Annotated in this window: 43 protein-coding genes (1 of these 43 only partly in view); 22 read left to right on the forward strand and 21 right to left on the reverse strand. The window is 72.0% G+C overall.

What is annotated here, in order from left to right; genetic code table 11:
• Both ABIC61_RS09300 and ABIC61_RS09305 read left to right on the forward strand, forming a co-directional pair.
• Positions 1-140, forward strand: partial view of an inorganic phosphate transporter gene (locus ABIC61_RS09300; protein ID WP_354029677.1) — the end only. It extends 1,003 nt beyond the left edge of the window; the window shows 140 of its 1,143 coding nt (coding positions 1,004-1,143); the start codon falls outside the window, past its left edge; its stop codon occupies positions 138-140.
• A gap of 11 nt (positions 141-151) precedes the next feature.
• Positions 152-421, forward strand: coding sequence for a hypothetical protein (locus tag ABIC61_RS09305; RefSeq protein ID WP_144756031.1), 270 nt, complete (start codon positions 152-154; stop codon positions 419-421).
• A gap of 167 nt (positions 422-588) precedes the next feature.
• Here ABIC61_RS09305 and ABIC61_RS09310 read toward each other — a convergent pair whose 3' ends face one another.
• A complete protein-coding gene (locus tag ABIC61_RS09310; protein WP_144756033.1) occupies positions 589-1,341 on the reverse strand; it encodes an SDR family NAD(P)-dependent oxidoreductase in 753 nt (250 codons plus the stop codon).
• A gap of 93 nt (positions 1,342-1,434) precedes the next feature.
• Here ABIC61_RS09310 and ABIC61_RS09315 point away from each other — a divergent pair, with 93 nt between their 5' ends.
• Positions 1,435-1,845 (forward strand): MarR family winged helix-turn-helix transcriptional regulator, encoded by a 411-nt coding sequence (locus ABIC61_RS09315; protein ID WP_186322060.1) that lies wholly within the window; start codon positions 1,435-1,437, stop codon positions 1,843-1,845.
• Positions 1,842-3,188 (forward strand): MFS transporter, encoded by a 1,347-nt coding sequence (locus ABIC61_RS09320; RefSeq protein WP_144756037.1) that lies wholly within the window; start codon positions 1,842-1,844, stop codon positions 3,186-3,188. Before ABIC61_RS09315 ends, ABIC61_RS09320 begins: the two co-directional genes overlap by 4 nt.
• Positions 3,189-3,295: 107 nt before the next feature.
• Here the strand turns inward: ABIC61_RS09320 and ABIC61_RS09325 are convergent, their stop codons facing one another.
• Positions 3,296-4,192 carry an alpha-E domain-containing protein gene (locus ABIC61_RS09325; RefSeq protein ID WP_354029678.1) on the reverse strand — a complete coding sequence of 299 codons (897 nt, stop codon included), beginning with the start codon at positions 4,190-4,192 and terminating at the stop codon, positions 3,296-3,298.
• A gap of 153 nt (positions 4,193-4,345) precedes the next feature.
• On the opposite strand from ABIC61_RS09325, the gene ABIC61_RS09330 reads away from it, so the two are divergent.
• Positions 4,346-4,861 carry a MarR family winged helix-turn-helix transcriptional regulator gene (locus tag ABIC61_RS09330; RefSeq protein ID WP_354029679.1) on the forward strand — a complete coding sequence of 172 codons (516 nt, stop codon included), beginning with the start codon at positions 4,346-4,348 and terminating at the stop codon, positions 4,859-4,861.
• Between the two features lie 33 nt (positions 4,862-4,894).
• Entirely contained in the window at positions 4,895-5,116 is a 222-nt protein-coding gene (locus ABIC61_RS09335) for a hypothetical protein (protein WP_354029680.1), read from the forward strand.
• Positions 5,117-5,123: 7 nt separating this feature from the next.
• Here ABIC61_RS09335 and ABIC61_RS09340 read toward each other — a convergent pair whose 3' ends face one another.
• The 7 genes from ABIC61_RS09340 to ABIC61_RS09370 all read right to left on the reverse strand — a co-directional run bounded on the left by ABIC61_RS09340 (position 5,124) and on the right by ABIC61_RS09370 (position 12,066).
• Complete coding sequence (locus ABIC61_RS09340) at positions 5,124-5,972, reverse strand: NAD(P)-dependent oxidoreductase (protein WP_354029681.1); 849 nt, start codon at positions 5,970-5,972, stop codon at positions 5,124-5,126.
• Between the two features lie 61 nt (positions 5,973-6,033).
• Entirely contained in the window at positions 6,034-7,107 is a 1,074-nt protein-coding gene (locus ABIC61_RS09345) for a M23 family metallopeptidase (RefSeq protein WP_354029682.1), read from the reverse strand.
• A gap of 18 nt (positions 7,108-7,125) precedes the next feature.
• Entirely contained in the window at positions 7,126-7,503 is a 378-nt protein-coding gene (locus tag ABIC61_RS09350; RefSeq protein ID WP_354029683.1) for a hypothetical protein, read from the reverse strand.
• Positions 7,504-7,645: 142 nt separating this feature from the next.
• Positions 7,646-8,389: a lysophospholipid acyltransferase family protein gene (locus ABIC61_RS09355; RefSeq protein WP_144756050.1), complete on the reverse strand. Its 744-nt coding sequence runs from the start codon at positions 8,387-8,389 to the stop codon at positions 7,646-7,648.
• 77 nt (positions 8,390-8,466) lie between these two features.
• A complete protein-coding gene (gene recQ, locus ABIC61_RS09360) occupies positions 8,467-10,314 on the reverse strand; it encodes a DNA helicase RecQ (protein ID WP_354029684.1) in 1,848 nt (615 codons plus the stop codon).
• Between the two features lie 9 nt (positions 10,315-10,323).
• Positions 10,324-11,448 (reverse strand): CPBP family intramembrane glutamic endopeptidase, encoded by a 1,125-nt coding sequence (locus ABIC61_RS09365; protein WP_354029685.1) that lies wholly within the window; start codon positions 11,446-11,448, stop codon positions 10,324-10,326.
• Positions 11,449-11,628: 180 nt separating this feature from the next.
• Positions 11,629-12,066, reverse strand: a complete 438-nt coding sequence (locus ABIC61_RS09370) for a GNAT family acetyltransferase (protein WP_144756057.1) — start codon at positions 12,064-12,066, stop codon at positions 11,629-11,631.
• Between the two features lie 96 nt (positions 12,067-12,162).
• On the opposite strand from ABIC61_RS09370, the gene ABIC61_RS09375 reads away from it, so the two are divergent.
• On the forward strand, positions 12,163-12,966 hold the full coding sequence (locus tag ABIC61_RS09375; RefSeq protein ID WP_354029686.1) for a class E sortase: 804 nt from the start codon (positions 12,163-12,165) through the stop codon (positions 12,964-12,966).
• A complete protein-coding gene (locus ABIC61_RS09380) occupies positions 12,963-13,139 on the forward strand; it encodes a hypothetical protein (RefSeq protein WP_186322092.1) in 177 nt (58 codons plus the stop codon). Before ABIC61_RS09375 ends, ABIC61_RS09380 begins: the two co-directional genes overlap by 4 nt.
• 157 nt (positions 13,140-13,296) lie before the next feature.
• Here the strand turns inward: ABIC61_RS09380 and ABIC61_RS09385 are convergent, their stop codons facing one another.
• The 4 genes from ABIC61_RS09385 to ABIC61_RS09400 all read right to left on the reverse strand — a co-directional run bounded on the left by ABIC61_RS09385 (position 13,297) and on the right by ABIC61_RS09400 (position 19,352).
• Positions 13,297-16,272 carry an AAA family ATPase gene (locus ABIC61_RS09385; protein WP_354029687.1) on the reverse strand — a complete coding sequence of 992 codons (2,976 nt, stop codon included), beginning with the start codon at positions 16,270-16,272 and terminating at the stop codon, positions 13,297-13,299.
• Positions 16,272-17,435 (reverse strand): metallophosphoesterase family protein, encoded by a 1,164-nt coding sequence (locus ABIC61_RS09390; RefSeq protein WP_354029688.1) that lies wholly within the window; start codon positions 17,433-17,435, stop codon positions 16,272-16,274. The genes ABIC61_RS09385 and ABIC61_RS09390 overlap by 1 nt, the downstream gene beginning before the upstream one ends.
• A gap of 70 nt (positions 17,436-17,505) precedes the next feature.
• Complete coding sequence (locus ABIC61_RS09395; protein ID WP_354029689.1) at positions 17,506-18,654, reverse strand: S24/S26 family peptidase; 1,149 nt, start codon at positions 18,652-18,654, stop codon at positions 17,506-17,508.
• Positions 18,655-18,752: 98 nt separating this feature from the next.
• A complete protein-coding gene (locus tag ABIC61_RS09400; RefSeq protein ID WP_144756069.1) occupies positions 18,753-19,352 on the reverse strand; it encodes a hypothetical protein in 600 nt (199 codons plus the stop codon).
• Between the two features lie 267 nt (positions 19,353-19,619).
• On the opposite strand from ABIC61_RS09400, the gene ABIC61_RS09405 reads away from it, so the two are divergent.
• The 3 genes from ABIC61_RS09405 to ABIC61_RS09415 are packed head-to-tail and all read left to right on the forward strand — an operon-like array spanning position 19,620 to position 21,248.
• Positions 19,620-20,198 (forward strand): MarR family winged helix-turn-helix transcriptional regulator, encoded by a 579-nt coding sequence (locus tag ABIC61_RS09405; RefSeq protein WP_354029690.1) that lies wholly within the window; start codon positions 19,620-19,622, stop codon positions 20,196-20,198.
• On the forward strand, positions 20,195-20,728 hold the full coding sequence (locus ABIC61_RS09410) for a MarR family winged helix-turn-helix transcriptional regulator (RefSeq protein ID WP_354029691.1): 534 nt from the start codon (positions 20,195-20,197) through the stop codon (positions 20,726-20,728). The genes ABIC61_RS09405 and ABIC61_RS09410 overlap by 4 nt, the downstream gene beginning before the upstream one ends.
• A 10-nt stretch (positions 20,729-20,738) precedes the next feature.
• Positions 20,739-21,248, forward strand: coding sequence for a mycothiol transferase (locus tag ABIC61_RS09415; protein WP_354029692.1), 510 nt, complete (start codon positions 20,739-20,741; stop codon positions 21,246-21,248).
• 77 nt (positions 21,249-21,325) lie between these two features.
• Here ABIC61_RS09415 and ABIC61_RS09420 read toward each other — a convergent pair whose 3' ends face one another.
• A complete protein-coding gene (locus tag ABIC61_RS09420; RefSeq protein WP_354029693.1) occupies positions 21,326-23,341 on the reverse strand; it encodes a DEAD/DEAH box helicase in 2,016 nt (671 codons plus the stop codon).
• Positions 23,342-23,610: 269 nt separating this feature from the next.
• Entirely contained in the window at positions 23,611-24,465 is an 855-nt protein-coding gene (locus ABIC61_RS09425; RefSeq protein ID WP_354029694.1) for a PPK2 family polyphosphate kinase, read from the reverse strand.
• 163 nt (positions 24,466-24,628) lie between these two features.
• Here ABIC61_RS09425 and ABIC61_RS09430 point away from each other — a divergent pair, with 163 nt between their 5' ends.
• Positions 24,629-25,669, forward strand: coding sequence for an alpha/beta hydrolase (locus tag ABIC61_RS09430; protein WP_354029695.1), 1,041 nt, complete (start codon positions 24,629-24,631; stop codon positions 25,667-25,669).
• Positions 25,670-25,936: 267 nt separating this feature from the next.
• Positions 25,937-26,233, forward strand: coding sequence for a hypothetical protein (locus tag ABIC61_RS09435; RefSeq protein ID WP_354029696.1), 297 nt, complete (start codon positions 25,937-25,939; stop codon positions 26,231-26,233).
• On the opposite strand, the gene ABIC61_RS09440 is transcribed toward ABIC61_RS09435, so the two are convergent.
• From ABIC61_RS09440 to yczR, 3 genes are all read right to left on the reverse strand, one after another.
• A complete protein-coding gene (locus tag ABIC61_RS09440) occupies positions 26,230-29,406 on the reverse strand; it encodes an efflux RND transporter permease subunit (RefSeq protein ID WP_354029697.1) in 3,177 nt (1,058 codons plus the stop codon). The two genes, ABIC61_RS09435 and ABIC61_RS09440, sit on opposite strands and share 4 nt — an antisense overlap.
• A gap of 93 nt (positions 29,407-29,499) precedes the next feature.
• Positions 29,500-30,162, reverse strand: a complete 663-nt coding sequence (locus ABIC61_RS09445; protein WP_354029698.1) for a DUF6518 family protein — start codon at positions 30,160-30,162, stop codon at positions 29,500-29,502.
• A gap of 158 nt (positions 30,163-30,320) precedes the next feature.
• A complete protein-coding gene (gene yczR / locus ABIC61_RS09450; RefSeq protein WP_354029699.1) occupies positions 30,321-31,787 on the reverse strand; it encodes a MocR-like transcription factor YczR in 1,467 nt (488 codons plus the stop codon).
• 60 nt (positions 31,788-31,847) lie between these two features.
• On the opposite strand from yczR, the gene yczE reads away from it, so the two are divergent.
• The 3 genes from yczE to ABIC61_RS09465 all read left to right on the forward strand — a co-directional run bounded on the left by yczE (position 31,848) and on the right by ABIC61_RS09465 (position 34,031).
• Positions 31,848-32,516 (forward strand): membrane protein YczE, encoded by a 669-nt coding sequence (gene yczE, locus ABIC61_RS09455; protein ID WP_354029700.1) that lies wholly within the window; start codon positions 31,848-31,850, stop codon positions 32,514-32,516.
• A gap of 103 nt (positions 32,517-32,619) precedes the next feature.
• Positions 32,620-33,453: a DUF4097 family beta strand repeat-containing protein gene (locus ABIC61_RS09460; RefSeq protein WP_144756161.1), complete on the forward strand. Its 834-nt coding sequence runs from the start codon at positions 32,620-32,622 to the stop codon at positions 33,451-33,453.
• Positions 33,450-34,031, forward strand: a complete 582-nt coding sequence (locus tag ABIC61_RS09465; protein WP_144756166.1) for a PadR family transcriptional regulator — start codon at positions 33,450-33,452, stop codon at positions 34,029-34,031. The genes ABIC61_RS09460 and ABIC61_RS09465 overlap by 4 nt, the downstream gene beginning before the upstream one ends.
• A gap of 172 nt (positions 34,032-34,203) precedes the next feature.
• On the opposite strand, the gene ABIC61_RS09470 is transcribed toward ABIC61_RS09465, so the two are convergent.
• A complete protein-coding gene (locus ABIC61_RS09470; RefSeq protein ID WP_354029701.1) occupies positions 34,204-34,992 on the reverse strand; it encodes a MerR family transcriptional regulator in 789 nt (262 codons plus the stop codon).
• 130 nt (positions 34,993-35,122) lie between these two features.
• Between ABIC61_RS09470 and ABIC61_RS09475 the strand changes: the two genes are divergently transcribed.
• The 4 genes from ABIC61_RS09475 (at position 35,123) to ABIC61_RS09490 (ending at position 39,001) form a co-directional block, all read left to right on the forward strand.
• Entirely contained in the window at positions 35,123-37,360 is a 2,238-nt protein-coding gene (locus ABIC61_RS09475) for an APC family permease (RefSeq protein WP_354029702.1), read from the forward strand.
• Positions 37,361-37,364: 4 nt separating this feature from the next.
• Entirely contained in the window at positions 37,365-38,102 is a 738-nt protein-coding gene (locus tag ABIC61_RS09480) for a hypothetical protein (RefSeq protein WP_354029703.1), read from the forward strand.
• A gap of 82 nt (positions 38,103-38,184) precedes the next feature.
• Positions 38,185-38,451, forward strand: a complete 267-nt coding sequence (locus ABIC61_RS09485; RefSeq protein WP_354029704.1) for a DUF3072 domain-containing protein — start codon at positions 38,185-38,187, stop codon at positions 38,449-38,451.
• Between the two features lie 109 nt (positions 38,452-38,560).
• Complete coding sequence (locus ABIC61_RS09490; protein WP_354029705.1) at positions 38,561-39,001, forward strand: DoxX family protein; 441 nt, start codon at positions 38,561-38,563, stop codon at positions 38,999-39,001.
• 197 nt (positions 39,002-39,198) lie between these two features.
• Here ABIC61_RS09490 and ABIC61_RS09495 read toward each other — a convergent pair whose 3' ends face one another.
• Complete coding sequence (locus ABIC61_RS09495; protein ID WP_354029706.1) at positions 39,199-40,317, reverse strand: NAD(P)-binding domain-containing protein; 1,119 nt, start codon at positions 40,315-40,317, stop codon at positions 39,199-39,201.
• Between the two features lie 157 nt (positions 40,318-40,474).
• Here ABIC61_RS09495 and ABIC61_RS09500 point away from each other — a divergent pair, with 157 nt between their 5' ends.
• The gene (locus ABIC61_RS09500) at positions 40,475-40,696 is read left to right on the forward strand and encodes a DUF3073 domain-containing protein (protein WP_354029707.1); all 222 of its coding nucleotides are present in this window, start codon (positions 40,475-40,477) and stop codon (positions 40,694-40,696) included.
• Between the two features lie 273 nt (positions 40,697-40,969).
• Here the strand turns inward: ABIC61_RS09500 and purM are convergent, their stop codons facing one another.
• On the reverse strand, positions 40,970-42,064 hold the full coding sequence (purM, locus tag ABIC61_RS09505; protein WP_354029708.1) for a phosphoribosylformylglycinamidine cyclo-ligase: 1,095 nt from the start codon (positions 42,062-42,064) through the stop codon (positions 40,970-40,972).
• 72 nt (positions 42,065-42,136) lie between these two features.
• On the opposite strand from purM, the gene purF reads away from it, so the two are divergent.
• On the forward strand, positions 42,137-43,594 hold the full coding sequence (gene purF, locus ABIC61_RS09510) for an amidophosphoribosyltransferase (RefSeq protein WP_144756192.1): 1,458 nt from the start codon (positions 42,137-42,139) through the stop codon (positions 43,592-43,594).
• Positions 43,595-43,763: the final 169 nt, after the last annotated feature.

A 43,763-nucleotide genomic window follows, 5' to 3' on the forward strand; every position in this document is an offset into this window, starting at 1 on the left:
CGGTCGGGCTCGTCCTGGTGGCCGTGTTCGCGTTGGCCGCCGGACTCACCTTCTACGGGCTCGCCAAGCGCAAGCCGATCTCCCACGACGACGTCACCGCCGACACCGCCGAGCGCGAGCCGGCCACCACCGGGAACTGAGGGGAACGCACATGGACATCGACTTCGGTGCGATCGGCACGGTCGCGGGCGTCGGCTTCGTGGCCGCCGTCGGCGTGGTGCTCGTCTACACGCTCGGATTGCGGCTGCTCGGGACCGGGCAGCCCGTCGACGCCGGTGGGGAGCGCACGCAGTACTCCGAGGAGACGCCGCGCTCCGGGCACACGCCGCCGCTCGCCCTCGCGGGGGCCGGGTTGTGCTTCGCGGTCTGCATCGCGGCGGTCCTCACGGGCATCTGGCTGACGATCCCCCAGTTCCACTGACGCGCACTGGAGGCGCGCCCGACGCGAGCAGACCCGCTCACGCACCCCGCGCCTCCAGTCCGCATTCCCGCGTCCAGTGAGCAGAAGACGTCGAGTCCGCACCTCGGACCCGACGTCTTCTGCTCACTCGATGCGCCGCGCGCCCCGCGCCGCGCCCGCACCCGCGCTCAGTGCGCGCTGTAGCCGCCGTCGACCAGGTGGTAGCTGCCCGTGATGAACGAGGCCTTGTCGCTCAGCAGGAACAGCACGAGCGCCGCGACCTCCTTGTCGGTGCCGAGGCGCTTGGTGGCGTGCTCGTCCTCCAGGGCGGTGATCGCCTCCGGGGTCATCGAGTTGCGGAGCAGCGGGGTGTCGATGAAGCCCGGGCCGACCGCGTTCGTGCGGACGCCCTGCGCCGAGTACTCGAGCGCCGCGACCTTGGTCAGGCCGGCGAGCGCGTGCTTCGACGCGACGTAGGCGGCGTTCTGCGCGATGCCGACCGTGCCGAGCACCGATGCCATGTTCACGATCGAGCCTCCGCCAGCGGCCACCATCGCGGGGATCTCGTAGCGGAGTCCGTAGAACACGCCGTCCAGGTCCACCGCACGCACGCGGTCCCAGGCGGCGATGTCGTACTCGCCGATGGGCTGCGGTGCGGCGCCGATGCCGGCGTTGTTCACGGCGAGGTGGAGCGCGCCGTAGGTGTCCACGGCGAACTGGACCATGCGCTCGTTGTCGGCGGCGACCGCGGAGTTCGCCTCGAATGCGCTGGCGGTGCCGCCGGCCTCCACGATCGAGGTCGCGACGCGCTGGGCGGCGTCGAGTTTGATGTCGGTGACGACGACCGTCGCGCCCGCGGCGGCGAGCTCCTTCGCGACGGACTCGCCGATGCCGCTGCCGCCACCGGTGACGATGGCGACCTTGCCCTCGAACTCGGACATGATTCCTTCTCTCTAGGCAACACCTGTTGCCCAAAAACACGATACACCCGAAAACCAGTTCGTTCGCTGAACTAATTTGCTAGGCTAACGATCGTGACCGACGCCACCGACCTCCGCATCGCGGTGAACCGCCTCTCGCGCACCCTCCGCGCGCAGAAGGCGGACTCCACCGTCAGCGATGCCCAGTTCTCCGCACTCGCCCGGTTGCACCGCGACGGCCCGATGACACTCGCCGAGCTCAGCCGCCAGGACGGCGTGACGCCCCCGTCGATGACGAAGACCGTCGCCGTGCTCATCGAGCGCGGACTGGTGTCGAAGGGCGGCCACGGGGACGACCGCCGCAAGGTGCTGCTCTGCGCGACCGACGCCGGAGCCGACTTCGTGCAGGAGACCCGTCGCCGTCGGGACGGCTGGCTCACCCCGCGCCTCGCCGACCTCACCGAGGCCGAGCGGCAGACCCTGGCCGACGCCACCGAGATCATGAGGAGGCTGGCCCAGCAGTGACCGCCATGTTCCGCTCCCTGTCCGGCCGCAACTACCGCATCTGGTTCGCGGGCGCCCTGGTGTCCAACGTCGGCACCTGGATGCAACGAACCGCCCAGGACTGGCTCGTCCTGACGAAGCTCTCCGACAACGACGCCATCGCGGTCGGCATCACCATGGCGCTGCAGTTCGGCCCGCAGCTCCTCCTCCTGCCCCTCACCGGGCTCGCGGCCGACCGGTTCGACCGGCGCAAGATGCTCATGCTCACGCAGGGCCTGATGGGTGCGTTGGGGCTCGGCCTCGGGATCATGGTGCTCACCGACACCGCGACGATCTGGTCGCTGTACGGCTTCGCCCTGGCACTCGGCATCGTCGCCGCGTTCGACACCCCGATCCGCCAGACCTTCGTGTCCGACGTCGTGCAGGGCGAGAACGTCGCCAACGCGGTTGCCCTCAACTCGGCGTCGTTCAACGCCGCACGACTGATCGGACCCGCGGTCGCCGGTGTCCTCATCGCGGCGATCGGCTCGGGCTGGGTCTTCGTCATCAACGCCGCCTCGTTCCTGGCCGTCCTCGTCGCGCTGCGCTTCGTGGACCCCGCACAGCTCGCCGACCGCGTCCGGGCCAAGCGCGGCAAGGGCCAGATCATGGCGGGCATCCACTACGTGCGGACGAGGCCGGACATCATCGTCGTCCTCTGCATGATCTTCGTCGTCGGCACCTTCGGCGTGAACTTCCCGATCTTCACCTCCACGATGGCCCGGGTCGAGTTCCACAAGGGCGCGGGCGAGTTCGGCCTGCTGAACTCCGTGATGGCGATCGGCTCGGTCGCCGGTGCACTCCTGTCCGCCCGTCGCGACCGCCCGCGGATGCGCACGCTCGTGATCGCCTCCGCCGGGTTCGGCCTGGCGTGCACGGCCGCCGCGTTCGCCCCCACCTACTGGACCTTCGCGATCGTCCTGGTCTTCGTAGGACTCGCGTCGCTGACCTTCATGACGACGGCGAACGCCCTGGTGCAGACCACCACGGCGCAGGCGATGCGCGGGCGCGTGATGGCGCTCTACATGGCGATCTTCGCGGGAGGCACCCCCATCGGCGCCCCGATCGTCGGCGCCGTCGCGGACGCCTGGGGCCCCCGCTGGGCCATCGGCGTCGGCGCGGTCTCCGGCTTCGTCGCCCTCGCGATCGCGCTCTTCTGGCTCCTCCGGTACGAGCGGTTCCGAGTGCGGTACGACGCGGACACCCGGCTGCACCTGGCGATCACGCACGCGGTGCCGGTGGTCGGGACGCGCGCGTCCCGCGCCGCCCTCCGGCAGGACCTGGAACGCGACGAGGCGGTCGCCGACCGGTCCAGCGCGGTCTGACGCGACCATCGACCGGACGGGAGGCACGGGTCGGCGCCGCACCGCGCCTCCCGTCCGCCTCCTGGTCACCACCACCGCGACGCAACCGTTCCGGACGACGGCGCGCGTCAGTGCGTGGGAGCCGCTTCGGCGAACACGCGCTCGTCGAGCGCTGCGACCACGCGGTCGGCCGCGGCCGCGAGCCGCTCCCCCGCGACACGTGCCGCGAGGAGTGCCGTGTCCGCCGACACCGCCTCGAGGTCCGCCCGGGTCTCGGCGAAGGCCCGGGCCTCGTCCGCGACGCAGGACGGCGCCACGTCGGCCAGGCACTCGTCCGCCCGCCGCGCGAGGAACCGCAGCGACCGCGGACTGTGCTCGTCGAGGAGCAGGAACGCCGCGGCGTCCTCGGGGGTCGGCGTGTGGTGGTCACGGCCCCGCTGGAACGCCTCACCGGCGCCGCACGCCCGGAGCGCGGTCGACCAGGACGGCCCCGACCCGGGGTCGAGCAGGCCGGACGCGAGCAACCGGGCGGAGGTCGCACAGCGCTGCAGCGAGCGGCCGAGGGTGAAGAACTCCCAGACCTCGTCGCGGCTGGCATCCGCCTCGACGACCCCGATCGCCAGGGCGCTCCGCTCGCGCACCCAGCCGAGGAACTCGTGGGCCCGGTCCGGCGCGACCTTCCGCGGCATCCGGGAGCGCGTGACGTTGAGGCAGTCCCAGAGCTCGGTGGAGACGACCTCGCGGGCGCGGCGGGCATGGTCCCGTGCGACCGCGACGGCGGAGGCGATCGAGGCCGCTTCGTGCCGGTCCAGTGCCAGGGAGTCGATCGTCGAGGCGCGGTCGGGGTCGTTCGCCGGACCAGCCGCGCCCACGACCGACCGGAGCTCCGCAGCGACCACACGGTCCTGCTCGACACCGGCCGGCTCACCGCGCGCCACGTAGACGTCGAGCATCCGGGCGACCACGTCGGTGCGCTCGACCGCGTTCCCGACGTGGAACACGCTCCCCGCGAGTCGGCTCAGCACGTCGGCTCCTGCATGTCGTGAACCTACTGACCGCGGATTGCCGGGGTGTTTCGTCGCCGCGTCACGGGTGTTGCAGTCGTCCGGGGCCCGATCCGGGTCGGCCGGTCCGCGCACTCGCTAGACAATCTAACTAGAGCGTCTAGCATTGTCCTCATGACTTCCGAGGTGATGACCGGCACCGCGGGATTCTGGTACGGCGATGCGTCCAGGGTCGATGCGGTGGACGTGCTGAACGCGCTCCGCCGGTACCGGAGTGCCGAGAGCGCCGCCCAGCGCCGTGCGCGCGAGGCCCTCGGCATCGGCGAGAACGCCCTGCTGGCACTGCGTGTGCTCCTCGACGCCGAGTCGGCCGGCCGCACGGTCAACGCGAAGGACCTCGCCGAGGAGCTCGAGATCACGGCGGCGTCGACCTCCGCGCTCGTCGACCGACTCGTCCGCAGCGGGCACGTCGAGCGCCACCCGGACCCGAACGACCGCCGCGGCGTGATCCTCACCGCGTCCGGAGGCTCCATGCGCCAGGTGCTGCAGGTCATCGACCAGCTCGACTCCCGCGCGATCGAGGCCACCGAGCACCTGTCGGGCGACGACATGGCGGTGATCGTGTCGTTCCTCGACGAGATGGTCCGCGTGGTCGACGACGTGGACGCGGTCGGCAAGCGCCCCGCGTAGCCTGCCGCCATGCGTCGCGCGTAGCCTGCTGCCATGGCAACCACGGCGACCCCGGCGTCGCACGACCCCGAGGACGACATGCCCCTCGCAGAGCTCGACGCCCGGGCGCGGGCGGACGCAGCTCTCCGTCGCATCCGGGCCGGTTCGGACCCCGCACGTGAGGCGTTCGACCTCGCCAACACCATGAACGACGAGACCGTCGGACGACTGACGAACGCCGTCCGACGGTTGTTCCGCCGGGGCTGGCGGTTCTGAAGCTCCGTCAGAAGGCGGTGCCGACCGCGGCGATGTCGTCGCCGCCGTGGCCCGCCGCGCTCGCGTCGGCGTAGACCCGTCCGAGCGCGTCGAGCAGGACGGTCGAGACGCCGGTGTCCCGCGCCGCGTCCGTGATCAGGCCGATGTCCTTGCGCAGCCCGTCGAGGGCGAACTGCGCCGGGAACGAACCGTCGATGATCGCCTTGCCCTTGGTGTGCGCGTAGGCCGAGTCGCTGGCGCTGCCGTCGATCGCCTCGAGGAAGAGCGCTGGGTCCAGCCCGAGCGACTTCGCGACCGCGAGGGACTGCGCCGTCGCCGCCGTGATCGACGCGATCCAGGCGTTCGCCGCGAGCTTGAGCGCCGTCCCGGCCCCGACCTGTTCGCCGGCGCGGACGGTCTTCGCGCCGATTGCGTCGAGGACCGGGTCGATGCGGTCGAGCTCCTCCGACGGACCAGCGGCGAGCATCGTCAGCGTGCCCTGCTCGGCCGGGGCCTTCGTGCCGAGCATCATCGCCTCGACGAGGGTGATGCCGTACTTCGCCGCGAGCTGCACGACGGTCTCGGTGCCGGCGACGCCGATCGTGGAGCACTGCACCCACACGGCGTCGGTCGGGGCCTTGCCCGCGGCGGACTCGAGCACGTCCACGACGGCGTCGGTGTCGAACAGGGTCAGCAGGACGACCTCGGCGTCGGCGACCGCGGCACTCGGGTCGGTGGCGACGGTCGCGCCCCGGTCACCGAGCGGAGCGGCCTTGTCGGCGCTCCGGTTCCACACCGTCACCTCGTGGCCCTCGCGGAGCAGCGATCCCGCCACTCCGGCACCCATCGTCCCGGTCCCCAGCACACTCACCCGCACGCGCGTCTCCGTCTCCGCAGCGACTCCCTGCCGCTGCGGCTCCGACGCTACGCGCCCGGGTTCAGAGCGGCCCGCGGTTCTGCAGCCAGGCGGCCGGATCGGCGGGGGTGCCGCCGATGATGACCTCGAAGTGCAGGTGCGAACCGGTGGAGACGCCGGTGTTGCCGACGGCGCCGATCCGCTGGCCGGCGGTGACGGTCTGACCGACACGGACGCCGATCTGCGACAGGTGGCCGTACCGGGTCTGGGAGCCGTCGCCGTGCTGCAGGAGGACCTGGTTGCCGTACCCGCCGGACACCCCGGCGGAGACCACGCGCCCGGACATCGCCGCGACGACGGTCGTGCCGGTGGGGGCGGCGAAGTCGAGTCCCTGGTGGTTCGTCGAGCACGCACCACACCCCCGCACCCAGCGCGATCCGAAGCCACCCGCTGCCGGGATCGACCCGGCGACCGGGCGCACGGACGACGCCCCGGAGCCCTCCGACGGCGCTGCCGGATGGACCGCGGGTGCCGTACGGACGGGGACCTTCCCGATGGCGAACGTGTCCCGCTCGACCGTGATCGAGGTGCCGGCCGACGCGGTGTACTGCTGCGGGTCGAGCGCGGGGAGCATGCCCTGCGGCGTCGACGCCATCGCGGTCTGCGGGGTCGCGACGGACACGAACAGGCACGCGACCACGGCCGTGGCCGTGATCGGCACGGCCTTCGCCGAGGCTACGGCGCTGCCGAGGGTGCGAAGCGGGAGTGTGATGGCCTGCGTGACGGCTCGGCCGAGGTCGCCGGGCCCGGGCGTCCGGGACTCGGGACGGAGCGCACGGCGTGAGGACGGTGCGGGGGCCGCTTGCGCAGGGGTGGAGACCGGGACGGCGGGAGTGCGCACCGCCGCCCCGGTGGCTTCGTGGGTGACCGCACCGGCGGTCACGGTGGGCGAGACGACAGGGACGACGGGCCGCTGGGGCTGCTCGGCGCGCTGAGCCGCGGCCGTGGTGGTCTCCGCCGCGGCTTCGGCCGCACTGCGGGCGCGCCGGGTGAGCGGGACCTCAGGCGCGTCGGTGCCGGGGGCAGCCGTGGTGTTCGCCGCGTGCCGGGCTGCGCCGCGTGGGCGCATCGGCAAGTGGTCCGTCGTCGTGGTCATCGGGTTCGCGGTGTTCGATCAGGCGCGGACGACGCCGTCGCAGGCGATGCGCTCGAGCTCGGTCGCGACGGCGTCGACGACGGCTCGGGTGATCGCGTCGGCCACGGCCTCGACCAGGACGAGCTGCTCGGCGCTCACGCGGTGCTCGGTCGCCATCGCGGTGGCGACGCGGCCGGGGATCTCGTCGATCGCCGCGACGAGGGCAGCGGGGACGAGGAGGGATTCCTGCGCCGCGACCGGGGCCGACATCGGCGAGGTCGGGGCGGGCGTGAACGTCGCCCGGGCGACGGTCGGCGCCGGCACGGACTGCACCGTGGTCCGTGTTGCGGATGCGGTCGCGGGCACGGCACGCTCGGTGCGGCGGGCGATGGAGTCGAAGAGCGGCGTGGAGGACATGCTGCTTGCCTTCCGATCAGGTGTCTGGACGATCCGTTCTCGGGCGGATCGCGGCGGGGTGTACCCGTAGGCACACCACTATTCAAACACTGATATTTCGAATGTGCAATAGCAAGTGGTCACGTACGCTGTGGTCAGCGCGTCAATCCGGTTCGACGGCCTCGGTCGGGTCGTCGCGCCGGAGGGCCTGCCGGACCCGCTCGACGATCGTCGCGGGCGGGTTGTTGTACGCGTTCGCGGGCTCCTGGCCGCTGAGTTCCTGGATCGCCGCCATCACGGCATCGGTGGCGTGTCGACGTGCACGCCCGGAGGACGCCTCGCCGTAACCGGAGAGGTCGAGCGGCTTCCCGAACTCGATCGTGACCTTCGCGAGCTTCGGGATCCGGGATCCGACGGGCTGGACGTCCTCGGTGCCGGTGAGGGCGACGGGCACCACGGGAGCGCCACTGGTCAGCGCGAGCCAGGCCACGCCCGTCCGGCCCTTGTACAGGCGGCCGTCGAGGGAGCGGGTGCCCTCGGGGTAGATCGCGAACGCCTCCCCCGCCTCGAGCCGCTCGAGTCCGAGGTCCAGGGCGTGCTGCGCCGCCGAACCCGCGCCGCGCTCGACCCCGATCGCGCCGATGCCGCCGAAGAACGCCCGCGACACGGCTCCGCGCAGGCCCGTGCCCGTGAAGTACTCCTGCTTCGCGAGGAACGACACCTTCCGCGGCGCCATGAGCGTGATCGCCGGGGAGTCGATGAACGAGCGGTGGTTGCTCGCGAGGATCACCGGGCCGCGCTTCGGGACGTTCTTCCGGCCGATGATCCGCGGACGCCACAGCATGCGGGCGAGCGGCGTCACCACCGCGCGGCTCAGCGTGGTGGTGAACTTGGTCGAACCGGACACCCGGGCCTCCTCGTGACGGGAGGTTCCGAGTGTAGTGATCACACTCGCGGTCGCATGCCCGCTGCGGAATGTGTCGGTCAGTCCGCCGCTGCGACCACGTCGAGCACGGCACGGCCGTAGCGCTCGAGCTTCGTGCCGCCGACGCCGGAGATCTCGGCGAGTTGGTCTTCGTCCGCAGGCTTGACCGCCGCGATCCCCCGCAGGGTGGCGTCGTTGAACACGACGTACGCGGGGACACCCTGCTCGCGGGCCTGCGCCGCACGCCAGGCACGGAGCGCCTCGAACAGGCCAAGGGCCTCCTGTGGAATGTCCGTCACGACGGTCCGGCGGGAGCGACTCGCGCGTGGAGCCTTCACCGGGTCGCGGCGCATCCGGACGACGACCTTGCCGCCGAGGACGTCGGCGCTCGTCGGGCTGAGCACGATGGTGCCGAAGCCGTCACCCGAGACGGCGGCGTAGCCCTGCGCGAGCAGCTGCCTGGCGACCGCGCGCCACTCTGCGTCGCCGAGGTCGCTGCCGATGCCGAACGTGGCGAGAGACTCGTGTCGGAGCTCCTGCACGCGCGGCGACTGCTTGCCGACCAGGATGTCGACGAGGTGCGAGACGCCGTACCGCTGACCACGCTCGCGGTCGAGGCGCACCACGGTGGACAGCAGCTTCTGCGCCGGCACCGTGCCGTCCCAGGACTCGGGCGGGGCGATGCACGTGTCGCAGTTGCCGCAGGCGGTGCTGTCCTGCCCGAAGTACGCGAGCAGGCGCACCCGTCGGCACTCGATCGTCTCGCACAGGGCGAGCATGGCGTCGAGGTGGGCGCTGAGCTGCCGGCGGTGTGCGGCGTCGCCCTCGGACTGGTCGATCATCCGACGCTGCTGCACGACGTCGTTCAGGCCGTACGCGAGCCACGCGGTCGAGGGCAGTCCGTCACGGCCGGCGCGACCGGTCTCCTGGTAGTAGCCCTCCACCGACTTCGGCAGGTCCAGGTGCGCCACGAACCGGACGTCCGGCTTGTCGATGCCCATGCCGAACGCGATGGTGGCGACCATGACGATGCCGTCCTCGCGCAGGAACGTGGACTGGTTGCGTTCCCGCACCTTGGCGTCGAGACCGGCGTGGTACGGCAGCGCCGGGATGCCCTGGTCGGCGAGGGCGGCCGCCGTGCGCTCGACCGAGTTGCGGGACAGGCAGTAGACGATGCCCGCGTCGCCGCTGTGCTCCGTCCGGATGAAGGTGAGCAGCTGCTGCAACGCGCCGGTCTTCGGCTCGATGCGGTACTGGATGTTCGGCCGGTCGAAGTCGGCCACGAAGTGCGCGGCGTCGTCGAGGCCGAGCCGGGCGGAGATCTCGCGGTGGGTCTGCGGCGTCGCCGTGGCGGTCAGGGCGATGCGCGGCACCGTCGGCCAGCGCTCGTGCAGGACGCTGAGCTCGAGGTAGTCCGGGCGGAAGTCGTGGCCCCACTGGGCCACGCAGTGCGCCTCGTCGATGGCGAACAGGGCGATCTGCGCACGGTCGAGCAACGCGCGGGTGGACTCGAGCCGGAGCCGTTCCGGCGCGAGGTACAGCATGTCGACCTCGCCCGACACGACCGCACGCTCGACCCGCGCACGCTCGTCCGGCCCCTGCGTGGAGTTGAGGAACGCGGCCTTGACGCCGTTCGCCGCGAGGGCGTCGACCTGGTCCTGCATGAGCGCGATGAGCGGTGAGACGACCACGCCGACGCCGTCCCGCACGAGCGCGGGCACCTGGTAGCAGAGCGACTTGCCGCCACCGGTCGGCATCAGGACGAGCGCGTCCCCGCCGGAGACGACCTGGTCGATGATCGACGCCTGCTCGCCCCGGAAGTCGTCGTAGCCCCACACGCGGTGCAGCACGTCGAGCGCCGCGGCACGCGAAGCAGACACGGCAGCGGGCGCGGGCGTGGTGCTCATGCCACGAGCCTACGGGCGACCGGCGACACCCACGACGTTGTCCACAGGCTCCGCCGACGCGTTGCCGGACCCGGCCACGTCGTCGGGGCCGGCCGGCGCGTCCACCCAGCCCGTGCCTCCAGGCCGGAGCCACCGGGAGCCGCCTGCCCAGGCCGGGGCCACACCGCGGAACCGCGGCGCCTGGCGACCGGCGAAGCGCCGGTCCAGGTGCCGCCACTTGGCGAGCAGCTCGACCATGCCCCAGTACGCGAGCGAGGTCCCGAGGGTGATGAGCCAGCCGCCGACGGTGCCGTTGGCGTCCTGCGACGAGAGGTCGATCTTCGACCAGCCCGGCGCCTGCACCACGAAGATCATGATGTTGTTGAAGGCGTGCTGCAGGACGGTGGCCTCGAGGCCACCGGTCCGCAGCACGATGATCGCGGCGATCAGGCCGAACGAACCGACGTCGAGGATGCCCCACACGTTGTAGCCGTTCGGGATGTGCAGCAGCGCGAACACCACCGTCGAGACGGCGACGGCGACGACCGTGCCGAGGACCCGCACCGGGATCCACGAGCCGATGGTCTGCATGAGGAAGCCGCGGAAGATGTACTCCTCCGCCGCGCCCTGGAACGGAACGAGCAGCAGGACGAGCACGATCGTGACCGTCAGCGTGCCGACCGACACCGTCGACTGACCGATCGCGCCGTGGTCCCACCCGAAGCCGCCCTCGAAGGTGAACATGCCGCCGGTCTGGACCAGGAACATGATCACGGAGATCACGAGCGTCGGGAGGAGGCACCACGCCGCCCAGGCCCAGCGCACGCGGAAGCGCGTCGACGACAGGATGCCCGCCGGGCCGAGACGCGCGATCCGCACCGCGAGCAGGACGCCGGGCAGCAGGATCACGAGCGACACGAGGCTCAGCGAGAGGGTCAGCGGGTCGGTCGGGTCGAGGGCACCGCTCTGCAGGTCGTCGAGCAGGTCCATCACCCCGGACTCGCCTTTGATGACGGCGAGCGGGATGAAGTACGCGATCGTGATGACGAACTGGGACGCGATGTACCAGCCCGCGAGGAACGCCAGCGCAACGAGCGGACGCCACCACCTCCAGCGTGCGTCGACGCGGGGCAGGCGGTGGTAGGGAACGCTCACGCCGTGCAGGCTACCGGGCCGGGCAGGATGGGAGCCGTGGGGCGGCGGGTCGGGGTGGTCGCTGGCGTGGGCGGTGTCCGCGGCCCGAGACTCGGGCTGAGCGACAGTTCTCGGGCGTTCCGGCACGAAGAGTGTCGCCCAGCGCGAGACTCGGGCGGGTCGCGAGTCGGCGGACGCGCGTCAGGCGTCGGGGATGAGGCGCTTGCCGAGCGAGACCGTTCGGTCGTCCGTGTAGCCGAGGGACTCGTAGAACCCGATGACCTGCTCGTTGCCGGCGCGCACCTGCAGGTTGAGCTTCGGGCAGCCGAGGTCCGTCAGCAGCCGCTCGAACTCGGACATGAACGCACGGCCGAGTCCGGAGCCCTGCAGGTCCGGCCGCACGGCGAGGTAGTTCACCCAGCCCCGGTGCCCGTCGAACCCGGCCATCCCAGCGCCGACGACCGGGCGGGCCGGGTCGTCGGCGTCCTCGGCGACGAGGAACAGCTCGGGCTGCACCGAGAGCTTGCGGGCGATGTCGCGTCGGGGGTCGTTCCACGGACGCACGAGACCGCACGCCTCCCACAGGGCGACGACGGACTCGGTGTCGGCGGGCGTGAAAGCGCGGAGGACGTGCTGCATCTCCACACGGTAACGGTGCTGTGGAGAACCTCGTCACGGAGGCGCCGTCGTGATCTGATAGACCTGTCCGACCACCCCATCCGGATCAGGAGCCCCGTGACCGCACACGAGACACTCCCGTCGCGTCGATCAGGCCGCGACGGCGACGGTCGATCCGCGCGTCCGGCGCCGCGCCGTCGCCAGACCGTCGGTGGCGCGATCGTCTCGCTCATCGCCGAGCTGCTCATCATCGCGGGTGCCGGCACCGGGCTCTACGTGGTGTGGACGGCGTGGTGGACCGACGTCGTCGCGGTGAACGCGCAGACGAAGCTCGTCGACGGGCTCGGGCAGAAGGACACCTCCGGGACCGGTACCGAGCACCGCGGCCCGGCGCCCGTGCTCGCCGAGCCACCGAACGTGACCGACGTCTTCGGCACGATGCAGATCCCCCGCTTCGGCAAGGACTACGACCGCCCCATCGGCGAGGGCACGGACCGTGAGAAGGTCCTCAACACGATCGGCCTCGGCCACTACCAGGACACCGCGATGCCGGGCGCCGAGGGCAACTTCGCCGTCGCCGGACATCGCGTCACCTACGGCAAGCCGCTCAACCAGATCGCGGAGCTCAAGACCGGGGACGACATCGTCGTGCGGGTCACCGACGCCAAGACGAAGTTCGACGTCTGGTACGTGTACAAGGTCACCGACTCGCAGATCGTCACGCCGGACCACGTCGAGACGATCGCTCCGGTGCCGAACAAGCCCGGCGTCGAACCGACGGCCAGTGACCGCTGGCTGACCCTGACCGCGTGCCACCCGATGTGGTCGGCGAAGGAGCGGTACGTCACCCACGCAAAGCTCGACTACTGGATGCCCGCGTCGGAGGGCACCCCGAAGGAACTCTCGGAGACGACGAAGTGATCTTTCCGTTCGTCTGGCGGATCCTGCCCGGACCCACCGCGCTCAAGGTGATCGAGCTGCTCGTGCTGCTCGCCGCGATCGTCTTCGTCCTCTTCACGTGGGTGTTCCCGTGGGTCGCGGCGGACATCCTGCCGCCGCCGGACGGCACGGTGGACGTCACCCCGTCCCCCTGACCCGCGAGGCGGATGCGGGGCCCGAGCGATCCAGCAGTGTGCGAGGTCCCGCCCACGGTGGGACGCCGATCGCCTCGCACAATGCGCGGACCCTCGCACACTGCGCCGCGCCGCGCGCCGCGCGCGTGCGTGCGTGCGCCGCGTGCGTGCCCGCGCGTCAGACCGTGGTCGTCACGCGTGAGCCGCCGTCGGCCGTCCGGCGCACGGCGATCCGCTCCGGGATCCGCTGCTTCAGTTCCTCGACGTGACTGACGATCCCGACCTGACGCCCACCGGCCGTCAGTCGTGAAAGCTGACCGATGACGTCGTCGAGCGTCTCCGGGTCGAGCGTGCCGAAGCCTTCGTCGACGAACAACGTGCCGAGGGAGACACCGCCGGCCTCGGCCTGCACGACATCGGCGAGCCCGAGCGCCAGGCACAGTGACACCGTGAACGTCTCACCGCCGGACAGGCTGCGCGGGTCACGAACGGTGTCGGTCGTCTGGTCGTGCACGGCGAGCGCGAGTCCGGTGCGGCGTGCGCGTGAGCCCGACTCCCGCTCGTCGGAGGTCTCGAGGGTGAACCGGCCGGCGAGCATCGCCCGGAGCCGGTCGTTCGCCGCCGCCACGACGTCCTCGAAGCGCCGCATGAGCACGTAGGTGCCGAGCGTGATGCCGCTCGGGTTCACCGAGGGCGCCCCCGCCGCGATGTCCGCGAGCCGGACCACCGCACGGCTGCGCGCCGAGGTGTCGTCGCGCGCCCGGACGGCGGCGGCGAGGTCGGCGGCGCACTGCTCGGAAGCGGCAGCGCGGTCGCCGGCGGAGGTCGCGAGTCGGGTCGCGTCGTCCGCTGCGACCGCGGTCTGCTCGCGCGCGGCACGGGCACCGTCGAGGTCGAGTCGTTCCCGGTCGTCGTCGGCAGCGGCGACCACGGCGGCGTCGGCGAGCCCTGCGTCGACGACCGCACGCTCGCGGTCCGCCTCGGCGACCTCGTCCCGGAGGCGCTCGGCGGACGCCCGGTCGAGCACGCCCGCACGGGCGTCCGCGACGTCGTCGAACTCCTGCTCGGCGAGGACCCGTTGGACGTCGGCCGCCCGGTCGTGCACGGCCTCGGCTGCGGTGGCGGCGCGGGCGTCTGCCTGCGCCACCGCATCGAGCCGGGCGACGAGGGCGTCGAGCTGCTCGACACCCGTCTGCAGATCATCGGGGACGTCGTCGAGGTGCGCGGCGACCCGTGCGACGCCCTGCTGCACGAGTGCGGTGTCTGCCGCCACGCGCTCTCCGTCGGCCGCGACCGATCCGGCGAGGACCGCGCGCTCGGCATCGACCTCGTTGCGCTGCCGCTCGAGGGCTCGGGTCTGCTCGTCGTGCGCGGCCCGCTGCTGTTCCAGCGTGCGGACCAGCACGGCGGCGTCGTGCGCGGCCTGCACGCGTGCCGCAGCGGCGGCGGCCAACGCGTCGATCGTGACCGCGTCGGTGTCGCCGAGCGCCTGGACGAGGCGTTCCAGCGCCGCACGTTCGACCGCGAGCGTCGCGGCGGCGTCGGACAGGTCCTGCTCGGCACGACGTGCGACGGCACCCGCAGCCTCGATCGCCTCGGTCGTGGGGTGGTCGTCCTGCGGCGTCGCGACCACCGGGTGTTCGGTCGCGCCGCACACCGGGCACGGGTCCCCCGGGGCCAGCGCGGCGCCGAGCTCTCCGGCGAGCCCGGCGATCCGACGCTCACGGAGCTGCTGCTCCGCGCGGACCCGATCGAGCGCGGTGGCACCGGCGTCGGTCTTGGCCTGTTCGGCGCGGCGGACACGGCGGTCCGCCTCGCCGCGCGCCGTCAGGTCGGCACGCAGCTGGTCGATCCGCTCGACCTCGACCCGAGCGGCTTCGGCTCCGGCGGCGAGTGCTGCGGCGGCGCGGGCGTCCTCGACGATCCTGGAGCGCTCGGCGGGGCGGGCCTCGAGCGCGGTGTCGAGTTCGGCGAGCCGCACGACGAGCTGCTCCCCCCGTCCCACCGCGTCGGCGATCGTCCGACGTCGGCCCGGGAGCGCACGTTCGACGGCGACGAGATGTCGGACCTCGGCGAGGGACTCCGCGGCGGCAGCACGCTCCCGGGCGAGATCCTCCGCTCCGCTCGTGACGGCGTGCCGAGCGCGGAGTGCCTCGGCGTCGGCCGTCGCCTGGGCCGACCGGGTCCGGGCCGCGTCGAGGCCGTCCGCGACGGCGACGACGCGGGCGGCCCGCTCGCCGAGCGCCAGACGGGTCCGGGCCGCGTCGACCCGCGGGGCGTGCTGCTCGAGCGCCGCCCGACGCCCGAGGAGCGCCGCCCGCCGGTCGAGGGCTGCCGCACGTGTGGTGACGGCCTGCTCGTGGGCCGCGGCGGCGGTCGCCGCCGCCGAGGCCGTCGCGCGTGCTGCCTCGGCGGCGTCGGCGACCGAGCGGAGCGTGGCCACCGTCGTCGGGACCTCGGACTCCTCCGGGTCATCGGTGCCCGAGGCCTGGGCGAAGCGGTTCAGGGCGTCCCGCACGCGGGCGTCGGCGCCGTCGACCTCGGCCTGCACCGCTCGGCGCCGGGCGGCGAGCTCCTCGGCGGTCCGGTCGTAGACCTGCGTGCCGAACAAGGACTGCAGGAGCTTCCGGCGCTCTTCGCCCGGGGACCGCAGGAAGCGTGCGAACTCACCCTGCGGCAGCACCACGGTCTGCAGGAACTGGGCTTTGTCGAGCCCGACGATCCGAGCGATCTCGGCACCCACCTCGGGGATGCGGGACGACACCGGTTCGCCCGCGACGTCGGCCGGACCGACGAGCCGGAACAGCTGCGCCGCTGCCTGCTGCTTGACCGTGCCGGTCCCCCGCTGCTTGGGGCGGTCGTACTGCGGGGAGCGCCGGACCCGGTAGACGCCGGCACCGGTCTCGAAGACGAGCTCGACGTACGGCTCGACCGCGGGGTCGGCGTGCTGGCTGTGCAGCCGGTCGTTGCTGGCGTCGGCACCGGCGAGCCCGCCGTACAGGGCGAACACCACGGCATCGATGATCGTCGACTTGCCGGAGCCCGTCGGCCCCTCGAGCAGGAACACCCCCGATGCAGCGAGCGCGGCGAAGTCGATCGACACGAGCTCCGGGTAGGGCCCGATCGCACGGAGTTCGAGACGGTGCAGGTACATCAGCGGTCCCCCTCGCGCTGCAGGGCGAGGGCCGCGGCCTCGTACGCCTCGGTCAGGATCGCGCGGTCGTCGTCGTCCGGCGCCGCACCGGTGGCGAAGGAGACGAAGTCGGCCGCGACCTCGACCGGGTCGGACGTCGCGGTGACGGCACGTGCGGCGGCGCGTTCGCCGCGGTCGGCCGGCTCGTGGGTGATCGCGAGGGCGAACGGGAAGTGGTCCTTCACCCGCGCGTACATCCGCTCGGGGTGCACGGAGTCGGTCACGGCCACGCGGACCCAGGCGTCCGACGCCGACCGGAACGCACCGGACTCGACGTCGTCGATCGTGCCGCGGACGTCGACGAGCCGGCGGGGCACCGGCGCCGGCACGAGCTCGACCGTGACCGTTCCGGAGGCATCGAGGTCGACGACCGTCACCGACTTCTGCTGGTTCGGCTCACCGAACGAGAACGCCAGGGGCGACCCGGCGTACCGGATCCGGTCGCCGTCGCCCACGCGCTGCGGACCGTGCAGGTGCCCGAGCGCCACGTAGTCGACCCCGTCGAACACCGACTCGGCCACCCGGTCGACCCCGCCGACGCGGATGTCCTGTTCGCTGTCGCTCGGCTCGGTGCCGCCGACGAAGGCGTGCGCCACGACGACGCTGCGCGTACCCGGACGCCCGGCGAGGTCGGCGCGGACGCGGTCCATCGCGGCGCCGACGACGGCCTGGTGCGACCGGGCGAGCGGTTCGTCGGGCACGGCGGCGAGGGCGTACCGCGTGAGGTCGGGGTGGAGGTACGGGATGCCGTAGACGGCCACCGGACCATCGGCGTCGTCGACGAGCACGGGGGTGGCGATGCCGGCGGGTTCGGCGAGGATCCGGACGCGCGCGCCCATCACCCTGGCGCCGAACCCCAGCCGCGCGGCGGAGTCGTGGTTGCCGGGCGTCAGGACCACCGTGGTGGTCTCGGCGAGGCGCTCGAGCGCGTGGGAGAGCATCCGGACGGCGTGCACCGGCGGGATCGCACGGTCGTACACGTCCCCCGCGATGACGACGAGGTCGACCGCGCGCGCCCGCACCAGGTCGACGAGCCAGTCCAGGAACGCCGCCTGGTGCTCGAGCAGGTCGGCACCCAGCAGCGTGCGGCCGAGGTGCCAGTCGCCGGTGTGCAGGATGCGCATGCCGCCACGGTAGCGCCGGCCGCGGACATCCCCGGACGCCCCGCGGTCGCCTGTGGAGAACTTGCCGACGTCAGCCGCAGCTGAGGTTCGTGCCGATGAGCGCGGTCTGGATGCGTGCCGTCGCGGTGCTGGTCGACACCCAGTTCCCGAGGTAGTTGACCCGGAGCGTGACGGTGTACGCCTGCCCGAGCGGGAGCAGTCCGGAACCGACCACCCGCACCGGTGTCGTCGTGCCGGTCGCGAGCACGGTCGTGCCGTTCATCACCGAGAACGACGTCGCCGCAGATCCCCCGTACGCGAACGCGATGTTCACGGAGCCGTCGCCGTTCGGCGAGCACACGAGCGTGGTCGCCTCCGGCACCGTCAGGGCACCGAAGGACAGCGCGGTGGTCGTCGTCCTGGACCACGGCGCTGCGACGGCCTGTGCGGGGAGGAGCACACCGGCACCACCGGCGACGACGAGCGCGGCGGCCGCCGCGCCGAGCCGGCGGACCCGCCGTGCGCGTCGCTCCCGTCGACGTGCGGCGCGGCGGCTGGCGGGTTCGGGGTCGTGGACGGTGGGAGCGACGGCCTGGAGGCGCGTGGCGGCGCCGTCCCGCGCCTCCAGGCCGTCATCGGTACCGTCCTCACCCTCGTCACCGTCGGTGCCGTCGGTGCCGTCGGCCGCGACGAGTCGCCGCAGCGACCCGTCGATCGTGCACAGGGCGAGCACCGCGAAGAGCCCGAGCGCGAGCATGCCGGTCTTGGCCCACTCGCCCTGCCGGATCCACAGGACCGGCGCCCCGACGAACGGCACGCGCAGGAACGCGACCCCGTGCACGGCGGACTGCTCGATCGGTGTCGAGTCCTGCTGCGGGTTGGCGTCGCCCTTCGTGATCAGGGTGCCGCGGGGGCCGTCCTCGACGTAGCGGTGCATGCGCAGGTGCCCGGGCTGGTCCGGGTCGTCGGCGAGCAGGATCTTGCCCGTCCTGACCTCGCCGGCCGAGACCGGACGCGAGACGACCACGTCGCCCGGGGTGAGCCGCGGCTCCATCGACCCGGTCATCACCGTCGTCGGCTGCCAGCCGATGACGGCGGGCGCGGCGGCCCAGAGCGCGAGCCCGAGCAGGGTCGCGACGACCCCGCGGGCGAGCGTGGCGACGACGACGCGCCCCCAGTCGACGGCGTCGCGGAGCACGTCGTGCGGTGTGGGACCACCGTGCACTTCGATGCTGACCATGACTGCCTTCGACCGGGGGCGCGTTGACGGAGGGTGACGGACGGGACCGCGTCGGGCCCGGTCCCGGACGTCACCAGCGAGCGGGGACGGACCCCGGCTCAGCTGTTCTGGGCCTCCCAGGTGAGGCCGATCGACGCGGTGCCGCCCTGCACCGTGTTCGGCGCGGTGCTCGAGACCGTGTAGGTGAAGCGGTAGACGCGCGACTCGGACGCGGACCCGGTCGGGGCCCACGTGCCGAGGCCGGTCGCGAAGTTGGTCGAGCCGGTGCCGAACGCGGCGAGCGTGCCGTTGTAGAGCGTGCCGCTGGTCGACGCCGGCGTGAAGCCCGTGCACGAGCCGAAGCCGCCGCCGGTGCCCTGCTCGACCTGCAGGTTGATGTTGCCGGCGAGGTTGTTCGTGGTGGCGGGGTTCGTGCCGTACAGCTTCACCGTCGAGGCGAGCGACCCGGTCGAGGTGACGGTGATGCAGTTCGCGCCGGTCGAACCGGGCTTGAGGCCCGTCGCGGTGAACAGCGCCGTGTTGTTGTCGTCGTCGGTCAGGGCGACGCTGCCGGCCGTCCAGTTGCTCGTCGGGTTCACGGTGGTGGCCGAGAACGCCGAGTACGACGCGGTCGAGACGACGACACCCGAGGCCACGAGTGCGGCGGGGATGGCGATCCAGGCGGCGAGACGAGCGGCGCGAGGGGTGACACGGGACATGACGGAGCTCCTGATCCATGGTGCGACGGGCCCGCGGTGGTTGGCCGCGCTTCGACGCTGTGGTTGGTACCGCGTCGTGGTTGTTCGACGCTGTGGTTGGTACGACGATCAAGTTACTTGGAGGCCGTGCGGCTCACAAGGGAAGCTACGCCCCCACTGCTGGGGGTAGTTCGACGAGTGAGATACTTGTTCAATGAGCAGCACGACGGCACACCAGTGCCGTCCCCACGATCGCGCAGGCGATCACGCACCCGAGAGAGCCGCCCGATGACGGACACCGTCCCCGCACTCGCGCACCCGCTGGACACCGCGCAGCTCCCCCCTGCGCCGGTGTCACCCACCGTGAGCGTGCCCGAGACCGCGCCGGACACCGACCTGGCGAAGCTCATGACCGCGTTCCGCATGCTCCAGATGCAGCACGCCCGAGTGCTCCACCACGAGAGCTCCAGCCGTGGCCTGAACGCCACCGATGCCCGGTTCGTGTTCTTCCTCGCGGCAGCGGACGGCGAGGGCACCACCCCGAAGCAGGCCGGCGAGTACCTCGAGCTCACCACCGGGGCGATGACCTCGCTGATCGACCGGCTCGAGAAGCGCGCCCACCTCGAGCGCCGCCCGAACCCGAACGACCGCCGCAGCATCCTCATCCACCTCACCCCGTCCGGGGCCGAGGTCGCGAAGCAGATCGGCGCCGTCTACACGTCGGCGTTCCGGGACGTGATCGCCCCCGGGGACCGCGACCGGCTCGCCGAGGCGTTCGACCGACTCGGAGTGGCGCTCGACCACCACTCGCGCACGGTCACCGCGCCGCGGGACGGGTCCGCGCCACGGGTCGGGTCCGCCTCGTGACCGCGGTGCTGCCGGACGACCCCACCGCGCCCGGTGCCGCCGCCGTCCCCGCCGGGTCGTCGTCGCCCGTGTCACCCGTGTCCGGGGCGGCACCGGAGACCGACCTCGACCGCGTGCTCGAGGTCTACCGGCGCCTGCAGATCCACCACGCCCGACTCGTGAACGTCGAGGCGTCGCGGCGCGGGCTCGGACTCACCGACCTCCGCTTCCTGTTCTCGCTCGCCGCGCGCCCGGGCGGCAGCGTCCTGCCGAAGGAGGCCACCGCGTACCTCGGCCTCTCCACCGGTGCGATGACCTCGCTCATCGACCGGCTCGAGCAGCGCGACCTCGTCCGGCGCATCCCCAACCCGAACGACCGGCGGAGCGTCGAGGTGGTCATCCTCGACGCGGGCACCCGCACCGTCGACGAGGTCAAGGACGTCTACCGCGAGGCCTTCACCACCGCCGTCCCGGCGGACCAGATGGGCACGCTCGCGACCCTGCTCGAGGCGTTCGACGCCGAGCTCGCGGCACACGGTGCCCGCGCGTAGCGTGGCCCGCATGACCCCCTCAGAACTCCTCATCGAAGCGTTCTCACGCATCCCGTCGACCGTCGAACGGGCCGTCGACGGGCTGTCGGAGGACCAGCTGGCCGCACGTCCGGCCGCCGGTGCGAACACGCTCGCCTGGCTCGCGTGGCACATCGCGCGCGGGCAGGACGCCCAGGTCGCGGACCTCGCGGGCAGCGAGCAGGTGTGGACCGCGGACGGCTGGGTGGAGCGGTTCGGGTTGCCGTTCCCCGCCGAGGCGCTCGGGTACGGCATGTCCCGTGACGACGTCGGGCGCGTGCGTGCCTCGGCCGATCTGCTGGTCGGGTACCTCCGTGCCGTGCACGAGCGGACCGTCGCCTACGTGCGGACGCTCTCGCCGGAGGACTTCGACCCCGTGGTCGACGACGCGTGGGACCCGCCCGTCACGCGGGGCGCGCGGCTCGTGAGCATCCTCGACGACTGCACGCAGCACGCGGGGCAGGCCGGGTACGTGCGCGGGTTGCTCTTCTTCAACCGCTGACGCGGTCCGGACGGACGGACGGACGGGAGGCACGGTGCCAGCTGGCACCGTGCCTCCCGTCGTCCGTCAGCTCGCGACTACCGCGCGGCGAGCTCCGCGACGATCCCGTCACCGGGAGCGGCGTCGACGAGCTCCGCCTCGATCTCCGCGTGCTCGAGGATGCCCTCGATCTTGCGGCGACGGCTGCGCGGGACGATCGTCACGACCGTGCCCTCCTTGCCGGCACGACCCGTGCGGCCCGAACGGTGCATGTACGCCTTGTAGTCGTCCGGGGCGTCGGCCTGCACGACCAGCGACACGTCGTCCACGTGGATGCCGCGGGCGGCGACGTCGGTCGCGACGAGCACGTTCACCCGGCCGCTCGTGAGCAGCTGCAGGTTGCGCGTACGACGGGACTGGTTCAGGTCGCCGTGGAGCGAGGTCGCGCGGATGCCGGCGTCCTCGAACTGGTCGGCCAGACGCTCGGCGTAGGCGCGGGTGCGGGCGAAGACGATGGTCTTGCCGTCCCCAGCGACGAGCTCCTCGAGGAGCTGGTCCTTCTGGCGCTGCTCGACCACGAGCACGCGGTGGTCGATCGTCGACGACGCCTGGTCCTCACCGGCGACCTCGTGGACGGACGGCTCGTGCAGGAACTCCTCGACGAGCGAGGCGACCTGCGCGTCGAGCGTCGCGCTGAACAGGAGCTTCTGGGCGCGGTTGCCCTCCGGGGTGACCTCGGCAGTGGCGGAGAGGATCTCCTGCACCGGCTCGAGGAACCCGAGGTCGCACATGTGGTCGGCCTCGTCGAGCACGGAGATGACGACCTCGCTGAGGTCGAGCTTCCCCTTGTTCATGAGGTCCTGCACGCGGCCCGGCGTCCCGACGATGATGTCGACGCCGCGCTGGAGCGCACCCTCTTGACGGCCGTACGGGACACCGCCGTAGATCTGCGTCGTGAACAGGCCGACCGAGCGGGCGATGGGCTGCACCGTGCGGTCGATCTGCAGGGCGAGCTCACGGGTCGGCGCGAGGATGAGCGCACGCGGGGCGCGGCCCATCTTGCGCTTCGTGCCGCCGCCGTTCTCCATGAGCTTCTCGACGAGGGGCGCACCGAAGGCGATCGTCTTGCCGGAGCCCGTGCGGCCACGGCCGAGCACGTCCTTGCCGGCGAGCACGTCGGGGATCGTCGCCGCCTGGATCGGGAACGGGCTGCTGGCGCCGAGCTCCTGCAGGGCGCGGGAGATGTTGCCGCCGATGCCGAGGTCGCCGAAGGTCACGCCCTCGACGTCGGCCGCGACGGTGGCCTCGGCCTGGAGCTTCTCGAGCTTGACGTCGTCCGCGGGGACGAACGGCTTGCGTTCGGTGCGGTCGCGGTCGTCGCGGTCGAACCGGCGGGGAGCACCGCCGTCGCGGTCGAAGTTCCGACGGGGACGGTCGTCGCGGTCGAAGTTCCGACGCGGACGGTCGTCGTTGTCACGACGGGGAGCGCGGTCGTCACGGTCGAACCGGCGCGGGGCACGCTCGTCACGGTCGAACCGACGCGGACGGTCGTCGTTGTCACGACGGGGGGCGCGGTCGTCGCGGTCGAACCGACGGGGCGCACGGTCGTCACGGTCGAAGTTCCGACGCGGACGGTCGTCGCCGTCACGACGCGGCGCACGGTCGTCACGGTCGAACCGACGCGGGGCACGGTCGTCACGATCGAACCGACGGGGCGCACGGTCGTCACGGTCGAACCGACGCGGAGCGCGGTCGTCGCGGTCGAAGTTCCGACGCGGACGGTCATCGCTGTCACGACGGGGAGCCCGGTCGTCACGGTCGAAGCGACGGGGAGCGCGGTCATCACGGTCGAAGCGGCGGCCGCCACGGTCGTCGCGCTGCGGGCGGCTCTGACCACCGTCGCGCGGCTCCCAGTTCGGACGGCTCGGGCGCTCGCCCTGCGATGCGCGGCCGCGACGCTCCTCGGCGTCCCAACGCTGCTTCTGCCGCGGAGCCGACGGGTCGGCAGCGCGGAACCCGCGGTGCTTGCTGCTGCGTGCGGCGGGGGTGCCGTTCGGGTGACGGACACGGTCGGAGGCGCGGTTGTCCGCGCCGCCCTTGTTGTACGGGGCCATGGCTACTTTCTCGGGGTGCAGACGTACCGCAGCGCCCGGCAGCGACATCGGCGGGGGCTGAATGCGGAGAGGGGGTTCTTCCCGTCGCGGATCGACGTGAATCCAGCCCTCGAGCAACACACACCCAAACTTGAACTCCGTGATCGCAATGTCACGGCGTCGAAGGCCGACCGACCGAGTCTACGCGACCACGCGCCCTGATGCCAGCCCCGAGGCGGGCGCGCGGTGCGCGGTGGCGGCGATCCGTGCCTCCAGGACGGCCGCCGCGATCAGGACTCGGCGAGCCGCTGTCGCTGCTCGGCCACGTCGAAGTCCGCCGCGGGCCACGTGAGCTGCATGTCCTCGAGTGTGCGGAGGAGGAGCTGCTGGACGGCGAGCCGCGCGTACCACTTGCGGTTCGCGGGGATCACGTACCAGGGCGCACGCGAGGTCGAGGTACGGTCGAAGACCGTCTGGTACGCCTCCTGGTAGTCGTCCCAGAGCAGCCGCTCGTCGATGTCGCCCGGGTTGAACTTCCAGTGCTTGTCCGGGCGGTCCAGGCGTTCGCCGAGCCGTTCGCGCTGCTCGTCCTTCGAGATGTGCAGCATCACCTTGACGATGCTCGTGCCCTGCTCGGCGAGCCCGTCCTCGAAGTCGACGATCGCGCCGTAGCGGCGCTCGATCTCCTCCGGGGGTGCGAACGAACGGACCTTCTGGATGAGGACGTCCTCGTAGTGCGAGCGGTCGAACACGCCGAGCTGGCCTGCTCCCGGCAGCTGTCGTTCGATGCGCCAGAGGAAGTCGTGCTCGCGTTCCTCGGCGGTCGGGGCCTTGAAGCCGGCGTAGTGCACGCCGTTCGGGTCCACCGCGCCGACCACGTGCGAGACGATCCCGCCCTTGCCGGCGGTGTCCATCGCCTGGAGCACGAGGAGCACCCGGCGCTGGTCCCCCGCGGTCGATGCCGCCCAGAGCCGCTCCTGCAGGGCGGACAGGCGGGACTCGCCCGCGGCGAGCGCCTCGAGGCCGTCGATCTTGCGGCCGGGGAACCCCGGGGTGCCGTCGGGGTCGACGCGGTCGAGGCGGAATCCATCCTCGACGCGGAGCAGCGGTTCGGGGTCGGCGTTCCAGGCCTTGCGACGGCTCACGGGTCCTCCTGCGGGGTCGTCTCTCATCCTGGCACCGTGGGGGCGGGTTCGCCCGGGGGTGTTCTTTCGTCCGTCGGGGTCGTCCGTTGGGTGGAGTGCGCCGCGTGGCCGTTCGTCCCACGGGTGGACGTCGGCGCGCGGAGGGCGAGTTACGGTGGACTCGATGAGGTCAGGCCGTCGCACGTTGCTCGCGCTCGTCGCCGCGGTCGTGGCGCTCGGCGCGGTCGCGTCGTGCAGGGCGGATCCCGTCGGCGACGAGAACCGCACGGTCACCGCCGGCCCCGTCATCTACCCGCTGTCCCTGCGGTACCACGGCATCGACGTGGTCGCCGACGTGCCGTACGGGTCGGAGGCGCTGCAGCGCCTCGACGTCTGCCTGCCCGCCGACAGCGCTCCGGACACCACGACGACGCCGACCGCGACGGCCGCCCCCACACCATCGGCCTCTGCGTCGGCTTCGACCCCGGCCGACCCCGGAGCACTCGCCGAGGCAGCCAGCGGCACCCGTCCCGCCGTGCTCATGATCCACGGCGGGAGCTGGTCGCACGGCGACAAGGCGACGGCGGCGTACCGGTCGGTGTGCAAGTACCTCGCCTCCGAGGGGTTCGTCACGTTCAACGTCGACTACCGCCTCGCGCCGACCGACCCGTTCCCGGCCGGGCTCGACGACGTCCGCCGGGCACTCGACTTCGTGTTCCGACCGACGACGCTGTCGACCTACGACGTGGACAGCAAGCGGGTCGGGGTGTTCGGGGGCAGCGCCGGCGGGAACCTCGCGGCGATGCTCGCCGTCACCGACCACGACTCGACCGCCTACGCCGAGGGCGACCGGATCCGTGCCGTCGTCGACCTGAGCGGGCCGACGAACCTGACCTCGCGGTCGACCCGGGCCGACGGGGTCTCGGCGTCGTTCCAGCGGAAGCAGTTGCTGTACCTCGGGTGCCGGACCTACGCGAACTGTCCGGCGGCGACCCGGGCATCGCCGGAGTACCACGTGACCTCGGACACGGCGCCGTTCTTCATCGGGCACTCCACGGACGAGTTCATCCCGCTGTGGGAGTCGCAGGAGTTCGCGGCGACCCTGCGGAAGCACGACGTGCCGGTGACGTTCGTGGCCGTGGAGGGGTCGGCGCACTCGATCGCGCAGCTCGACGAGGCGATGAGCAAGCGCGTGGCGACGTTCCTGCGGGGGCACTTGGGCTGAGCGCCGGTGCCGGTGCCGGTGCGCCACGAGACTCGGGCGGACGAGCGGCCGCCGTGTCGCGGAAGCGACAGCTTGCCGCCGAGTGGCCCGGGCTGTGCCGCGAGAGCGACAGTTTGCCGCGAACACACGGCGTGAATATGTCGCTCTCGCGGAGGGCCGGCGGAACAGACCGGGGCGCGGGCAGGGCGCGGCCTCGGGCGTGCCCCGGGCGGGTGGCACCCGGAGTCGGGACTGCCGCCCGGGGCACGGCCGCAGCAGACTTTCGGGGTGACCGACACCTCGACCCGCCCTGCCCGCGACACCGCCACCCGCTGGGAGCGGCACTCGTCGCTGCAGACGTTCGCCGAGCTCCTGCTCGGGCTGTCGTTCGCCGCTGCCGTCGCGTTCGGTGGGTACGCAGCCGTGACGGGTCGGATGACCGTGCTGTCGCAGGGCGCCGGCGTCGTGTTCCTCGTGACGCTGACCTGCGTGCTGGTGTCGTGGTTCCGCGCCGTCGAGCGTGAGGAAGCCCCGACCGCGCCGGTGGACCCGATCGCGGCCGTCGACGCCGAGTACCGCCGCTAGCCCTCCGCCGTCTCCGCCGCAGTCCCCGCAGCCGCCGCGCGCCGGTCGGCCCGACGCTCGCGCGCCCGCTCGACGACGAAGTACAGCGCCGGCAGCACCACGAGGGTGAGCAGCGTCGACGACACCAGACCGCCGATGACGACGAGCGCCAGCGGCTGCGAGATGAAGCCCGACTTGCCCGTGAGCCCGATCGCCATCGGGACGAGCGCGAAGATCGTCGCGAGTGCCGTCATCAGGATCGGGCGGAGGCGCCGGGTGGCTCCCTCGACCAGAGCGTCGCGGACGCGGAGCCCTCGTCGCCGGTACTGGTTGACGAGGTCGATGAGCACGATGGCGTTCGTCACGACGATGCCCACGAGCATGAGGACACCGATCAGCGACGCGACCCCGAGCGGGATGCCCGACACGATCTGCAGCAGGATCGCCCCGGTCGCGGCGAACGGCACCGAGACGAGCAGCAGGAGCGGCTGGAGCAGGCTGCGGAACGTCGCCACCATCACCACGTAGACGATGAGGATCGCGATCAGCGCCGCGAGCAGCAGCTGGCTGAACGCCGACGACTGGCTCGAGGCCACGCCGCCGATCGTCGCCGAGGCACCCCTCGGCAGGTCGAGCCCGTCAACCGCGGTGGTGACGGCCTGCACCGCCGCACCCAGGTTCGTGGCGTCCGGCGTGACGGAGATGGTCGCGGTGCGGACGGCGTCCGAGGTGGTGACGGTGGTCGGTCCCTCGGCCCGTTCGACGGTCGCGACGTCGGACAGCGGGACGGCCCCGGTCGACGTCGGGATCGACAGGCTCCGCAACGCGGCCGTCGTCGTCGGCGGCTCCGGGTCGGCGATGTACACGTCGAGCGAGGCGTCGTCGATCTCCACCGTGCCGGTGTCCAGCGGCGAGACGGCTGCGGCGACGATCCCGCCGACCTGCGTCTCGGTGAGGCCGAGCGCCGCCGCCTTCGACCGGTCGACCCGGACGGCGAGGTACGGCTCCGCCGAGGACAGGTTGCTCGACGCCCCGGTGGTGTGGTCGACCTTGCGCATCTCGCGCAGGACCTGGTCGGCCGCGGTCCGGAGTTGGTCCTGGGTCGGCGCCGTGACGTCCACCTCGATGTCGCTGCTCCCGCCGAAGCCCCCACCCGCCGACGAGACCGTGACGTCACCGGCGCCCTCGAGCGCGTTCAGCCGCTTCCGGGTGTCGGACTGGATCCGGTCCTGGTCGGCGTCGGCGTCCGTCGTCACGGCGTACTGGATCGATGCGGAGGCACCGCCACCGAACGCCGCCTGGATGGACTGCCCGCTCGTGCCGATGGTCGTCTGCACGGTGTCGACGCCGTCCACGTCACGCAGTTGCCGTTCGACCTTCCGGGCCTCGTCGGACTGCACGTCGAGGCTGGTGCCGGGGTCGAGGTCCTGCGTCACCGTGAACGTGTTCTGGCCGGAGTCGCCGAGGTAGTTCGTCTTGACGAAGGGCAGCGCGGCCGCGGTGCCGCCGAGGACGACGACCGCCAGGATCAACACCGTCCACGGGGTCCGGAGCACCCACCGGAGGACGGGCTGGTAGCCCCGGCGAAGGCGATCTGGAGCGGCGGCGTCGTGCAGGTCGGCTGCGGAGGCGAGTGCTCCCGTCGTCGCGGACCGGCCTGGAGGCGCGGTGTCGGTGGGCGCGTCGGCTGCGGCTGACGAGGTGGTCGCGCCGGCGTGCTTGTGCGGCTTCGGCGCGCGCAGGAACCAGTACGCGAGCACGGGCACGATCGTCAGCGACACGAGCAGGGAGGCGACGAGCGCCATCGTGACGGTCAGGGCGAACGGCCGGAAGAGCTCGCCGACGAGCTCGGCCACGAACGCCACCGGCAGGAACACGACGACCGTGGTCACCGTCGACGCCGTCACGGCGCCGGCGACCTCGCGCACGCCGTCGAGCACCGCCTGCCGTCGGTCGACGCCTGGCTGCAGGTGTCGCTTGATGTTCTCGATCACGACGATCGAGTCGTCGACGACGCGGCCGATCGCGATCGTGAGCGCCGCGAGGGTGATGATGTTCAGCGTGTAGTCCGCTGCTCGCATGCCGATCGCGGCGAGGAGCACCGACGTCGGGATCGAGATCGCGGTGACGATCGTGGACCGGACCGACAGCAGGAACAGCAGGATCACGACCACGGCGAACCCGAGGCCGAGCAGGCCTTCCTCGGCGAGGGAGTCGATCGACTGCTGGATGTACGGCGCCTGGTCGAACACCACGGTGATCTTCGGGTCACCGGTGATCTTCTTCTCGATGTCGGGCAGGGCGTCCCGCACGGTCGTCGAGACGTCGACGGTGTTGGCTTCTTGCGTCTTCGTGATCGCGATCGTCAGGGCCTGCTCGCCGTCGACGCGGCTGATCGAGGTGCGCGGGGACTCCTGGATCGCGACCTTCGCGACGTCGCCGATGGTGGCCGTCGAGGTCCCGCCCGTGAGCGGCAGCGCCTCGATGTCGTCGAGGGAGGCGATCCGCTGCCCGGTCTGCACCGAGAGCGTCGTGCCGTCCTGCGTGATCGTGCCGCCGGGGATGAGCGTGCCGTTGTCGTCGAGGGCGTCCGAGATGGCGGTCTGCGACAGCCCCCGTGCGGCGAGCGCCGTCCGGTCCGGGGTGATCACGACGCGTCGGCCGGGGTTGCCGAAGACGTCCGCCTCGCGCACGCCGTCGAGCTTCTCGAGGTCGGGGATCGCGGTGGCGTTCAAGCGGTCGACGAGCTGTTCCTGGTCACCGGTCGCCGAGACCGCGAGCTGGATGACCGGCAGGTCGTCGAAGGACCCGGTGACGATCTGCGTCTGGACCGAGTCGGGCAGCGACAGTGCGTTGACGACGGTCTGGATCTTGTCCTCGGCGCTGGCGAGGTTCGATCCGTAGGCGAACTCGGCGGAGACGACGCTCTGGCCGGTGGACGACGTCGCCGTCGTGGACTTGAGGTCCGGCACCGCCTGGATCCCCTGCTCGATCTTCGTCGAGACGTCGTTCGACACGACTTCCGGTGTGGCACCGGGGTAGGCGCTGACGATCGCGATCTGCGGGAACTGGACGCTCGGGATGAGCTCCTGCTTGAGGCTCGTCAGCGCGATGCCGCCGAACACCGCGACGACGACGGTGACGAGCGCGATGAGGGCCCGGTTGCGGAGACTGAAGACCGAGAGGAGGTGCACGCTCCGATCCTTGCAGGACCCACCCGTGCGTGGACGCGATCACCGCGATCCGTAGAGGACCCAGGACGGACGAGTCCCTGTTGAGGACCGACCTCAGCCGCCCAGCGCCAGGTACACCCCGAGCACCCCGACCGTGCCGAGGACCCCGACCCCGAGCGCCACGACCCGGCCGAGCGGGTCACGGGCGGTCAGGACGGCCACCGCGAGGAGCACGACCCCGACGACGATCTCGACCACCCAGGTCACCGGCCCGGTGGTGTCGGCGACCTGGAGCAGTGCCCGGACGCCCTCGCCGACGAGCACCGCTGCGGTCGCACCGAGTGCTGCGCCGCGCCACCGGGTGTCCCGGTCGCGGACGGCCACGGCGACGACCCCGGCGAGCACCCCCGCGGGGATCCCCATGAGGACCCAGAAGTTCGTGATGGACAGGAAGTCCGGGAAGCCACGGAGGTTCGTCGTCGCCCAGTACCCCACGTGCATGAGCTCGAGCAGGACCACGCCGAGGAGCATCGCGAGCGGCAGCGCCACCCGGCCCGCACGGACGCCGGCGAGCAGGCACAGCAGCACGGCGACGACGAACCACGGCCCGGCGGAGTTCGAGACGGTCGACAGCCCGGGGACCGCCTGGCCGAACGAGGTCAGCACGCCGGCGAGCAGCGAGCCGGTCAGCGCCATCGAGACGCGGGCAGCCGGGGGCACCGCCGCGCACGCGACGCGCTCCGGAGCCGTGGCCGTCGCCTTCATGGTCGTGTCCATGCGACAAGACTCCCGTGCCGACCGCCGGACCACATCACCCCACGGAGCGAGATGCACGCCCCGCCGTCACCCCACAGGATGACGGGCCGCGCACACGCGCGCGCACCCGCACCCGCACGCACCCGCACGCACCCGCACCCGCGCGCACACCCGCCCGATCACACCACCGCGGCCAACGACCCCCGCACCCCCGCACTGTCCCCGCCGATCCGCGCCCACGACCGCTCCAGCACGTCGACGAGCCGCACCCGATCGGCCGGCGGCATCGTGAACGGCACCCGCAGGAACCGCTCGAACCCGCCGTCCGGCCCGAACACCCCGCCGGACGCGAGCACGACCCCCTCGGACCGGGCGGCGAGCACCAGTGCGCTCGACACCGGCCGACCGAGCCCGACCCACGTCGTCAACCCGCCCGCCGGCGACGGGACGTCCCACTCCGGGAGCCGCGCGCGCAACGCGCCCACGACGTCGTCGCGACCCTGCCGCAGGTACTCGCGCCGCGCCTCCAGGACGGCCGCCGTGCGTGGCACGAGCTCCCGCGCGACCAGCTGGTCGAGGACCGGCGTGCCGAGGTCGCCCGTCGGACGGGCGAGCAGCAGCCGCTGCAGGAGCTCGGGCGCAGCCCGGATCCAACCGATGCGCAGGCCGCCCCAGAACACCTTGTCCGCCGACCCGATCATCACGACGGCATCGGAACCGGCGGCCAGTGGGAGCGACGGCGTCCCCTCGATCCGCAGCTCCCCCATCGTCTCGTCGGCGATCACCGTGGTGCCCGTCGATGCCGCCACGGACAGCAGCAGCTCCCGGGTGGACGCCGACATCGTCGCGCCGGTGGGGTTGTGCAGCTCGGGCATCACGTACGCCACGGCCGGTGCGGTCCGCCGCAACGTGGTCTCGAGCGCAGCGGCGTCCCAGCCGGTCCGGGCGTCGACGGGCACGCCGACGAGGCGTCCGCCGGCCTCGCGGAAGGCCTCGTGCGCGTGCGGATAGGTCGGCGACTCGACCAGGACGGCGTCGCCGCGTCGGACGAGCACCCGGGCGAGCAGGGCGATGGCGTGCTGCGCGCCGATGGTCACCACGATCTGCGAGGCGTCGGTGGGCAGCCCGCGCTCGGTGTACCGCGCAGCGATCGCGGCGCGCAGCCCCGGGTCGCCGACGGTGTCGTACCCGATGCCGGCGAGCGCCGCGGGGACGTGCCGCACCGCCCGCTCGACGGCCTCGGCGATGCCGGGGGCCGCGTGCATCGCCGCCTTGCGGAGGTCGAGCAGATCGCCGGACACCACGCCGCCGAGCCGTTCCGGGTCCGGCCGTCCGGCGAGGTCCCGCGGCAGGTGGACCACACTGCCGGAGCCACGGACCGACACGAGGAACCCGTCGGACCGCAGCCGCGCGTACGCGTTCGCCACGGTGGTGCGGGAGACGCCGAGGGCGGTCGCGAGTCCGCGTTCGGCGGGCAGGCGGACGCCGAGCGGGACCCGACCGTCGATCACCAGGACGCGCAGGGCATCGGACAGCGCCTCGTACGCGGGGGCGTCGGTGCCCGCTCGCCAGTCGGTGAGGAGGTGCGCGGCGGCTCGGGCGCTGAGCAGGACGGCGCCGGTGCGGGTCGCGGGCAGGACGGTCATGGATCCACGGTAGCCGAATTGGCCCTCGACGTGCAGTCCAATCCCGAGCACGATCGAGCCATGCCCCGCTCGACCGCCCTCACGCTCCGCTTCGTCCAGCTCTTCGTCGGCCTGTTCCTCTACGGGGCGTCGACGGCACTGCAGGTCCGGGCCGTCGTCGGCGTGAGTTCGTGGACCGTCCTCACCGAGGGCCTCGAGAACGTCGTGCCGTGGTCGTTCGGCGTCATCACCGTGGTGTCGAGCGGCGTCATCCTGCTGTTCTGGATCCCGCTCCGGCAGAAGCCGGGCATCGGCACGCTGCTCAACGCCCTGGCGATCGGGCCGTCGGCTGACCTCGTGCTGTGGCTCGTCCCGACCCCGTCGGAGCTCGTCGGACGGGTCCTGCTGTTCGTCGCCGGACTCCTGCTGCTCGCGCTGGCAACGGCGTTCTACATCGGCGCCGGGTTCGGCACGGGCGCGCGGGACGGCCTGATGGTCGGCCTGCACGAGCGGCTCGGCTGGCCGGTGTGGGCCGCGCGGACCGCGATCGAGGTGTCGGTCGTCATCGTCGGCTGGCTGCTCGGCGGCGACGTCGGTGCGGGCACCGTGATCGCCGCGTTCGCGATCGGCCCCATGGTCCAGCCCCTGATGCCCCTCTTCCGCCGGTTCCCGTGGAGTCCGGAACGCACGGCTCACGCCGCGACCACCGGCCTGGAGGCACGACCCGCCTCCGTCACGCCGGCCGCCTGAACGGGGTGGCCGGGTCATCGGGCCCGTGGTGCTTGCGCAGTCGCGACTCGCGATATAACGTGTCGTCCACAGACGCGATACATCGCGAGTTCGAGGAGGCAACATGGCCCAGGAGAAGTGGCTCGTCGAGGAGCCGAAGGTGATCGACACCGGGATCGTCCGCCGCTTGCGCGTGGGCCTCGCCGGTGGTCAGGTCGACGTCGTCGCGCACGACGAGCCGACCGCCCGCGTCGAGGTGCACAGCGTGTCCGGCAAGCCGATGAAGATCGAGCTCGACGGCGACACGCTCACGATCGACCACCCGCAGGTCCGCTGGGACGACCCGATCGGGTTCCTGAAGTCGTTCCGCGGCAAGGCCCACGCCGACGTCAGCGTGCTGGTGCCCCGCGACGCGGTCGTCACCGTCGGGGTCGTCTCCGCCGGCGCGCTGCTCTCCGGTACGAACCGCGGCGCCACGCTCAACACGGTGTCCGGCGACCTGGTCGTCGACGAGATCGCGGGCGACGTGACGGTCAACGCGGTGTCCGGCACCACGACCATCCGCGAGCTCGACGGAGCGCTGACGGTGCACACCGTCTCGGGCGACGTCGTGGCGACGGGTGCGATCCCGCGCTTCTCGGCCGACGGGGTGAGCGCCGACGTCGTGCTCGACCTGCACGGCACCCCGGACTCGGCACGCGTGAACACGGTGTCCGGGTCGGTGAGCGTCCGGCTCGAGGACGGCGTGCCCTACCGGTGCACCGTGAGCACGGCATCCGGCAAGCTGCAGTTCGACGACTCCGAGATCCGCGGCGTCCGTGGCTCGTACGTCAAGCAGGGCGGCGAGTTGTCCGGGCAGTGGCTGGACCTCCGGGTGAACTCGGTCTCCGGCGACATCGCGGTGCTGCACGCGGCACCCGAGGCTCCGGCGTTCGTGGAGACGGAGGTCGTCGAATGAGCCCCGTCTTCGCCCACGGCCACCTGCGCCTCTACCTGCTCGTCCTGCTCGCCGACCACCCGATGCACGGGTACGAGGTCATCCAGGCCCTCGGCGACCGCTTCGGCGGCACGTACGTCCCGAGTGCCGGCACCGTGTACCCGCGGCTCGCCAAGCTCGAGGAAGAGGGACTCGTCTCGAAGTCCGCGGACGGCCGGAAGACCGTCTACGCGATCACCGATGCGGGTCGGGCCGAGCTGGACGCCCGCGCCGACGAGATCGCCGAGGTCGAGAACGGCGTCAACGACTCCGTGAAGTCCCTCGCCGACGGCGTCCGCGCCTCGGTGGGCGAGGCCATGCGGTCGCTCCGCGCCGACCTCGCCGCGAGCGCGCAGAGCCCGCGCGGCCGGACCGTCGACGAGCCCGTCGACGTGCCGTCCGAGGGCGCCCGAGCACTCCGCGAGGTCGAGATGGCCCTGTCGTCGTTCCGGCAGCAGGTCCGTGCGGACCTCCGCCGCCGCGCCACGCGCGGCACGCTCACCGCCGACACCGTGACGCGTCTGCGCGACGGCCTGGAGGCTCTGCGCAAGTCGCTCTGACGGCCGTCGGCCGACAGACGGGGACGACCTGTGCCTCCAGGCAGTCCGCTCGTCGGCCGACGGCCACGGCATCGCGCCCGGCTCTGGACATCGCGCCCCGTCTCTCCGGGGCGCGATGTCCGTGTGCGGGCGCGACACTCCGCAAGCGGACGCGCACTCCACGGGTCGTCCGTCACAGGCCGCGGTCGGCCAGTGCGTGCATCGCGTCCCGCAGGGCGCGTGCCGCGCCCGCACCCGCCCACTCGTAGGCGTGCGTGAACCGCTCGTCCTGCACGTACATGTCGGCGAGCGTGCGGAACCGGTCGGCGGTGAGCTCGGCCGGGGGCGTCGCCTGCGCGAGCCAGGCGAACTGGCGCCGCGCGAGTGCGGTGCCCGCGTCCGATGCCGGCCCCGCGCCGGACGCGGCGAGCGCCGCGGCGTCCTGCGCGATCGCCCGCTGCTCGGCCTGGAAGGCCTCCTTCGCACTGGCGTCCTTGGACTCCCACCAGCGTGCGCCGCGGTCCCAGGCGTCGGCGCCCCAGCGCTCCTCGACCTCTTGCTTGAACCGGGTCTGGTCGAACCCGTCGAACGTGTCGGTGGCGTTCATGTCCTCTCCCTTCTCGATCCTGGTGATGGTGGTGCGCACGGCCGCGAGCTGCCGGGCGAGCCGGTCACGCTCGCGTTCGAGCCACGCGACGTGCGCGGTGAGGGCCGTGACGTCGTCCTGCTCGCCGTCGAGGACCCGCCGGATCTCGGGAAGACCGAGTCCGAGTCCGCGGAGCAGCAGGATCCGCTGCAACCGGACGAGCGCCCGGTCGTCGTAGCGCCGGAGTCCGCCGTCACCGACCGCCGTGGCGGGCAGCAGCCCGATCGCGGCGTAGTGGCGGAGCGTGCGACTCGACACACCGGCGGAACGCGCCACGTCGGCGATGCCGTGCGGTGCTTTCGCAGCTGCGTCCACGCTGTCTGTCGAATCCCTCATGCAGACCACGCTAGGGGTTGACGCAGCGTCAACCGCAAGGGGTTTTCGGGGTGCACTCGGAACGAGTCGCGACCGACGCGGAATAACGGTCCGGTCACCCGTGTTGACTCGCGCTCCGAAACGAGTAGGTTTGCCGCTCGTGACGAACGAGATCCGGTCGTTGAAAGCGCGACTGATCGGGGATCCCCTCCCCTCCGAGAAGCTCGAAGGGCAGCTCCTCCCGAAGCACCTGGCCCTGCCGATCTTCGCGAGTGACCCGCTGTCCTCCGTGGCGTACGCGCCGCAGGAACTCCTCATGATCCTGCTGCTCGGCGGGATGGCGTTCCTGACGTTCGCCCCATGGGTCGCCGCTCTCGTCGTGCTGCTGCTCGTGGTCGTCGTCGCGTCCTACCGCCAGCTCATCAAGGCGTACCCGTCCGGCGGTGGCGACTACGAGGTGGCGCACCGGAACCTCGGCGAGAAGGCCGGCCTCGTCGTCGCGTCCGCACTGCTCGTCGACTACGTGATGACCGTCGCCGTGTCGGTGGCGTCCGGCGTGGACAACATCATCTCGGCGCTCCCCGTGCTCAACGAGTTCCGGGTCGAGCTCGCCCTGCTCTTCGTCGTGCTCCTGGCGGCCGCGAACCTCCGCGGGGTGCGCGAGTCGAGCAAGGCCTTCGCCGTGCCGACCTACTTGTTCGTGGCGTCCGTGTTCGTCATGGTCGTCACGGGACTGCTGCGCGCCGCGTTCGGGCACGCCCCGGTCGCCGAGTCCGCCGCGTACACGGTGCAGAACGTCGAGCACACGACGCAGGCGGCGTTCATCCTGCTGCTCCTGCGCGCGTTCGCGTCCGGCTGCTCGGCGCTGACCGGCGTCGAGGCGATCGCGAACGGCGTGCAGGCGTTCCGCCGCCCGAAGATCAAGAACGCGCAGATGACCCTCGTGTTCATGGGGTCGATCGCGATCGTCCTGTTCGTCGGGCTCATCACGCTGGCGCTCATCTCCCGCGTGCACTACGCCGAGGACGCCTGCGACCTGCAGGGTTTCGCCGCCTGCGCGACGCACCCGCAGCGCTCCCTGATCGCCCAGATCGCGGCCGCGACCTTCGGGAACAACACGGTGCTGTTCTTCGTGATCCAGGCGACGACCGCGGCGGTCCTGCTCCTCGCGGCGAACACGGCGTTCAACGGCTTCCCGCTGCTCGGCTCGATCCTCGCCCGCGACTCGTACGCCCCGAAGGCACTGTCGACCCGCGGTGACCGCCTCATCTACTCGAACGGTGTGATCGTCCTCGCGCTCGTCGCGGCGGCGCTGCTCATCGTCTACCGGGCGAACGTCACCAGCCTGATCCAGCTCTACATCATCGGCGTCTTCGTGTCGTTCACGCTCGGGCAGACCGGGATGATCGTCCACTGGACGCGGCTGCTGCGCGAGGACCGTGCCGGGACCGCCGCCGAGCCCGTCAACCGCGGGCAGGTCATGCGCTCGCGGGCGATCAACGCCACCGGCGCGACCTTCACGTTCGTCGTCCTCGTCATCGTCACGATCACGAAGTTCACCCACGGCGCGTGGCTCGTGTTCCTCATCATGCCGATCCTCTTCGTCCTGATGCTCGGCGTGAACCGGTACTACCGCGATGTCTCGCACGAGATCGAGGCCGACGAGGAGACCCAGTTCGGCGCCACCGGCGACCACGCGATCGTCCTGGTGAACAAGCTGCAGAAGCCGGTGCTCAAGGCGCTCGACTACGCGATCGCCGCGAAGCACGCGAGCTTCGAAGCCGTACACGTCGCGATCGACGACGCCGAGTCGGCCCGGCTGCGGGCGCAGTGGGCGGACTGGGGCATCGAGGTCCCCCTGACCATCGTGCCGAGCCCCTACCGCGACATCTCGATGCCGCTCATCAAGTACATCAAGGCGCACCGGATGGAGCACGGTTCCGAGGTCGTCACGGTCTACACGCCCGTGTTCGTCGTCGGGCACTGGTGGGAGAACTTCCTGCACAACCACCGCGGTCGCCGGATCCGGAAGAAGCTCCTGCTCGTGCACGGCGTGACGGTCGCCCTCGTGCCGTGGCTGCTCGACTCGTCGGAGCTCTTGTACGGCCGCCGTTCCCGTCCGCTGCCGGGTCAGGAACGCCGTGGCGAACCGATCCGCCCGGCCCTCCGCCGCTCCCCGCACGGCGTCTTCCAGCACGAGGCCCAGGACGACCGACTGCTCCGGTCCGCGCAGCGCAACAGCCTGCAGCCGCGGCGTGCGACCCGTCCGGCCGGTCCGGCCGAAGGCGTCGACCAGACCCAGTGCACCGGTGAGATGCGCGTGCTCGTGCCGTCTCCCCCGCGCAGCGACGGTGCTTCGTCCCCGCGCGGTGACGGTCGTACCATCTGACGTCATGACGATCTCCGACCTGCGCACCTTCGCGACCTTCGACGGGCACGGCGGCAAGGTCTCGAAGCGGGTCGAGGTGCTCGACCACGAGCCCACGCCCGGCGGCCCGCACGAGGGACTCGTCGCCGTCCGCGGACCGCACCCCCTCGGGGCGCTCGACGAGCGGACGGCGGAGGACTCGACGCACCGCATCGGCTGGGTCGACCCCGCCACGCTGCGCGACTGGTACCGCCCGGACCGCGTCGTCGTCTCGCGGCTCGACGCGCGGCAGTCCGGGCTCGAGCCCGGCACGTACGCCGATTCGCGCGGTCGCGGACGGGTCCGGATCGACGGCTTGGAGGCACGACTCGCCCCCGACGGTCGGCCCGCGTTCCGCGCACTGGCCGGCCCGGCGGACGCGCCGGTCGTCGACGTCCCGCTGCCGACGGACCAGGCGGTGCGGCTGGTGGTCGTCCGGCACGTCGACGAGGGCCTGGAGATCGTGACCACCCCGGTGTCGCCGTTCCTGTCGCCCGGGCGGTACACCGCCCACGACGACGACGTCGTCGGCCTGCCACCGCGAGAGTCGACCGGACACCAGGTCGTCAGCGCCGCGGTGCTGCTCGACGGCACGCTGCACCAGGTCGAGCGAATCGACGAGCGGGCCGCGACGATCTGGATCCGGCAGGGCGACCGGACGGTGCCGATCGCGGCGAGTGCCATCGGGCCGGACCTGGTGCGGTACACCGCGGTCGCCGGCTGACCCGGGGTCCCGTCCCCCGGGTTCGGTTCGGGGGACGCCAGGGTGGGCGTGACGGTCGGGGGTGCGGCGTAGCGTCCCCGGCATGAGTGATGCAGACCCGACCCAGCAGCCCGAATCCGACCTCGCGGGTGAGACCCTCGGAGGTCCCCGTCCGGACCCGTCGACCGACGCGAGCAAGGACCCCGAGCAGTGGGTCACCGGTGACGAGCCGATGACCGGCCCGCAGCGCAGCTACCTCGACACGCTTGCTCGCGAAGCCGGCGAGGAACTCCCCGCCGACCTCACCAAGGCCGAGGCCTCGGAGCACATCGACCGCCTGCAGCAGCAGACCGGACGCGGCGCTTCCTGAACGCGCGTCCGCGTTTCGGCGGACCCGGGGCTGGGCATGTCCTGGTGATGCCCGGGCAGTCCCCCGAACGAGGGGGAACGATGACGCGTCACCGGTTAGCTTCGACGCCATGCGAACGACATCGACCTCCATCGGCCTGACCGCGCTCCGCATCGTCCTCGGGGTGGTGTTCATCGCCCACGGCGCCCAGAAGTTCGCCCAGGGCATCGGCTCCGTGACCGAGGGCTTCTCCGGCATGGGTATCCCGCTCGCCGAGGTCGCGGCACCCCTGGTGGCCGGCCTCGAACTCGTCGGGGGCGTGTTCCTCGTGCTCGGCGTCGCGACGCGGGTGGTCGGCGTGCTGCTCGCGGTCGACATGGTGGTCGCGGGTCTGCTCGCCCATGCGTCCTCGGGGTTCTACTCGCAGGACGGCGGATTCGAGTACGTGCTCGTGCTCGCGGTGGCGTCCCTGGCGGTGGCGCTGACCGGGCCGGGGCGGTTCTCGCTCGACGCGGTGTTCCTGCTCGCCTCGCGTCGACGTCGTGGCGTGCAGGAGCCCCTGCCCGCCTGACGCTGGCGCCTGCCTGCCCGCCTGCCTGGCTCGCACCGTGCGAGGTCCCGGCGACCGCACACGGTGCGAGGTCCGGGCGACCACGCACCGCATGGTGCGAGGTTCCGTGCGGCGTGCGAGCCTGCGCGCCTCGCACGGAGCGCGGAACCTCGCACACTGGCCCGGGCGACCTCGAGCTGACCTCGCACCGTGCGAGGTCAGGGCGCGGCGAGCACGTCCATCACCTGCCGCGCGATCCGCCGTCCGGCCCGGTTCGCCCCGATCGTCGAGGCCTGCGGGCCGTACCCGGCGAGGAACAGCCGCGGCTCGTCGACGGAGCGTCCGTCCTCGACCACGATCCCGCCCGCCGCGGTCCGCAGGTGCAGCGGCGCGAGGTGCCGCAGGTCCGCGCGGAACCCGGTCGCCCAGATCACCGCATCGGCGTGCACGTGCTCGCCGTCCGCCGTGACGACCCCGGTCTCGTCGAGCCGCGTGAACATCGGCGACTCGCGGAGCACACCACGGTCGAGTCCCGCACGGATCCGCCTCGAGACGGGCACCCCGGTCCCGCTGACGATGCTCGGCAGGGTCTCCCCCGCACGCGCCGCCCGGTCCTGCTCGTCGACGGCGGCGACGGCCGACTCGACGTCGAGCGCCGGGGCCTCCGACCACACCACCGGCCGCCGGGTGAACCAGCGGGTCCGGGCGGCCACCCCGTCGAGCTCGAGCAGGAACCCGATGGCGCTCGTCCCGCCGCCGACCACGACCACGTCCTGCCCGGCGAACTCCTTGGCGCTCCGGTACTCGGTCGTGTCCACCTGGCGGCCTCGGAAGACGTCGCGGCCCGGGTACCACGGGAGGAAGGGCGTGCCCCAGGTCCCGGAGGCGTTCACCACGACCTCGGCGGCGATCCGGGCGGTGCCGCCGTCCGCGGTCCTCGTGGCGACGCAGAGCTCCTCAGCGCCGTCGACGCGCGAAACGGACGACACCGAGACCGGGCGCCGGACCCGCAGGTCGTAGTGCTGCTCGAAGCGCCGGTAGTACTCACCCACGACGTCCCGGGCCGGCCGCGACCGGTCGGCGTCGTCGAACCGGAGCCCCATCGCGTTCATGCCGGGCAGGTCGTGCACGCGGTGGGCAGCGCCGAGCCGCAGCGCTTCCCAGCGGAACTGCCACGCCCCACCGGTGCTCGGCGCGCGGTCGAGGAGCACCAGGTCGCTCCCCGGCGTCAGCCCGAGTCGGCGCAGGTGGTATCCCACCGAGAGACCGGCCTGACCGGCGCCGATCACCACGACACGGGCGTGCTGGTCGACCGGGGGTGGGGCGTCGTCTGTCATCACTTCGATTCTGCTGTGCGCGAGGCCGTCGCGGCGACGTCCAGATCGGGGTACATGGTAGAGTGATCGGCAGATTTCAAACCACGAACCGTTCGGTTCCCCGGGTGACTCCTCTCCCGCCAGGACCGGACCAGAGCCGATCACGAGGGGGTCACGCATGGGGCGCGGCCGTCAGAAGGCAAAGCACACCAAGGTCGCCCGGGAGCTGAAGTACTTCAGCCCGGAGACGAATTACGGTGCGCTCGAACGCGAGCTCTCCGCCGGGCAGCACTCGGACGAGAACTCCTACGTCGACCGCTGGGCAGACCAATACGGTGATGACCAGCTCGAAGAAGACGACCAGTTCGAACCGCAAGAGGACCAGAACAAGTCCGCCTGACCCAGGCTCGATGACGACGCCGCGCACCCCTCGGGGCAGCGCGGCGTTTCGTCGTGTGCGCCGACCCGCGCGCGCCAGTGCCGACGCGACACGTGCCAACGCATCAGACGCCCGCACGTGTCGCCCCGAGGTCGCACGACGCGCCGCGAGCGTTGCGCCCCAGTCGCACGAACTGCCGCCCGGAACGAGTCCGGACGGCAGTTCGCGCGACCTCGAGCGCCCGTCCGCGAGCCCGCGCGAGCCGCGCCCGCGCGAGCGCGGGCCCGCGCCCGCTCAGCCCGCGTACGCCCCCACGAGCCGCACCGCGCCGCCGTCGACGCCCTTCGCGCCCTGTTCGAATCCGCTCAGGTCCCGCGCCGAGGTCGAGATCGTCCCGACGCTCCACGACGCCAGCCCCGCGGCCCCGAGCGACGCGATGACGTCCGACGCCGCAGCAGCCGAGACGACGGCGAACATGCCGATGCCGAGGTTCCAGGTGCCCTCGGTGTCCTCGATCGGGGTGCCGGCCATCGACGCGAGCACCCGGAAGACGGGGAGAGGCTCCCACGTGGAGCGGTCGACCTCGACCCAGGACCCGACGGGCAGCACGCGCGCCAGGTTCGCCGCGATGCCACCGCCGGTGACGTGCGACAGCGAGTGCACGGCGCCGGGGTGCTGCTCGATGAGCGACAGCAGCGGCGTCGTGTAGAGGCGCGTCGGCTCGAGCAGGGCCTCGCCGACCAGGTCGCCGAGCTCCGGCAGCGAGTCGGTGTACCCGACGCCACGGGACGACAGGATGTGGCGCACGAGCGAGTACCCGTTCGAGTGCAGCCCGGAGGACGCGATCGCCACGACGACGTCGCCGTCCTGCACGAGGTGCGCGCCGAGCTGTGAGCCGGCCTCGACCGCACCGACGGCGGCACCGGCCACGTCGTAGTCGTCCGGCCCGAGCAGCCCGGGGTGCTCCGCCGTCTCGCCGCCGACCAGGGCGGTGCCGGTCTCCGAGCAACCGCGCGCGATCCCGGCGACGATGTCCGCGATGCGCCCGGGGACGACCCGGCCGCAGGCGATGTAGTCCGTCATGAACAGCGGCTTCGCGCCGACCACGACGATGTCGTCGACGACCATGCCGACGAGGTCCTGGCCGATGGTGTCGTGCTTGTCGATCGCCTGCGCGATGGCGACCTTCGTGCCGACGCCGTCGGTCGAGGTCGCGAGCAGCGGTCGTTCGAAGTCCTTGAGGAACGAGACGTCGTAGAGTCCCGCGAATCCGCCCACACCGCCCAGCACGGACGTGTTGTGCGTCGCCGAGACGGCGGACTTCATGAGCTCGACTGCGAGGTCACCGGCAGCGGTGTCGACGCCGGCCTCTGCGTACGGGTTGGGCATGCGTAGTCCTCCGCTAGGGCATGGCAGACTTGTTCGGTACCACCCGATTCTACGGTCTGGAGCACACCGCGAATGTGCGGCATCGTCGGCCTCGTTGCGCAGGGGCCCGCAAACCAATCCATCTACGACGCTCTGCTCCTCCTGCAACACCGGGGACAGGACTCGACGGGCATCGCCACGGTCGAGGGTCACATCCACCACATGCACAAGACCCGTGGTCACGTGCGGGAGTCCTTCCGCACCCGTGACATGCGTGCCCTCCTCGGCACGATGGGCCTCGGGCACGTCCGGTACGCCACGAAGGGCACCGCGAGCAACGAGGAAGAGGCCCAGCCGTTCTACGTGAACGCGCCCTACGGCATCGTCCTCGTGCACAACGGCAACCTGACGAACACGCGGGAACTCACCCGTGAGCTGTTCGACATCGACCGGCGGCACCTCAACACGAGCTCCGACACCGAGCTGCTGGTGAACGTGCTCGCCCACGAGCTCCAGGGCCAGGTGCGCGGCAAGGACCTCGACCCCGGGCAGGTGTTCGACGCCGTCGAGCGCGTGCACGAGCGGGTCGAGGGCTCCTACGCCGCCATCGCGACCATCGCCGGGCACGGACTGCTGGCGTTCCGCGACCCGTTCGGCATCCGTCCGCTGATCCTGGGGCACAAGTTCGACGAGGCCGGCAACCCCGAGTGGGTCGTCGCCTCCGAGTCCCTGGTGCTCGAGTCCGGCGGCTACGAGATCGTCCGCGACGTCGCCCCCGGCGAGGCCGTCTTCATCGAGATGAACGGCCAGATGCACGCCCGCCAGTGCGCGAAGAACCCGCGTCTGGTGCCGTGCTCGTTCGAGTACGTCTACCTCGCCCGTCCCGACTCCGTCATGAACGGCATCTCGGTGTACGACGCCCGGCTCCGGCTCGGCAACCGTCTGGCGGACACGATCGCGCAGTACGCCCCCACCGGCGACATCGACGTGGTCATGCCGATCCCGGACTCGAGCCGCCCGGCCGCGATGCAGGTCGCGCAGAAGCTCGGCATCGAGTACCGCGAGGGCTTCTACAAGAACCGCTACGTCGGCCGCACGTTCATCATGCCGGGGCAGGCGGAGCGCAAGCGGTCCGTGCGCCAGAAGCTCAACGCGATGTCGTCGGAGTTCAAGGGCAAGAACATCCTGATCGTCGACGACTCGATCGTGCGCGGCACGACGAGCCGCGAGATCGTCGAGATGGCCCGCGCCGCCGGTGCGAACGAGGTCACCTTCACGAGCGCTGCTCCCCCGGTCCGGTACCCGCACGTCTACGGCATCAACATGCCGACCCGCGCGGAGCTCATCGCACACGACCGGAAGATCCCGGAGATCAACAAGGTGCTCGGCAGCGACCACCTGATCTACCAGGAGATCGGCGACATGCGCGACGCGATCATCGAGGGGTCCGACGTCACGGACCTCGAGATGAGCTGCTTCACGGGCGAGTACGTCACGGGCACCGTGAGCCCGGAGTACCTGTCCTGGGTCGAGGCCAACCAGCTCAGCTGAGCGGGGGTCGCGAACGCGACCGCCTGACGGACTGGAGGCGGGGGGGGCGCGGGGCCCCCCCCCCCCCACCCGCGGGGGGGGGGGGGGGCGCGCGGGGGTGGGTGGGGGCCGGTGTGACACCGGCCCCGAACCCCCAACCCCCACGCTCGAGGGGGCACCCACCCACACG

This window comes from Curtobacterium sp. 1544, from assembly GCF_040544915.1.
Classification (GTDB): domain Bacteria; phylum Actinomycetota; class Actinomycetes; order Actinomycetales; family Microbacteriaceae; genus Curtobacterium; species Curtobacterium pusillum_C.

Excerpts from the sequence above, each read along its gene's own strand:
- ABIC61_RS09485 (WP_354029704.1), top strand. The coding sequence starts at position 38,185 with ATGAGTGATGCAGACCCGACCCAGCAGCCCGAATCCGACCTCGCGGGT.
- yczR (WP_354029699.1), bottom strand. The coding sequence starts at position 31,787 with ATGACCGTCCTGCCCGCGACCCGCACCGGCGCCGTCCTGCTCAGCGCC.
- ABIC61_RS09310 (WP_144756033.1), bottom strand. The coding sequence starts at position 1,341 with ATGTCCGAGTTCGAGGGCAAGGTCGCCATCGTCACCGGTGGCGGCAGC.
- ABIC61_RS09390 (WP_354029688.1), bottom strand. The coding sequence starts at position 17,435 with ATGCGCATCCTGCACACCGGCGACTGGCACCTCGGCCGCACGCTGCTG.
- ABIC61_RS09430 (WP_354029695.1), top strand. The coding sequence starts at position 24,629 with ATGAGGTCAGGCCGTCGCACGTTGCTCGCGCTCGTCGCCGCGGTCGTG.
- ABIC61_RS09470 (WP_354029701.1), bottom strand. The coding sequence starts at position 34,992 with ATGAGGGATTCGACAGACAGCGTGGACGCAGCTGCGAAAGCACCGCAC.
- ABIC61_RS09335 (WP_354029680.1), top strand. The coding sequence starts at position 4,895 with ATGGCAACCACGGCGACCCCGGCGTCGCACGACCCCGAGGACGACATG.
- ABIC61_RS09405 (WP_354029690.1), top strand. The coding sequence starts at position 19,620 with ATGACGGACACCGTCCCCGCACTCGCGCACCCGCTGGACACCGCGCAG.
- recQ (WP_354029684.1), bottom strand. The coding sequence starts at position 10,314 with ATGAGCACCACGCCCGCGCCCGCTGCCGTGTCTGCTTCGCGTGCCGCG.
- yczE (WP_354029700.1), top strand. The coding sequence starts at position 31,848 with ATGCCCCGCTCGACCGCCCTCACGCTCCGCTTCGTCCAGCTCTTCGTC.
- ABIC61_RS09370 (WP_144756057.1), bottom strand. The coding sequence starts at position 12,066 with ATGCAGCACGTCCTCCGCGCTTTCACGCCCGCCGACACCGAGTCCGTC.
- ABIC61_RS09495 (WP_354029706.1), bottom strand. The coding sequence starts at position 40,317 with ATGACAGACGACGCCCCACCCCCGGTCGACCAGCACGCCCGTGTCGTG.
- ABIC61_RS09445 (WP_354029698.1), bottom strand. The coding sequence starts at position 30,162 with ATGGACACGACCATGAAGGCGACGGCCACGGCTCCGGAGCGCGTCGCG.
- ABIC61_RS09480 (WP_354029703.1), top strand. The coding sequence starts at position 37,365 with ATGACGATCTCCGACCTGCGCACCTTCGCGACCTTCGACGGGCACGGC.
- ABIC61_RS09400 (WP_144756069.1), bottom strand. The coding sequence starts at position 19,352 with ATGTCCCGTGTCACCCCTCGCGCCGCTCGTCTCGCCGCCTGGATCGCC.
- ABIC61_RS09330 (WP_354029679.1), top strand. The coding sequence starts at position 4,346 with ATGACTTCCGAGGTGATGACCGGCACCGCGGGATTCTGGTACGGCGAT.
- ABIC61_RS09385 (WP_354029687.1), bottom strand. The coding sequence starts at position 16,272 with ATGTACCTGCACCGTCTCGAACTCCGTGCGATCGGGCCCTACCCGGAG.
- purM (WP_354029708.1), bottom strand. The coding sequence starts at position 42,064 with ATGCCCAACCCGTACGCAGAGGCCGGCGTCGACACCGCTGCCGGTGAC.
- ABIC61_RS09305 (WP_144756031.1), top strand. The coding sequence starts at position 152 with ATGGACATCGACTTCGGTGCGATCGGCACGGTCGCGGGCGTCGGCTTC.
- ABIC61_RS09465 (WP_144756166.1), top strand. The coding sequence starts at position 33,450 with ATGAGCCCCGTCTTCGCCCACGGCCACCTGCGCCTCTACCTGCTCGTC.
- ABIC61_RS09350 (WP_354029683.1), bottom strand. The coding sequence starts at position 7,503 with ATGTCCTCCACGCCGCTCTTCGACTCCATCGCCCGCCGCACCGAGCGT.
- ABIC61_RS09345 (WP_354029682.1), bottom strand. The coding sequence starts at position 7,107 with ATGACCACGACGACGGACCACTTGCCGATGCGCCCACGCGGCGCAGCC.
- ABIC61_RS09500 (WP_354029707.1), top strand. The coding sequence starts at position 40,475 with ATGGGGCGCGGCCGTCAGAAGGCAAAGCACACCAAGGTCGCCCGGGAG.
- ABIC61_RS09415 (WP_354029692.1), top strand. The coding sequence starts at position 20,739 with ATGACCCCCTCAGAACTCCTCATCGAAGCGTTCTCACGCATCCCGTCG.
- ABIC61_RS09460 (WP_144756161.1), top strand. The coding sequence starts at position 32,620 with ATGGCCCAGGAGAAGTGGCTCGTCGAGGAGCCGAAGGTGATCGACACC.
- ABIC61_RS09490 (WP_354029705.1), top strand. The coding sequence starts at position 38,561 with ATGCGAACGACATCGACCTCCATCGGCCTGACCGCGCTCCGCATCGTC.
- ABIC61_RS09420 (WP_354029693.1), bottom strand. The coding sequence starts at position 23,341 with ATGGCCCCGTACAACAAGGGCGGCGCGGACAACCGCGCCTCCGACCGT.
- purF (WP_144756192.1), top strand. The coding sequence starts at position 42,137 with ATGTGCGGCATCGTCGGCCTCGTTGCGCAGGGGCCCGCAAACCAATCC.
- ABIC61_RS09395 (WP_354029689.1), bottom strand. The coding sequence starts at position 18,654 with ATGGTCAGCATCGAAGTGCACGGTGGTCCCACACCGCACGACGTGCTC.